Origin of the sequence: Micromonospora sp. CPCC 205739 (genome assembly GCF_036906795.1) — a bacterium.
Taxonomy (GTDB): Bacteria; Actinomycetota; Actinomycetes; order Mycobacteriales; family Micromonosporaceae; genus Micromonospora.
Genome location: NZ_JBAKHS010000022.1, coordinates 55,518 through 97,521, shown reverse-complemented (window position 1 = coordinate 97,521; position 42,004 = coordinate 55,518). Strand labels below are relative to the sequence as shown.

The window sequence follows — 42,004 nt, the reverse complement described above, 5'->3', positions numbered from 1 at the left end:
CCTCAACCGAAGCCTGGCCGGGCCACGGTCGCAGGTCAATGAAACAAGTAGCCGATGAGCGGGCATTCGCTGCTTCAGGATCACGTAGGCGGCCGGCGGCGCACTCGGCCGTGAGGACAGCTGTATAGGGGGCCGTCATGACGGGTATGGACTGCGAGCTTCAACGTTTTGCAGCCATGCCGGACGCATCCCCCAAGAGTCCGACGGCGTGCTGCCCCATTCGCACGCCGGTCCCGCGAAGCGATCGATCTCTAGAGGCGAGCTGCCAGGATCAGCCGCGAACAGTTCCAGATCCTCGGCGTAGCGGACAAGCAGCTGCGTCCAGGACGGAGCCAGCACGTCCCACGAGGCGCATTCGACATCAACCCGAACCACCTGTCCGGGCGTTCCCCCCGGTGCCGGATCAAAGTCGAGCAGCCACTGCACGTCGCCGTTCATGTCGCCCACGACCACTGCGCCCGGCGAACCGATGATCGGTCGCACCGGTCCGTTCAAGAAGAGATGTTCGCCTCGGTCGACCAGGTATGCCCAGACCTGAGGATCGTCCCAGTCCGGCTCCGGATGATAGTTGTCGCGCCACATCCGGGTCATCTCGATGATCTTGTTGGTGTCGCAGAGGTAAGTCAGCGGTACCGGGCTGGGCTCAGGGGGCGGCAGCGTCGGGCCAGGGTCGGTTCCGTTGTGCCTGCGGAGACTAGCGCGGAAATCCTGCGGCAGTTGCACGGCCAAGGCGGCCTCCACCGCATCGATTGCCTGTACCGCAGCCGGCGCATTGAGCTGCCGTAGGGAAGCCGGCAGGACGCGACTCAGGCCAGCCTCGATCCGCGCCCACGCCTCGGCAACGCGCTTGTCGACGTCGGCTCCAGTGTCAGTCACGACGCAGACTCTAGACATCACCACCGCGGGCGCAACTACCCCTCATCTGCCGCGCGGAGGGCGTTGGCATCGACTGTGACTGGTGACGCACCGTGAGGTATGACTACCTCTCCCGCTTCCGGTCCCGGCGTCGTCTCTCCTGATCGTGTTGTTCTCCGTGCGGCGGTTTCTGCCTATCTCGGTCGGTACCGTGGTGACTCGCGGCTGCACACCGAGTCCGACCTGCGCGTCTTCCTGACCTGGTGCACCCACCAGGACCTGGAGCCGCTGTCGGCCGCACGCGTGGACATCGAGCGGTACGTGCGCTGGCTGCAGGACGTACGCCGCTTCCAGCCATCGACCGTCTCCCGCCGCTTGTCGGTGGTGGTCGGCTTCTACCGCGTCTGCGTCATCGACGGCATCCTGCCGCACTCCCCGGCCGACTACGTCCGTCGACCGGTCGTGCCACCCGAATCACCCACCCTCGGGCTGGGGCACCTGCAGTTCGAGGCCCTGATCACCGCAGCGCGGCTGTCGGCCAATCCGAACGACTTCGCGCTGATCGCCATGCTTGGCCTGCTCGGATTGCGGATCTTCGAAACCTGCGGTGCGAACATGGGCGACCTCGGAGAGGAACACGACCACCGCGTCCTACTCGTTCGCGGCAAGGGCGGCAAGGTCGTCCTCGTCCCGCTGCCGCCCGCCGTGGCCAGAGCCGTGGACCGTGCGGTCGACGGCCGCCTTGATGGTCCGATCCTGCGCAACACCCTCGGGGTCCGGATGGATCGGCATGCGGCAACCCGCCGGCTCCGGCATTTGGCGGCCGCCGCCGGGATCCGGATGCCGAGGATGCACCCGCATATGCTGCGCCACACCTTCGTCACCACCATGCTCGACGCTGGCGTGAGCCTGCGCGACGTGCAAATCGCCGCCCGTCACGCCGATCCGCGGACGACCATGCGCTACGACCGCGCCCGCAAGAACCTGGACCGGCACCCCAACTACATCCTCGCCGCCTATATGGCTTCTGGAACGTAGCTACCACAACGAGCGGATCTGCCGAAGATCGGATGTCTGGCCGCTACACGACCACTGGGTGCTTGGAACCTTGCCCGGACTACCCTCATTGGCGTGCCCGTTGATGATCTTCCGTCGCCTCCCGCGTTCGAAGCGGTGATGGCCTGGGCTGGTACTGGGCGGGTGGTGCGTGCCACCGAGCTGGACGTGGCGACGTGGCGGCTTCCCGAGCCGCAGAAGGCCGCGCTGGTCTCTTGTGGCGTACCGCTGATCGATGACCTCGTGAGTGCGGTGTCATTCCACGTGGAGCCGACGATGTACCGGTTGGCGAACTCCGACGATCTGGACTGGGTGTACGGTGCCGCGCCGGGGACCGGTGAGGTGCAGGCATGGTCGTCGGACGGCAGCACCTGGTTCGTCAACTCAACGATCACCCACTGGCTGTGTTCGCTGCACATGGTTGGTAGCTGGCTGACCAGCTCAACCGTCATTGGCCGCTGGGACGAAGAGACGGACAGGCCGAAGAGAAAGCGCTCGCGGAGCTCGCCGACCTGTTGGAGCGGATCAGGGCCCTTGACCCGCGCGCGTTCGGGGACGGCGACCATGCAACCCACTTCTGGCCCGCAGTGCTCGACCGGTGGCTCTACTGATCGATGCAGACATCCTCTTCTGCCGCTGAGCGCGCGTCACGCAACGTCACAGTTGGTCGGTCGAGACAGCGCGCTCGGTCTTGCCGATGAGCGGATGCCCCAAAGGCCCATGGGGTGTGATGATCGGGAGCGATGAACAGCAGTGACGATTCCGCGTCGATGACTGTGGCACTGCGTCGGGTGGTGGTGCCGTCGCGGACTGTCGTGCTGGCCTGCGGCGGGTTTCTCGATCAGTGGGCCGACCTTGGGAAGCCGTTGTCGGCTCGTGCGATGCGGGCGGCGGATGCGGGCGGCGCCCATCTGCAGGACTGGCTCGCCGAGGCGGTCGCAGTGCCCGCCGGACCCGGAGCGTTGACGGTGACGGCGCGGACCCGGCCCGGTACATACGAGGCAATCGACACCATAGCCACGATTGAAATCGACCTGAACCTGCCGTGGTCGGCGGTGTCAGCTGGAGAGGAACCGGTGGTCCTGGGTGATCTGCCCGTGGACCCGTGCGGGATGGTCATCGGCGACGCGGTTGCGCTCGACTCATGGGTCGGCTTCCTGCCGACGGCGCGCAGTGTTGACGGGTTAGCCGACTTGCGAATCTGGGGCAAAGGCGATGAGGAGGCCTGGGCGCACTTCGGCGCGCAACCGATTCCGGCCTTCCACACCAACCGCCTGCACGGCTGGTTGGATCTACCCGTCGAAGTCGCGCACGAGCGAGCGGCGACGATCAACCGGTGGGCGGCCGCGAGGGGGCACTTCGCGCACATGGCGTCCGTCGACCTACACAGCCATCACCATCTCGGATGGCGAGCAGGCTGGCAGGATCCCCTCGGCGCCGGAGTGATCGAGGTAGCCGGCTGCCCGATCCTTTGTGTCGGCTGGGCACCGAGCGAACTTCAGCGATTCAAAGCAGGCAGGCCGTTTGGACAGGTGTACCCGCTGACTCTGGAGCACGTCGCCGGCAAGGCCGTACTGCGGTGGCGCATCCCACCCGCCGCCACCGAGGTCTGACGAGTGCGGCAATCAGCGTTACGAGACGACGCTGTACCTGCACGCCCATGCCGCGATCCGCGCGTCACGGAGCGTAACGCCGAGCTGGCCCGGTTGCCGTCCGGACGTGGCCATGAGCGGACGTGCTACCGATCTGGATCGTCAGGACGCTGGCTGCGGATAATGCGCGAGGTACTCAGCGAGCCGTGCCGGTAGTGGCCCAGCGCTCGGATCATTCAGGTGGCGCCAGATCCGGTTCTCTACCCAGAACCGGTAGGCGAACTCCTCGAACGTGGACGCGCACCGATAGATCACTCGGGACTCCTCGTCGTCGTCCTCGTAGTCGAATTCGAGGCCGTACGCGTGCACGACGAATGCCGGCTCCCCACGGCGCAGGTACAGGTACCAGATGACACAGTCCTGTTGGTCGGACATGAACCGGACCAGGAACGCGCCCGGCTCGACGGGACTGAACGTGGGCAGCCGACCGAGCCTGGTCCAGCACCCAGTCACGGACACCGCGTCCAGCTCGGCTGCCCAGCCATCCCAGGAGTAGAACTGGACGAAATCTTCGGGCAGCGCCACACCGACGGCGTTCAGACTTGTGTTTAGACGAGTCAGCAGGGCGACGTTGTCGGCGTTGGGCTGTCCCCGATCGCCAAGCCATCGGAAGCCGCCGAGAGCCTCAAGCACGGGCGGCACGCTGCTAAGCGGGTACCGCTCGTAGGTGTACCGGCATGGGCGGTAGACCCCGAGATCTGTCGCGCACCAGGAAGACGCTAGCTCGACCGCCACGCAGCCATCCTAAAGACGTCACCGCCACCGGCTACCCAGCCCAAGCCGCCGACGTTAACGTCCGCACATGCCGCCGCGCAGGCGTCACGTTCCGTGACAGCGTCGCCAGGCCGAGCGCTCCGTCGTGCGCGCCTCCTCCGTAGCAAGGGCCCTTGGGTAGATCGGGTCTGCTGCACCGGTAGGTGACAGTTCAGTCACGCGGCCTGACTGGCCGGTGGGGTCATGATGTTCTCGTACTCGATTGGGGTCAACCGGGACAGGGATCGCTGCCGTCGGCGGCGGTGGTAGGTCCGTTCGATCCAGGTCACGATCGCGGTCCTCAGCTGCTGGCGGGTGGTCCAGGTCCGCCGGTCGAGGACGTTGTTCTGCAGCAGGCCGAAGAACGATTCCATGGCGGCGTTGTCGCCGGCGGCACCGACTCTGCCCATCGATCCGAGCATGTGATGCTGGTGCAGGGCGCGGATGAGCTTCCGGCTGCGAAACTGCGACCCGCGGTCGGTGTGTAGCACGCAGCCGGCCACTGGGCCGCGTCGGGCTACGGCGTTGTGCAACGCGTTGACGGCCAGCCGGGACTTCATCCGTGAGTCGATGGAGTAGCCGACGATCCGGTTCGACCACACGTCCTTGATCGCGCACAGGTAGAGCTTGCTCTCGCCGGTGCGGTGTTCGGTGATGTCGGCCAGCCACAGCCGGTTCGGGCCGTACGTCGCCATGCCCGTTCCGCTGATCCGCGAGCAGTAGGCCGCGCCCCGGCACCTCGTGTTGGTTCGCGCGACTACCGCAGCCCCTCACCGAGCGATGCGCCCGACGCTGGTTGCCAGCACCAGCAGAGCCGTCGGCAGCTGTGTGACAACACCATCGCGTGAGCCGTGGTACCGGCCTACGTTGTCTGCGAAGCAGCCACGGTGAAGGGGTCGCCGCATGAAGGTCAGCGCCGCAGTCCTGACGACGATGGGGAGGTCCGCGCCGTACCGCAGCAGCCGCCCGTTGGTCATCGAGGAGTTGGAACTCGATCCGCCCGGGCCGGGGGAGGCTCTTGTCCGGATCGGCGCGGCGGGTTTGTGTCACTCGGACTTGTCGGTGATCAGCGGTGCGCGACCACGACCGACTCCGATGGTACTCGGTCACGAGGCCGCCGGCGTCGTCGAGGACGTAGGCCCAGCAGTCACCACGCTTCGCGCCGGAGACCACGTCGTCTTCTCGTTCGTGCCGGTCTGCGGGACCTGCGTGTCCTGCCAGTCTGGGCGGCCCGCGCTCTGTGAGCGGGGCGCTGCGGCCAATGGGGCGGGGACACTGCTGTCCGGGACGCGGCCTTTCCGTCGCGGCGATGGACAACCAATCCACCACCATCTCGGGGTGTCAGGCTTCGCCGAGCGCACCGTGGCGTCAGCCGCCTCGCTGGTCGCGGTGCCGGACGACATCCCATTCGAGACAGCGGCGCTGTTCGGCTGCGCGCTGCTAACCGGTGTCGGCGCCGTGATCAATACGGCCCGCGCGGAGCCGGGCTCCTCGGCGGTGGTGTTCGGTCTTGGTGGCGTCGGCCTCAGCGCCGTGATGGGCGCGCGGCTCGCCGGTTGCCATCCCGTTATCGCTGTTGACACCGAGCCGGCCAAGTTCGAGGTGGCGAAGCGACTCGGCGCGACGGAGGTGGTCCGGGCCGGCGATCACGCGGTCGAGGCGATCCGGGATATCACCCGAGGCGGTGCTCATTACGCGTTCGAGGCGGTCGGCGACGCCGACGTTCTCGCCGCGGCCTATGCGGCCACCCGTCGGGGCGGCACGACAGTCTCGATCGGGCTGCCGCATCCGGACCAGCGGCTGACCCTTCCGGCTTTGGGCATTGTGGCCGAGGAGCGTCGTCTGATCGGCTCGTACATGGGCTCGGCGGTGCCCCGCCGTGACGTGCCACGCTACCTCGCGCTCTACCAGGCGGGTCTGTTGCCCGTGGACGAGCTGCGCAGCCGCGACGTCCGGCTCGCGGAGCTCAACTCCGCCTTTGACGCGCTGGCGAGCGGGGACGTCGTACGTCAGACCCTCGTCTTCTCGGAATCGCCCACCAGCCGCCCTTAACCCCCGATTCACCCCTAACTCAGAGCCTGTACGGAGGATACGTTAATGCCTGAGACCGCAGCCGTTGAGCGTTCATCCATTCGGAAGGTGGTGGTAGCGAGCCTGGTCGGCACCACGGTCGAGTGGTACGACTTCTTCATTTTTGGATCCGCCGCCGCGCTCGTCTTCAATAGCCTGTTCTTTCCGGAATTCGACCCGGTCATCGGGACGCTCCTGGCGTTCGCTACTTACGCCGTGGGTTTCGTGGCCCGGCCACTCGGTGGCATCGTGTTCGGTCACTTCGGTGACCGGATCGGCCGTAAGCGTATGCTCGTTCTGAGCCTGCTGATCATGGGCGTGGCAACGTTCGCGATCGGGCTGCTGCCGACCTACGCCTCCATCGGGGTGTGGGCACCGATCCTCTTGATCATCTGCCGCCTGCTGCAGGGCTTCGCCGTCGGCGGCGAGTGGGGCGGAGCGGTGCTGATGGTGGCGGAGCACGGCGATCCGCGACGGCGCGGATTCTGGGCCAGTTGGCCGCAGGCTGGCGTGCCTGCGGGTAATCTGCTCGCCGTCGGTGTTCTGGCAATCATGACCGCCACGACCTCCGATGCAGCCTTCGCCTCCTGGGGTTGGCGCGTGCCGTTCCTGCTCAGCGCCGCTCTGATCGCCATCGGTCTCTATATTCGTGTGTCGTTGAGCGAGTCACCGGTCTTTCAACAGGCACAGGAGGAGATGGAGCAGGCAAAGGTACGCCGCAAGGCGCCGATACTGGAGGTTGTACAGCGGTACCGGCGTCCGGTCATCGTGGCGATGGGCGCCCGCGTCGTGGAGAACGTCTCGTACTACATCTTCACCGTGTTCGTCCTGACCTACATCACGACCGCGCTCGGCATGAGCAAGCAGACGGCCCTGAACGCTGTACTGGTAGCTTCGGTCGTTCACTTCGCCGTCATCCCGGTGTGGGGGGCACTCTCCGACCGGTTCGGCCGGCGGCCGATCTACCTGTTCGGCGCGGTCGGGGTCCTCGTCTGGGCGTTCGTGTTCTTCGTGCTCGTGGACACCAAGTCGCCCGTCGCCATCACCGTCGCCATCACCATCGGCCTCATCCTCCACGGCGCGATGTACGGTCCCCAGGCGGCGTTCTTCTCCGAACTGTTCGGTACGGGCGTGCGCTATAGCGGCGCCTCCATCGGCTACCAGCTCGCCTCGGTGTTCGCCGGAAGCCTCGCCCCGATCATCGCGTTGGCCCTGCTGGCCAAGTTCAACTCGGCCGTGCCGATCTCGATCTATGTCGCTGCCATGGCGCTGATCACCATCGCCGCTCTGATCGTTTCGCGGGAGACCTCCCAGCGCGACCTCGCCGCCGACGCCGGTCTCGCACCCGAGCCAGCGGTCCCCGCCACTGTCGTGCGTGAGACCGCATGACCGAGACCATCACGCCGTGCTGGATCGCCGGGCAGCCGCAAATGGGTGACAACGTCTTGCACGTCATCCACCCCTACGACGGCAGGCATGTGGGTACGGTGTCGATCCCCACGGCACAGCAGGTCGAGGAGGCGCTCGCCGCCGCCGACGCCGTCCAGTACACGGCGGCGGCGCTCCCGGCGCACACCCGAGCCGACGCGCTGGCGCACGTATCGGCGCGGCTCGCCGAGCGCGCCGACGAGATTTCTCGCGTGATCACTGCCGAGACCGGCAAACCGCTGAAATGGTCACGCGGCGAGGTGGCCCGCGCGGCGTCCACATTCCGGTTCGCCGCTGAGGAGGCACGCCGGTGGTCAGGGGAGCTGCAACGGCTCGACACCGAAACGGCCAGTGCCGGTCGCGTCGCGGTGACCCGTCGCTATCCCAGAGGGCCGGTGCTGGCAATCACGCCGTTCAACTTTCCGTTGAATCTCGTGGCCCACAAGGTCGCGCCGGCGATCGCCGTTGGTGCGCCGGTCATCGTCAAACCAGCGCCGAGGACCCCGCTGTCCGCCCTGCTCCTCGGTGAACTCCTCGCCGAGACGGATCTGCCACCCGGTGTGTTCTCCGTGCTTCCCGTCGGAGACGACATCACTGTGGGGCTGGTCCACGACGCCAGGCTGCCTGTGGTGTCGTTCACCGGCTCGGCCGCGGTGGGCTGGTCCATCAAGGACGCGGTCCCGCGCAAGCACGTCACTCTCGAACTCGGTGGCAACGCCGCGGCGCTCGTCTGCAGTGACTGGTCGAGCGCAACCGATCTCGACTGGGCGGCCCGACGGATCGCGGCGTTCGCCAGCTACCAGGCGGGTCAGTCCTGCATCTCGGTGCAGCGGGTCATCGCTGACCGAACGGTGTACGACGAGCTACGCGAGCGGATCGTTGCTGCGACGAAGGCACTGCACACCGGGGATCCGTGGGATGAACGCACCGATGTCGGCCCGCTCATCAACGACGAGGCCACACAGCGGGTCGCCTCCTGGGTCGACGAGGCCGTCGCGGCGGGTGCCACGGTCCTTGCCGGCGGCTTCCGGGACGGAACCACCTACGCACCCACCATTCTGGAGGGTGTGCCGCTGAATGCGAAGGTCTGGACCGAAGAGGTGTTCGGTCCCGTGGTCAGCATGGCAGCCGCTACCGGCCTCGACGAAGCACTCCGGATGGTTGACGAGTCGCGGCACGGGCTCCAGGCCGGCGTTTTCACCCACGTTATCCAGACCGCGTTCCAGGCCTATACAAGACTGAACGTCGGCGGCGTGATCGTAGGAGACGTCCCCTCCTACCGCGCCGACCAGATGCCGTACGGCGGGGTGAAGGCATCGGGCGCCGGCCGGGAAGGAATCCGCGCGGCCATGGAGGACTACACCGAGGTACGGGTTCTGGTATTCACCGGAGTGAGCCTATAGCCCGGCGGCCAAGGGGCCGGAGCGGCTTTCTGCGGTTCGTATTCGCACGGGCGAAGACATAACCTCCTGCCATGACACGTTCGTTCGTTGAGCTCCTCGACCAGGAGGCCCCACCCGAAGCGTTCGAGGAACAGCTCCGTCTCGCATGCGAAGAAGGCGCAAGCGAGGCGGAGCTCGAGCGGCTACGGGCGGAGATTGAGGTCTCGCTGCGGGTGCGGACCAAGATGACGCAGCAACGCCGACGTGAGGCGGAGCTGCGTGCCCTGTACGAGACCGCGACTGACCTGGCCGCCATCCGCGACGTCGACGCCGTGCTGCGCGCCATCGTCCGTCGCGCCCGCAACCTCCTCGGCGTCGACCTCGCCTACCTGAGCCTCATCGACGATGGTCGGCGCGACGTCTACATCCGGGTCACCGACGGGTCGGTGTCCGCCCGGTTCCGCACGATCCAGTTGCCACTCGGAGTGGGTCTCGGCGGCCTCGTGGTACACACCGCCACCCCATACGCCACCGGCGACTACCAGTCGGACGACCGTTTCGTGCACATCGCCGCAGTCGACGCCGCCGTCAGGGACGAGGGCATCCACGCCCTGCTCGGTGTGCCGCTGCTGCTCGCTGGCAGAGTCATCGGCGCGCTGCTCGCCGGAAACCGTTCGCCCCGCCCATTCCCACCCGAGGAGGTAGCGTTAGCAACCAGCCTCGCCGCGCATGCCGTCGTCGCGCTCGAGAACGCCCGACTGTTCTCCGAGGCTCAGGCCGCGTTACGCGAGCTGGATCAGGTGACCGCCCTCGTACGGGGGCATGCGCATGAAGTTGAGCTCGCCGCCGACGCGCACGACCGACTTACCGAAGTGCTGCTCCATGGCGGCGGCGCTGTCGATGTCGCCACAGCAATCGCCGAGGTCCTCGGCGGCGGCGTAGCGGTGCTTGATCCCGACGGTATCGCGCTTGCGACCGTCGGGGGAAGGCCGCCCATAGTCGACGAACGGCTGCTCGCCGCCGTACACGACGCCCGCCGGACCGGAGGCACCGTCCAACTGGACCTAACGACCGGCCGCTGCTGGCTGGCGACCGCGGTGGCCGGCACCGACCACCTGGGCACCCTCGTTCTGTCCGGCCCCGACCAGCTGGCCCAGCCGGCTCAGCGGATCTTCGAACGCGCAGCGGTCGTCACAGCGCTGCTGCTGCTGTTTCAGCGGTCGGTCGCCGAGGCCGAGCACCGCGTGCGAGGGGAACTCCTCAACGACGTGCTGCTGCATCCGGACCGGGACTCCGCGACGCTGCGCGAGCGGGCCCGCCGCCACCGAACCAACCTCGACGTCGAACACGCCGTCGTCGTTGCCGCAGTGAACCACGACGACCGGGACCGGGCGGTGGCCGTGGCCGCCCGGCTCGCGGCGGAGCATCGGGGCCTCGCGGGACACCACGACGGGCGCATCGTCGTGATCCTCCCAGGTAAGGTACCGGCCGAGGCGGCGCAGCTCGTCTCGGCTCGGCTACGCGAGGCACTCGAATGCGTCGTCACGGCGGGAGCTGACGGACCCGCCGCCGGTCCCGCGGCGATTCGCAACGCCTATCACGAAGCCCGCCGCGGCCTGTCCGCCCTGCTCGCGCTCGGCCGCCACGGAGAATCTTGCGACGTCGGCGGGCTCGGGTTCGCAGGGATGATCCTCGGCTCCCCCGGGCCTGACGACGTCAACGACTTCGTACGGGCGAGACTGGGACCGCTGCTCGATCACGACGCACGGCGGGGAAGCGACCTTGTCGGCACGCTGGAGGCATACTTCGCCACCGGGGGAAACCTCAAGGCGGCCCGATCGGTACTGCAGGTGCACACCAACACCGTCGCGCTGCGACTCGAGCGCATTGCCACCCTGCTTGGCGTCGGCTGGAAGCAGCCGCAGCAGGCGCTGGAACTGCAAGTCGCGTTGCACCTGCGCCGGCTTCGGCAGACGATGATCGAATCGGACAGGGCGATTGCGTAGTCGGACAGCGGGTGCTCTGAGCTGGGGATATGCGGTGTGAGTGTCTTCTGTGGAGGCAGGAGAAGCGGGTGGGATCTCGTCGATGATCATGGAGTTGCGACGCTTCAAGACACCAGGAGAAACCTCGCCCGCCGATGGCATCGACCCTCATCTCCGCGGTGGCCGTAACGGCACACCGCACCAACGTCCCGCCCAGGCCGGTCACCGAGGGTGAACAGGGCGGGCTGCTGCACGCGTTGACCGAGGTCCCTGATCCCCGTGACCCGCGTGGGGTGCGCTATCCCCTCGCCGGGCTGCTCACCGTGGCCGTGTGCGCCGTCATGGCTGGCGCGTCGTCGTTCGCGGCGATCACGGACTGGCTGCACGACCTGACGAGCGGGCCCAGACCTGGCTCGGGTTCACCCACGCCGTACCCGCGGGCACGACGGTGTGGCGGCTGCTGACCCGCCTGGACGCCGATTTGCTCGCGGTAGTCCTCGCCGGCTGGCTGCGCACCCGGACCCAGTCGCCGGTCACACCCCGGCGACCGCGATACCGAACCGTGATCGCCATCGACGGCAAGACGATCCGCGCCGCACGGCGGTCCGACGGTAGCCAGGTGCATCTGCTGTCCGCGCTGGACACCAGCACCGGGGTCGTCCTCGCGCAGGCCACCGTCGCGGCGAAGTCGAACGAAATCCCCGCCTTCACACCACTGCTGAACGCGGTCGAATAGGTGCTGGGCAGCCTGCACGGCCTGGTGTTCGTCGCGGACGCCCTGCACACCCAAACCAACCACGCCAACGAGATCGCCGAACGTGGCGGCCACCTGCTGATCCCGGTCAAGGTCAACCAGCCCACCCTGTACGCCCAGCTCAAGACACTGCTGCCGTGGCGCCGGCGACCGGTCGTACACCGCGATCGCCGAGTGGATCGATGACGTCCCCGCTGGGACCGCGCTCGCGCTGGGTATCGCCCCGGACCGGCGCCCGTCGGAGGCGATGATCCGCCGGTTGTTGCAGGCCTTGGACCCGGACCTGTTCACCGCCAGCCGGGCCGTAGCCACACCGCCGGCGAAGCGGCGGGCGATCGCCGTGGCCAGCAAGACACTGCGCGGCTCCCGGGCCACCAGTACTGCCGCCCAGCATGTCCTCGCAGCCTACGGCCAGACCACCGGTGTCGTCCTGGCCAGCACCCACGGCCCCGGCGTTGTTCTTCCATGTCCGGTTTGATCATGATTTGCTAGTGTTCTGTCTCAGTTCTGATTAGCCGCTTGTTCGAGGGTGACGCGTCCACGTCGGACCTTGGCCAGGTAAACCGCCCCGGGTTTTGTGGAGACTTCAGCTGTTGGCTCCAACCACCTCGTGGGGCTGGTGTTGAGCGTAGAACGTCGATTCGTATTCGGTGGGTGGGACGTGTCCGATGGCTGAGTGCAGTCGCTGGTTGTTGTACCAGTCGACCCACTCGGCGGTGGCCAGTTCGACCTGGGCCAGGGTGCGCCACCGGCCCCGGGGCTTGATCAGTTCGGTCTTGTGCAGGCCGATGGTGGATTCCATCAGCGCGTTGTCGAGGGCGGCGCCGACGCTGCCGATGGAGGCGTCGATACCGGCGGCGAGCAGGTGGGTGGTGAACCGGAAAGACGTGTACTGACTGGACTCAACCGGTGGATGCAACACCGGCTTGTTGGAGCAAGGTTAGCTGTTCGTTGAACGCTTCGGCGGGCGTCTTCCACCCGAGTGTCTTGCGGGGCCGAGCGTTGAGCGTGGCGGCGACGGCTTCGATGTCCTCGGCGCTCCACCGGGACAGGTCGGTGCCCTTAGTACTGCAACGGCAGTTGTGGATGCCCGTAGGGAATGATGTCTGCCGTGGCGGTGGCGGAGGTCGATGCGTGGGCGGCGGAGTTGGATCGGTTGCACGCGCGGATCGCGGGCCGGTTCCGGCGGGCTGAGCCGCGGGCTCGGGTTCGGCAGTATCTGTGTGGGCTGGCGGCCGGGTTGCAGCGTAAGAACGGCTGGACCCTGGCTGAGCGGGCGGGTGAGGTGTCGCCGGATGGCATGCAGCGGCTGCTGCGCTGGGCCGATTGGGATGTCGAGGCGGTTCGCGATGATGTGCGGGACTACCTGGTGGAGCACCTCGGCGAACCTCAGGGGGTGCTGGTCGTCGATGACACGGGGTTCCTGAAGAAGGGCGTGCGGTCGGCCGGGGTGGCCCGGCAGTACTCCGGCACTGCCGGCCGGGTCGAGAACTGCCAGGTCGGGGTGTTCCTGGCCTACCGCTCGTCTAGAGGGCACGGGTTGATCGACCGGCGGTTGTACCTGCCTGCGGCGTGGACCGACGACCGTGAACGCTGCCGCGGGCATCGGCGATGAGGTGGAGTTCGCGACCAAGCCGCAGATCGCCAAGGCCATGCTGGCTCGGGCACTCGACGCGGGGGTGCCGGTCGGGTGGGTCACCGGCGATGAGGCTTACGGGCAGGTCAAGAGCTTGCGGGTGTGGCTGGAAGAGCGTGATGTGGGCTATGTGCTGGCCGCCCGCCGCAACGACGACATGATCACCACCAGCATGGGCACCGCCCGGGCCGACGAGCTGATCGCCGCCCTACCCGCTCAAGCGTGGTGCCGGCTGTCCGCCGGCGCCGGCGCGCACGGTCCCCGTGAATACCTGTGGGCCCGGGTGCCGGTGCGGATCTGCTGGCGGCCGGGGCGCGGGCACTGGCTGCTCGCCCGACGCAGCATCACCACCGGCGAGATCGCCTACTACGTCTGCTACGGCCCCCGCCGCACCCGCCTGATCGACCTGGTCCGCATCGCCGGCAGCCGGTGGGCCATCGAGGAATGCTTCCAACAGACCAAACAAGAAGCCGGCCTGGACGACTACCAGGTCCGTGACTGGCGGGCCTGGCACGCCCACATCACCCTCGCCATGGCCACCCACGCCTGGCTAGCCGCCGCCAGAACCGTTGCCGCAAAAGGGGAAACAGCGTCAGCGAGGACATGATGATCGGCTACACCGGACCGGAGATCCGCCGACTCATGGTGTCCCTGATCCTCACCACCCCACACTGCCCGACCCGCATCTGGGCCTGGTCACGCTGGCGCCGCCGACGTCAACACCAAGCCCGCACCAGCCACTACCGCCAACGCGGCTACCCGCCATAACTGCCGTTGCAGTACTAGGGGCGTGGCACACGTGGGTTGAAGCCCGATGGTTTGCATCGGTCTCGGCGGTTGACGTCTTCGCTGCCGACGGTTGTGGTTGCGGAGCCGTCTGTGGCTGCGGCGCCGTCGCTGGGATACTTGGCCGGGCTGGCGGCGTCGGTCGGGGCCGGTTCGTCGGTCGGCTTTCGGCTGCCGGTGGCGCAGGTGTCGACTGCGTCGAGGTGTCGGTCGATGACCCCGGATCGGTCCCTGCGGGCTGCGTGGCGGCGGCGGTGGCTGGCGCCGTGTGGGAGGGTGCCGGTAGGTCGGTCGGGATGTGGGCACCGGGGGCCGATGGGTTCTCCGGAGCGGCCGGGGCGGGGGATGGCAGCCGTCGGCGGAGTTGCTCGATGTCGTTTCGCAGCCGCACGGCGGTCTCGTGGTCGTTGATGCGGTCCAGCAGGGCCGCGGCGCGCTCCAGGTGGTAGCGGGCGTCGGCGTGCTGGCCGCCGGCGAGGTCCTGCCGGGCTTGGTCGAGCATTCGGCCGATCTCGCGCTCGGTGATCAGCGCCTGGGCTCGCTCGTCGTGGACCAGTCGGGTGACCGGCCACATCAGCTCGCCCGGTTGGGCGTGGGCGGCGCCGAGCCAGACACCGCTGGTGATGGTGACCAGGGCCAGCGTCGCCGCGGCGTATGCCTTGTGTCTGGGTCGCAGTCCCGGTTTCTGGTTGAGGCGTGCGGCGCGGGGAGTGTGCTGTGACCGGTCGGGCCGGGCGGCGGTCGGGTGACCGGGTGCGGGGGCGACCGTTGCAGGCGGTGCGGGTGTGTCCTGGGCTGCCGGCTCCACGGGCGGGAGCCGGAGGGTGGATTCGAGGTGCTGCGATCGCGCCAGCACGTCGGCGTGCCAGCGGGTCAACAGGGCGGCGAGGAGGTCGTCGGCCGCGTGGTCGCCCGGCCGCTCACCGCGGCTGATCGCGTCGAGCAGTCGGTCGTCCCGCTCGACCGGGTCCGGCGGAGTAGTGGGCCCGTCGGGGGTCACGGGATCACCTGGGCGAGGGTGTCACCGGCGAGCGCGCGGAGCCGGGTGAGCGCACGGTGCTGTCCCAGTCGTACCGCGCCTGGCGTCATTCCCAGGACCGTACCGACCTCGTCGGCGGTCATGCCGACCGCCAGCCGTAGCACCAGGATTTCGCGATGGGTTGCCGGCAACTGGGCCAGCAGCCCGGCCAGTTGGGCACTCAGGTCGGCGGTGAGAGCACGTACCTCCGGACCCGGAGTGGGGTCGGGTGCGTCCGGGACGTCGGCGACGCTGTCGGTCCGGTCCCGCGTTGCGGCACGGCAGGCGTCGGCGACCTTGCGGGCGGCGATGCGGTAGATGAACGCGAGGAAGGGGCGACCTTGGTCGGTGAACCGCGGTAGGGCGTGTAGCACGGCGAGGCAGACCTCCTGCGCGACGTCCTCGGCGGTGGCCCCGCCGACGCCGACATGACCCAGTCGCGCCAGGCTGTAGCGCACCACGATCGGCCTGATCAGCGTCAAAACCCGCGCGACCGCCGCGGGATCTCCCTCGGCGGCCCGACGTACGACGGCGGGATCCGGCACCTCCATACGCTCACGGACCCCTCTCGCTGTGGCTCGCTCGACGGTATCCGCCCGCTTTCGCGCCACCAAGAGGGCGTGGTGAAACGCCAGGGCCCTACGCGCCGATATCCCGGCAAGAAGGGTCCGCGGCCCGACGTGCCCGACGTCGGGTCCGCCGGTATGTCGCCTTTAAATAATATTCATATATTTCTTGTAACGAATGCCGATTCTTCCTGGTCCAGGCCGTTCCTGGTGGGGCAACCTCCGGGTGGGCTATCCGCCCCCTACCGCACGTGGAGAGGAACCCCCATGCGCAGAACCCTCGGCGTCGCGATGCTCACCGGCATCGTCGTCGCCTCCGCCGCAGCGACGGGCGCCACCGCCGCCCCCGCTGACGCGACCAGCGGCTACATCGTCGTCCTCCGCGCGGACGTCGACTCGGCGTCCGTCGCCGCCGCGCACGCCCGCGCGAACGGCGCGACGCTCGGCCACGTCTACCAGCACGCGCTGCGTGGCTACTCGGCCCGAATGAGCGCCACCGCCGCCGAGCGGATCGCCGGTGATTCGCGGGTGCTGTTCGTGCAGGCCGACGGGGTGGCCACCACCACGGCGCAGTCGACGCCGACCGGCATCAACCGGGCCGACGCCGAGCTCAGCCCGACCGCGAAGATCAACGGCGTGGACGAGCGGGTCAACGTGGACGTCGCCGTCATCGACACCGGCGTCGACCTGGACCACCCGGACCTCAACGTCCACACCGCGGGTGCGAAGAACTGCAGCACCGGGCGCACCGCGGACGACGGCAACGGGCACGGCACGCACGTCGCCGGCACCATCGGCGCGCTCGACAACAGCACCGGCGTGGTCGGTGTCGCCCCGGGCGCCCGGATCTGGCCGGTGCGGGTGCTCAGCAGCTCCGGCAGCGGTAGCTGGTCGGACATCATCTGTGGCATCGACTACGTGACCGCGAACGCGGACAAGATCGAGGTCGCCAACATGAGCCTCGGCGGCTCCGGCTCTGACAGCACCTGCGGCAGCAACACCGACGCCATGCACGAGGCGATCTGCAGGTCGGTCGCCGCCGGCGTGACCTACGTGGTCGCGGCCGGCAACAGCTCCGCCAACTCCAGCACCTTCGTGCCCGCCGCGTACGACGAGGTGATCACCGTCAGCGCGCTCGCCGACTTCAACGGCCTGCCGGGCGGTGGCGCCGCGGCGACCTGCCGCAGCGACGTCGACGACACCCTCGCCGACTTCTCCAACTACGGCGCCGACGTCGACCTGATCGCCCCCGGTGTCTGCATCGAGTCCACCTGGAAGGGCGCCGCCTACAACACCATCTCCGGCACCTCGATGGCCAGCCCCCACGTCGCCGGCGGCGCGGCCCTGTACAAGGCCACCCACCCCTCCGCCTCGCCCAGCACGGTCAAGTCCGCCCTGCAGGCGGCCGGTACGACGGACTGGAACAACGTCGACGACCGCGACGGCATCAAGGAGAAGCTGCTCAACGTCGCCACCTTCTAAGAAAGACCGCCACCGGCGACGGTTGCCGGCAGGCTCGACCCTTCCCACCCCGGTTCCTCGCCGCACATCCCGTGCCGCGGGAGCCGCGAACCGGCACCGGCCGCTCGCTACTCCCCAGGAAGCGGCCGGTGCTCGGCTCATCCTGTGCCAGGCGTACCTCCCCAGCGCGGCAGCAGGTTCGGGTGCAGCGCCGAAGAGTCGCCCTTCACCGGCCTGGTCGCCGCCGCGGATGGCGGCGAGTACATCAAGCCAGAATCGCGGCGGCTCGCCTGCCGACGCAGTTCCCCAGGCGGAGGGGCGACCCCGAGCAGGGCCGGCCGGCCCACCAACGCACCCACTCCGACCAGGCGAGTGACGTGCCGACAAGCCAATCCGACATGACCCACCCGTCTGCTGGCCGTTGCACCGCTGCCCCCAGTGACGCGCCCACCGTGCCTGGCTGACTTTCCGATCGGGTCGACCGGGTCTCAAGCGGGCCCGTGAGGAGCCTGACATGCGTGATGCGTTTCCTGATGAGAAGCCGGCTCTGTCCTCGCCCAGACGGGGGCGATGGCCGGGCGATCAGCCGTCTTACCGAGCGGCATCCAGGGCCCCAGACCGGAACGAGCGCCCGCACGACAGGGCTTGGGCGATGGCGCCGCCGACGGCAGGTGGCGCAGGCGGGGCGTCACCTGGCTCGCCGCGGCCTGCCTGCTCGTCGGCTTCGGCCTGGGTTTCGGTACCGGCGCGCAGGTGCGGTCGACCGGCGGCGGACCGAGCGGTGCGGGGCCGTCTCCTGCAGCCGGCAGCGACGGGATGTCGTCGGTCCCGGACGCCGTGAATCCCGCGATGACCGACCAGATCGGACCGTCGTGTGGGTCGACAGCATCCAGGACGCATCATGGCTTTCCGCCATCTTATGGATAAAGCGTGATAGTTGCAGGTATCGCGCCATACAAGATTATCAAGATCTATCTATATAGTTCGCCTGATCCCCCCAGACCAGCCGGGCCGCGGGCAGCGGACAGCGCCGGCCCGCCCTCACCCCCACCCCTTGGAGGAGCAATGCGACCCACAAGGTCAATCTGGCGTCGAGCCGCCGCAGCCGCCGCAAGCGGCGTCCTGATGGTCACCGCGCTGGTCGGCACACCGGCCCACGCCGCCCCCGCCTCCCCAGAGACCGCCGCGACACTCGTCGCCACCCTCGGCGAACGGTCAGCAGGCAGCTACCTCGACGCGAGCGGCAACATGGTCGTGACCGTGACCGACGCGGCGGCAGCACGGCAGGTCGCCGCCGCCGGCGCAACGCCGAGGATGGTCGCGCGTGGCCCGGCGGAGCTGCGCCGGGCGACCGCCGAACTGGAGCGCACCGCGAAGATCCCCGGCACCGCGTGGTGGACCGACCCCACCACCAACCAGGTCGTCGTCAGCGTGGACAGCACCCTCGTCGGAGCCGCACTCGACCGGGTGCGCTCCGCCGTCGACCAGCTCGGCGCCACCGCCCGCCTGCAACGGGACCCCGGCGTGCTCAGCACCACCATCTCCGGCGGTCACGCCATCTACGCCGGCAGCGGAGGACGCTGCTCCCTCGGGTTCAACGTCCGAAACAGCAGCGGCACGCAGTACTTCCTGACCGCCGGCCACTGCACCAACATCTCCGTGAACTGGTACGCCAACTCGTCCCTGAGCACGTACCTGGGCCCGCGTGTCGGCAGCAGCTTCCCCGGCAACGACTACGGCATCGTCCGCCACGACAACAGCAACGTCACCCGTCCGGGCAACGTCTACCTCTATAACGGCTCCTACCGCGACATCACCGGCGCCGGCGACGCCTACGTCGGGCAGTCGGTGTCGCGCTCGGGCAGCACCACCGGCCTGCGCAGCGGCTCGGTCACCGCGCTCAACGCCACCGTCAACTACGCCGAGGGCTCGGTCTACGGCCTCATCAAGACCAACGTCTGCGCCGAAGGTGGCGACAGCGGTGGCTCGCTGTTCGCCGGAAACACCGCCCTGGGCCTCACCTCCGGAGGCAGCGGCAACTGCACCACCGGCGGCACCACCTACTTCCAGCCCGTCAAGGAGGCGCTGGCCGCGTACGGGGTCAGCGTCTACTGATCCGGCACGTGCGCGGGGCCGTCGGAACCCTCGACGGCCCCGCGTCGGTGCGAGTGCGTGCCGGTCGCCCGGGCGATCAATTCGCGGGCGGCGGCCGATCCGCTGGGCCGTCGACCTGCGCGCCGTCAGGTGGCCCTGGATGGGGTCGACCTGGCCCACAAACTCGCCGAAACCAAACTGGTGAGCGAGATAACGACGCTGACCCGTGGTCGCCGGCGCAGCGCGAGGCGATTGCCGAGATGCCGGGTGGTACTGGCATCCGGTCGGTACCTGCGCGACGGGATCGGACAGTGATCGCGCGGCGGTGGCGGGTGCCGACGGGCGCGTGCGCGGGTCGTCCAACGTATACGTCGCCGACGCCTCGCTGATGCCAGTGATCCCACGGGCCAGCACCCGCCTGACCACGGTCGCGCTCGCCGCTCGCCTGGCGGAGTCCATCAGGTGAGGGCCGGGGCGGGATCGACCTGATGGCCGAGGTGGCGGCGGCGGAGCCGGCACCGTGGCGGGTGATCGACGACGACGTCGAGCGCCCACCACGGCCACGGCCCGGGTGCCCGCCAGAGGGGGGATGACCAGGTGCGTACGAGGGCAGTTCCCGTGTTCGTCGTCTTCATGCTCAACGGCGTCATCGCCGGCTCGTGGGCGCCGCGCATGCCGAGCCTTGCCGAACAGATCGGCGCCAGCCCGGGTGTGCTCGGCCTCGTCCTGCTCGGCGCCAGCGTCGGACTGGCCGCGGCCGCCTCGGTGGCGGGCCGGTTGTGCGCCCGCTTCGGTGCCCGGGTCATGATCCTCGTATCGGCCGTCATGGCTGCGGGCCTGCTGCCCGTCCTCGCCCTCGTCACCACGCCGGTGCAACTCGGCCTCGCCCTGGTGCTGCTCGGCGCATCCTTCGGCGTGTTCGACGTGTCGATGAACGTCGCCGCCGTGACCGTCATCCGTCGCGTGGAGCGGCCGCTCATGCCGGTCTTCCACGCCGGGTTCAGCTTCGGCGCGCTGGGAGGCTCGCTGGCCGCCGCGATCGCCGCCGGGCACCGCGTGGACCTGCTTCCGTACTTCGCCCTGGTCACGCTCGCCTCACTGACCATCACCGCCGGCGTGATCCGGTTCGTGCCGACGGAAAAGCCGATCACCGGCACCCCCCGGGAGCGCGGCGGACTCGACCGGAGCATGCTGCGCCGCCCGGTGCTGTGGCTGCTCGGCAGCGTCGCGTTCATCTCCGCCGTCGTCGAGGGCTCCAACGGCGACTGGTCGGCGTTGTTCGCGGTCCGCGAGCGAGGCATGTCCGAGGCGGCCGGCGCGCTCATGTACTCCGTCTTCTGCCTCGCCATGGGAGTGGTCCGACTCTTCGGCGAACGGATCCAACGTCGCTTCGGTGCCATCCGGATCCTGGTCGCCGGCTCGCTGCTCGCCGGGATCGGCCTGCTGACGGCGGCCATCGTGCCGATGGCCTGGCTCACCTACGTCGGCTACGTACTGGCTGGCGGCGGTGTCGCGTTCGCCTTCCCGGTGGCGATTGACCTGGCCGGTGCCGTCGGTCGGCGCAGCGACGGCACCGGCGGCGAGCGGGAAATCGGGTTCGTCACGACCATCGCGTACTCCGGTTTCCTCATCGGTCCACCCCTGATCGGCGGGGTGGCAGAGCTGACGAACCTGTCGGTCGCCGTCGGTTTCATCGGGGTCGTTGCGATGCTCATAGCACCGGCCGCTCTCGCCTCGGCTGCCGCTAGCCGACGTGAGAAACGCGAGCGGCGCACGGAAGCCGGATCGTCCCGCGACTACGCACACACCGAAAGCCGCAGCTAGGAGCACGACCGCACGTCCTATCCGCCAGCATCCGTTCGATCGGCACGGGAGGAACCCGCCATGAGCCACCGCCACCTGTTCCTGGCCAGCAAACGGGCCGCCGTGAGCTTCGCGCCCGACCGGACACCGGGCAGCTGCACCCCTCGTGGCCCCCGACGGAACCGGCAAGGGTGGTGAGTAGGTAGCCAGGAGCAGCACCCGATCGGGCAGGTCGCCACCCCACTTCGGTCCGGCCGCCCGTCGGCGATCGCCGCCCCGCCCCGCCCCTCCCCGCCCCGCGACCAGGCGAACCAGCCCGCGGCACTGAGTCGGCTGCAGGCCGGTAAACGGGAAGGCGCACTCCTGGCGCGCTGCGGAGATCACCTATACGCAGCCAACCTCGATGACTGACCAGGTCGTCGAGGACAGCAACGGTGGCGTCGGCGGTGAAGGAGCGGGCCGCGCGTGTCGCCAGGGCTGCGCGGGTGTACTCGTCGACCATGTTGAGGAACCGCACCTGCCGACCATTCGCGGTAACGTCGACCTAGAAGTCCAGGGCCCACATCTGATCCGGCCGGCAGGCGCGCACCCGCTGATGCCGGCCCGGTCCGGCCCGGCGCTTCTTGCGCACCCTGGTCGGGCGTTTCAGTCCCTCGTCGAGCCATAGCCGGCGGGTGCGTTTCCGGTTGACCACCAGCCCTTCACGAGCGGCGATCGCGTGGGCTTTGCGCCACCCCCACCGCGGATGCTGCGCGGAGATCTGCCGCAGCCTTGCCCGCAGCACCTCATCGGCATCACGACGAGCGAGGGCGGGCCGGCGTTGCGCCGAGCGGTGCTGCCCAGCCACCCGGCACGCCCTCCGTTGGGACACTCCGAAGCGCTGCTGCAGCACCGTCACGGCACGACGGCGGCGCTCTGGACTCACCAGTTTCCCCGGTTCAACTCCTTGAGCATGTCGATGTCGAGCAACTGCTCGGCGACGATCTTCTTCAGCCGGGCGTTCTCCCGCTCCAGGTCCTTGAGCCGCTTAGCGTCATCGGCCTTCATCCCGCCGTACTGCGCCACCCACCGGTGCCAGGTCGCCTCGGAGATCTCCAGCTGCTTACACACCTCGGGCAAGGCCGAGCCCTGCCCGATCAGCTTCTCGCCCTCCCGCAGCTTGCGGATAATCTGCTCCGCCGTGTGCCGCCGTCGGGTACCCATCGTGACGATTCCTCCCGGCCCCATCATGGGGCATCGGGCTCTCACAACAGGTGGACCACTTCACGGGGACCCAGTCAGTTCGGCAACGTCCGCGTCGCCCTGGTCGCCGCGCTCGTGGCGATTGGATCGGTCCGGGCTCGTCGGGCTCCGTTCGCCCCGGTGGCGCCCACGCGTGGTCCCAAGCCAGATCGCCTGAGCGGACACTGCGAAAGGGCCGTGTGGCCGTGGGTCGCTCGTCCGTCCTCTTCTGGTGATTAGCTAGCGCAGCGATCGGAACGTCGCGCGGACGTCTTCCGAGAGCAGCTGCGGCTGCTCCCAGGCCGCGAAGTGCCCGCCTCTGTCGTGCTCGTTGTAGTGGACGAGGTTGGGGTACGCCTGCTCCGCCCAGCTGCGCGGAACCCGGTAGATCTCGTCGGGGAAGATGCTCACGCCGACCGGGATCGTCACGCCCTTGGTAGCGAAGAAGGGGAGCTTGTTCTCCCAGTACAGCCGCGCCGAGGACACCCCGGTGTTGGTTAGCCAGAAGAGTGTGATGTTGTCGAGGATGTCGTCGCGCGTGAGGTCGCTCGGCTTCTGCAGACGTCCCTCGAGGACCTGCTGAACGATGCCGGGCTGACCGCTGCCGTCGCCGTGGTCGATCATGAACGCGGCGAGGTCGATGGGTGAGTCCGCCAGGCCGTAGAGCGTCTGCGGGCGCGTCGCCATGATCAGCCCGTACGCCACGTGCGTCCCAAAGAATCCGAGCATCTGCTCGTACGTGCTCCGTTCCTCGTCGGAGAGACCGTCCGGCGCCGGGCTGCCGGCAAAGGCCGCGGTGAAGAGGTCCGGCGGAACGGCGCCGGGCATGTTGGTGTGGATGCCGATCAGCTCCGGTGGCGCCTGCTCGGCGTTCGCCGGGTCGGCGCGGCCGCCGGCCATCGCGTCGACGACGATCGCGCCCCAGTCGCCGCCCTGCGCGACGAACCGTGTGTACCCGAGTCGCTTCATGAGCTCGACGTAGGCCTTCCCGATGTGCCCGGGATCCCAGCCGGTCGTGGTCGGCTTGCCGGAGAACCCGTATCCGGGCATCGACGGGATCACGACGTGGAAGGCATCCGACGCGCTCGCGCCGTGCGCCGTCGGATCCGTGAGCGGGCCGATGATCTTCAGCTGCTCGACGATCGACCCGGGCCAGCCGTGGCAGACGACGATCGGGAGCGCGTTCTCGTGCTTCGAGCGAACGTGGATGAAGTGGATTTCCAGGCCGTCGATCTCGGTGACGAAGTTGGGGAGGGCTTTCAGCCGCGCCTCGCACTTGCGCCAGTCGTAGTCGGTCGCCCAGTAGCGAGCGAGGTCCTGCATGAGCGCGAGCGGTACGCCCTGCGATTCATCCTTGACGGTCTCCTTGTTCGGCCAGCGCGTGGCTCTGATGCGGGCGCGCAGATCCTCAAGGTCCGCCTCGGGGACCTCGATCTTGAATGGCCGGACTTCTGCGGCGCCCGTTCGCGCTTCCGTCTTGACGGCCACGCAGGCCTCCCTTCTGCTTTGAACGCCTCTGAGGTGAGGCGCCGCCCGAACTTGTGCCACGCGGCCTCATGTGCCCAGAGCGTAGGACGCATTTCCCCGTGTCCGGAGCCATACGAGCAATCCCGCATGGCCTTCCGGGACGGGCCGGGCGCCTGACTGATCTGTTGCGGCGGATCTCTGAGGAGGGCCGGGGTTCGGGGCAGAGCCCCGAGGTCTTCAAGCTCTTGTCGTCCGCCAGCGTGGCCGGCCGGCCCGGCCGATGCCGGCCGGAGGTCGCCAGCAGGCCGGGGCCGGGCCGGCGCGGCCCGCTTTGCGGGCCGCCTTGACCTGATAGAGCGGAATTCGGCAATGCGCGTGGCCGGCGCAGTGTGATCCGACAACTGATGTGCGACACGCGTCCGCCAACTGATCTGCGACACACTCGGCGCGCGGAACGCGGCATGAGAGTGACATCGTGAGCGCGGGAACATGCGCGTCGTCTATCAGGTGCGGGAGGTGCGGCGTCGGCACCTGGCATTTTGCGCCGACCTCGGCAACGCCTCGTCCGATTGCCGCCAGACGCAACAGCTTCGGCGAGGCAACCTGGGCGACATGTCGAGCACGAATCCAGTTATTACCAGCGGTCCCGTAAGGTTTGAACACTGGTACGACTTCACCGAGGGCGGTCCGGTGCATCGCGCGCTGCTGCCGTTCCCGTCGACGACGCCCGCCCCGTTCGAGGTCGCTCGCTGGTCAGTTGCCCCGAAGACGTCCAACGACCTTGATGTGCATCGGTCGCGCGAGGTGTGGGTCATCGTGTCGGGAACCGGTACCTTGACGTGGGCGGACCAGACGACGGTTCTGAGCGTCGGAGACATCGCGGCGTTCGAGAGCAAGGTGCCGCACCAGATTCGCAACGACGGACCAGATCCGCTCCTCGCCATCTCCGTCTACTGGCTGCAAGTAGACGACTGATGCACACTTGATCACACAACACAACATCATGGCCACGTCCACGGGCGTGGTGTAGAAGACGATCACCGTGGAGATTCGGGGTTGACCTGACACGCCTCCCTGCTGTAACGGGAACTGTTACAACAGGTTCACCGCCCCGACGACTCGACCGACGTCGAGGAGACGCTCTCGGTGCTCAGCGATTTTGTGCGCGAGGGGAAGATCCGCGCTTTCGGCTGCTCTACGTTGCCGGCCGAGGAGATCGTCGAGGCGCATCACGTCTCCGAGCGTTGCGGCCTCGGACGCTTCCGCACCGAGCAGCCGCCGTATTCGATCCTGGCCCGCGGGATCGAGGCCTCGGTCCTGCCCGTCTGCCAGCGCTACGGAATGGGTGTGCTGGTCTGGAGCCCACTGGCCTTCGGGTTCCTCACCGGCAAGTACCGCAAGAACCAGCCCATCGACCTGTCAACCGGCCGTCCCACAATCCGGCCGGAACGATTCGATCCCACGGTCGCGGAAAACGCCGCCAAGCTCGACGTCGCCGAGCAGCTCGTCGAGCTCGCGGAAGACATCGGCTGCACCCTCCCGCAACTCGCCATTGCGGTCACCGTGACCCACCCCGCCGTCACCTCGGCGATCATCGGACCGCGGACCATGCCGCAACTGGAGGACCTCCTCAAGGGCGCCACGCTAACCCTGGACGATGCGACTCTCGACCGGATCGACGAGATCGTGCCGCCCGGAACCAACCTGTACAACCCCAACGCTCCCCTGCCCCCGCGTTCACTGACCGACACGGCACTGCGTCGCCGCCCACTCACGGTCCGCGCCGCGGCCTGAGTGAGCTGATTGTGGTGGGCCAGTTGCTGAATCGAGGGAGACGGGCGTCCCCCCGTCTCCCTCGCGCCTTCTGGGTCTTCTGTTCGGTGAAGCCGTCAGCCTGTTCGGCACCGCGACCACGGCGACGCTGCTGTCGCTGCTCGCGGCCACGCAGCTGGATGCCGGTCCGGGCTGGATGGGAGTCCTGGCGGCAGCGACCTGGTCGCCCTGGCTGATCCTCGGCCTGCCTACCCGCTCAGAGATCACCGCGCGGCGGGCGGGGTTGTGGTGGCGAGCGTTGCCAGGTAGCCGTCCAGGAGGCGGATCTGGCGCTCGGGGGGGAACTCCTCCGGGCCGAACAGCGCCTGGACGATGAGGCCGAGCGCGAACGATTGGACAGCCGCCGCGACATCGTCCGGATCATGCGGTGGCAGCTCCCCGAGGCGTTGCGCCGCCTGCACATGATGGCGGATCCGCTCGCGCGAGCGCGCGTAGCGGGCCGCGTGCCCGACCGCGAGGTCCCGGTCAGCCAGCGCGGCGTCCCACGAACTGACCCAGATCCGATTGTCCGTGGCGGCCTGCGTCGTCAACGGAAGGATGTCCATCAGTATCGCCCGTAATGCGGCGAGCCCCTCGGGCTCGGGTGCGATGCGCCTCGGCCGCGCCGCACGGTGCTCGTCCAGCAACGTCAACGCATGCGCGACCAGGTCCTTCTTGTTCGGAAAATAGTGCGTGAGCAGGCCGGTCGTCGCGCCCATCTCGGTGGCGACCGCCCGCAGCGTCAGGCCGCCGAACCCGTGCGCGGCCAACACCCGCCACACGGCCCCGGACACGTCGCGGCGGCGGGCGTCGTGGTCTCCCTTGTGACGTGGCATGCCGACAGGCTACATTCACGCAACATTCGTTATGTAAATGGAGGTTCCGTGTTTGCCACCGCGCTGCGCGACAACGCCGAGCTGCGGGGGCTCGAGCCGCACCACGCCGAGGAGTTCCTGGCCCACCTGGACCGCGCCCGCACACACATCGCACCCTGGGTGGGCGCGAGCTTCGTCGCCTCCGACCTCGACGCCGCGCGAGCGGTGCTCCAGCGCTACGCGGACGGCCAGGCCGCCGACCGGCAGCGCCTCTACGGCATCTGGCTCGACGACATCCTGGTCGGCGGCACCATGTTCGTCAGCTTCGACACCGCCCTCGGGGTGTGCGAGATCGGCTGCTGGCTCGAACCGGCCGCGGAGGGACAGGGGCTCATCACCCAGGTGGTCCGCATGATGATCGACTGGGCCTTCCACACACGCGGCCTGGCCCGCGCTCAGTGGTGCACCCTGCCGGACAACACCCGCAGCATCAACGTGGCCAAGAGGCTTGGTATGAGCCTTGACGGCACGCTGCGGCAATACAACCCGGGCGCCGACGGGCTTCGGCGCGACAAGCAGGTCTGGTCCGTGCTCGCCACCGAATGGCCTGAATCCACCCACCCAGGAGGGGGTGCCGACGTCAAGGCCGAGCTCGACCATCTGATGCGCACCTTCCTCGGCGCGTTCACCAACACCGGCGGCAACGGGCCGAACGTCGACGTTGTCCGCGAGGTGTTCATTCCGCAAGGAACGGTCATCATGAACGTCGGCACCGAACCCGTGATCTACGACCTCGACGCGTTCATCGCGCCTCGGAAGAAGATCCTCACCGACGGGACGTTGACCGAGTTCTCCGAATGGGAAGTCGCCGAGCGCACCGAGATCTTCGGGTCGGTCGCGCACCGGTTCAGCCACTACCGCAAGTCCGGTGTCCGCGACGGCGCATGGTTCGAGGGCGCCGGCCACAAGACCACCCAGTTCGTCCGGACGCCCGACGGCTGGAGGATGAACTCGATGGCCTGGGACGACTTCCGGTAAGGACCCCACCTGTCCGTCACCGCGATGCGGGGTCCCCGCAAGGCGTCGCGGCACAACGCCAGGCCGGGAGAGCTCTTATACGGGCCGGGCCCGCCCTACTACGCCGTCATCAGATCGCCGCCGCCAACCGCCAGCACGCCCGACCAGTCGCCCTACTCAGCATCACCGACGACTCTGCCGGGGCCCTGGCGGGCGGCGTAGATGAGAGGCCGCCGCTGGAGTAGCCATGTCGCGACCCATTATCAGGGACGCCTATGTCTCACGCCTTCCCGGCGTCCATGAGGGCGTCGATCAGCGCGCGCAGTGCGGGCTGATCGAGTGAGATCTCCCGGACTGCGGCGTAGATCGTCCTTACCGGATCGGGGCGGCGGACCGGGCGGATGGTGACGCCGGGGTGGCGGGTGCTCAGTCCGAGTCGGGGGATGAGGCTGATACCGAGGCCGGCTGCGACGAATCCCTGAGCCGTGGCGTAGTCCTCCGATTTCGCCACGAAGTCCGGAGTGAAGCCCGCCGCGGCGCAGGCGTCGATTATGGGCTCCAGGCAGGGGCCGGGCGGTTCGCTGCCGACCCAGGGTTCGCCGGCGAGGTCGGCCAGGTCGATCACCCGTTGCACGGAGAGCGGGTGTCCGGTGGGCAGCACGGCCTGGTACGCGTCGTCGAGCAGGTGCACCACGCGGATGCCCTGGCGCCTTTCGTCGCTCGCTCGGCGGACCACGATGGCCAGGTCGGCGTTTCCTTGCTCCACGTCCGGCATTGGATCATCCGGATCGGTCAGCTTGGGGTCGATCGTCACGTCGGGGTGCTCGCGCCGGAGTCGGGCGAGGGCGGGTGCCAGCAGGGTCGGGCCGACCGAAGCGAAGTAGCGGATCGTCAGCCGGCCTGTATGCCCCGCGCGCAGATCGGCCAGCGCGGTCTCGGCCTCGGCGACGTGCTGGCTGATGATGGCCGCGTGCTTGGTGAGCAGTCGGCCCGCCGCCGTGGGCTGCACACCCCGGCCGACCCGTTCGAGCAGCGCGATCCCGGCTTCCTTTTCCAACGCCGCCACCTGCTGGCTGACGGCGGAGGGGGTGTAGCCGAGGTGCGCCGCCGCCGCGGTCACCGACCCGCTGGTGACCACCGCCCGCAGCACCTGCATCCGCCTCACGTCAATCATGCAGCAAAGCTTAACGTACCTTCGTAACCTTTTGCTTGTTCTTCCGAATCGGGTGCGGCACCGTTCATGGCGACGGACCAAGGAGATCAAGGGTGAACAGTGTCGTGGGCAGGACATGGGCGTGGGCGCGGGTGGGCGTGCTCGCCCTGCTGTGGGGATCGACCTTCTTCTGGATCGAGCTGGCCCTCGACGCCCTGACTCCAGTCCAGGTCACCCTCAGCCGGTGTGTACTCGGATCGGCCGCTCTGCTGGTCGCATGCCTCGGCTCGGGTCGACGGCTGCCTCGGGGTAAGGCGATCTGGGGTCACATCGTCGTGGCCGCCTTCTTCTGCAACGCCCTGCCGTTCGCCATGTTCAGCATCGGCCAGCAGACCATCGACTCCGGGGTGGCTGGCGTACTGAACGCGACGACCCCGCTGTGGTCCCTGCTGATTGGCGTCGTGATCGGCTCGGAGCGCGGACTCCGGCCGGTCCGGCTGGGCGGACTCCTGCTCGGGTTCGTCGGGGTCGTGCTGATCTTCGCTCCGTGGCAGACGACCGGGCCGGTCGGGTGGGGCGCTCTTGCCATCGTCGCCGCGGCGGCGAGCTATGCCGTCGGTTTCGCGTACATGGGCCGCAACCTGGTCGGCAAAGGCATCCCCACCATCTCGCTGTCCGCGGCGCAGCTCATCGCGGCAACCGGCCTGACCGCGCTGACCCTGCCCGCCGGCGGTTTGACATCGATCGAGATCGGCCCGAAGACCCTGATCTCCGTCGTGATCCTGGGCATCGTCGCCACCGGGATCACCTTCCACCTCACCTACCGGATCATCGCCGCCGAGGGCGCCACCAACGCCGCGACGGTCGGCTACCTGCTGCCGGTGGTCTCAGTAGCGCTGGGGGCTGTCGTACTCGACGAGGGTTTCAGCCTCCGGATCGCCACCGGGATGGTGGTCGTGCTCGCCGGGGTCGGCCTGACCCGTCGACGCAAGCGGCCGCTGTCGGCACCGGGGTCGGCGGAAACCCCGGCAGCGCAGACCGGGCCGAGAGCCTGACCCGCATTCGCGAAAGAAAGAACAGGACGTATGACAGTGACTGACGGTAAGCACGACCCCCGCTGCATCGCTGCCCGCGCACTGCATCGTGATCGGTGTCGCCAAGGGTTCCAAGGGGCCGGTGCTGGCGCCCGGGGCGGAGGCGGTGGCCGAGGCGTTCGACGGCACGCTGGCCGCGCTACTCGGCGTGACCGGTGCCGAGGGCGAAGCGGTCAAGCTTCCCGCACCCGCCGGCACCGAGGCCGGGCTGGTCCTCGCAGTCGGCCTCGGCGACGTCGCCAACGACAACAACGGGTACGACGCGGAGGTGCTGCGCCGGGCCGCCGGGGTGGCCGCCCGGACTCTGGCCGGCGCCGGGACGGTCGCCGTGGCGCTGCCAGCCGGGACCGCCGAGGCCGTGGAGGCGGTGGCACTGGGTGACCTACTCGGCGCGTACAGCTTCACCGCCTACCGCACCACCCACCACGCCACGGCCCCGGTCCGCGAGCTGGCCATCTTCGCGAACCGCGACGGCCGGACGGACGCCGAGGCCGCCGTGCGACGCGCCGACATGCTCGGCCAGGAGCTGAACCGGGCCCGCGACCTGGTCAATACGCCGGCCAACGACCTGTACCCGGAGAGCTTTGCCGCCGCCGTGATTACGGCCGGCCGGGAGTACGGGCTGGCGGTCGAGGTGCTCGACGAGGGGGCGCTCGTGGCGGGTGCCTTCGGTGGCATCCTTGGTGTCGGGCAGGGCTCGGCCCGACCGCCGCGGCTGGTGCGGATCGCCCGCAACCACCCTGAGGCGAAGGCGAGTCTCGCCTTCGTCGGCAAGGGCATCACCTACGACTCGGGCGGCATCTCGCTGAAGCCGGTCGGCGCCAACGAGATTATGAAGCGCGACATGTCCGGCGCGGCGGCCGTGTTCACCGCAGTGCTGGCCGCCGCCCGGCTCGGCCTCCGGGTCAACGTCACCGGCTGGCTTGCGCTGGCCGAGAACATGCCGTCCGGCTCCGCCGTCCGTCCCGGCGACGTGCTGCAGATGTACGGCGGCCGGACAGTCGAGGTGCTCAACACCGACGCCGAGGGACGCCTGGTGCTCGCCGACGCGCTGGTGCGCGCGGGCGAGGAGCGACCCGACGCGATCGTGGACGTGGCCACCCTGACCGCGGCCATGCGGTTCGGCCTGGGTAACCATCTCCTCGGGGTGATGTCGAACGACGACGCCTTCTGTGACCGAGTCCTGGCCGCCGCCGGCCGGGCCGGCGAGCGGGCCTGGCCGATGCCGCTGCCGGCCGAGCTGCGCAGCAGCCTGGACTCCCGGGTGGCCGACATCGCCAACTACGGGCGCAGAGTGCACGTCGTTCGAGTTCGGCCGGACCCTGCGCTCCTGCGGTGTCCTGGCCTCGATGAGCTCGGTCGCCGACTGCTACGACAACGCCATGGCCGAGACATTCTTCGCCACTCTCAAAACCGAACTGGTCTACACCCGCGCCTGGCCGTCACGACACGAACTGGAGATGGAGGTCTTCTCCTACATCGAAGGCTTTTACAACTCTCGCCGCCGGCGCAACCGTCTGGGTAACGTCAGCCCCGACACCTACGAAAAGATCCACCGAGAGCCCCTGACACACATCGAGGTGTCCGGCCGATAGGGGTCACCTCAATCCGGGTTGGGTCCTCTCTCGGCAGCGGCTCATTGCTGCCGGTCGTCTGCAGGAGAGCCGACCACCTCGAGGCGTTCGAAGATGTAGTAAACGGGGACAGCGCCGATGATGGCCAGTGCCACCGGCGGGCTGACGAACGCGACGGCGACCGCGGCCAGATACAGGACCGACGCTGCCCCGAATCGCAGCCGCGCCTTCCAACGGGCCCGCTGCGGCAACGGCTGCTTTAGCCGCCCGGAACGCAAGGTCCATTCGAAGATCCCGGCGAAGCTGAGCCCCATCCCCATGAAGGCAGCCGCATACAAAAGCACCGCCACCCGAGCGTCCTGCCCGCCCAGCGCGAGGTACTTGGCCACCGTCGCCGTATCTACCGGGATGAGGACGACGAACAGCAGCAGGACGAGGTTGAGGAGGGCCAGGGTTCGGTCGACGACGGCGACGTTCTGGACGAGGGCGTGATGGTTGATCCAGATGAGACCGATCGTGGCGAAGCTGATTAGGTAGGCGACAAATGAAGGCCAGTGGTCCGCGACTTGATGCAGGAGCGGGCCATGACCCGGGCCGGCCACCGCCAGGTTCAACGCGAGTAGCGTGATCGCGACCGCGAAGACGGCATCGCTGAATACCTCCAGCCGGGTTCGGCTCACTCCACAGTTCTACCGCAACACCGCGACGTGCCGCCGGGATTCAGCCGGGCCAGCTACTGCCGGGCCCGGCCGTCGCAACCCATCCCGGCCTGAGCCGGGACTGTACACATAACGGCTGATCGACCGATCAAGGCAGAGACGCCAGATGACGACCGAGATGACCTCGGGGCAGGAGCCGGCCGGCGGGTCGGTGGGTGCGGTCACGGATGAGCAGTTGATCGCGATGCTGGTCGATCGGGCTCGTGGTGACGGGCTGAAGCTGACCGGCGAGGGTGGACTGCTGCAGCAGTTGACCAAGCGGGTCCTGGAGTCGGCTCTGGATGGTGAAATCACCGACCACGTCGGCTATGACAAGCACGACCCTGCCGGTCGGGGCAGTGGTAACTAATGGCAGCCGGACCAAGACGGTGCTGACCGATGTCGGTCCGGTCGAGGTGCGGGTGCCGCGGGACGCGGCGGGGACGTTCGAGCCGCAGATCGTGCGGAAACGGCAGCGCCGGTTGTCCGGGGTCGACGACATGGTTCTGTCGTTGTCGGCGAAAGGGCTGACGCACGGAGAGATCGCTGCTCACCTGGCCGAGGTGTACGGCGCTGAGGTGTCGAAGCAGATCATCTCCATCATTACTGACAAGGTGATGGACGGGATGGCCGAGTGGCAGAACCGGCCCCTCGACTCGGGGCGGTCTATCCGGTCGTGTTCATCGATGCCATCAACGTCAAGATCAGGGACGGGCAGGTCGCGAACCGGCCGATCTACCTGGCGATGGCGGTCACCGTCGACGGACACCGTGACATCCTCGGCATCTGGGCCGGCGACGGCGGCGAAGGCGCCAAGCATTGGCTGCACGTGCTCACCGAGCTGAAGAACCGCGGCGTGGCCGACGTGCTCATGCTTGTATGCGACGGCTTGAAGGGCCTGCCCGAGGCGGTCGAGACGGTCTGGCCGCGAACGATTGTGCAGACGTGTGTGGTGCATCTGCTGCGCAACTCGTTCCGCTACGCCGCGAGGCAGGACTGGGACAAGATCGCCAAGGCCATCAAGCCGGTCTACACCGCGCCCCCGGAGGACGCTGCCACGGAGCGGTTCATGGAGTTCGCCGACGCCTGGGGCAAGAAGTATCCGGCGATCGTGAAGCTGTAGTCCGACGCGTGGGCGGATTTCGTGCCGTTCCTCGCCTTCGACGTCGAGATCCGCATGGTCATCTGCTCCACCAACGCGATCGAGTCGGTCAACGCCCGTATCCGCAAGGCTGTCCGGGCTCGTGGGCACTTCCCCAACGAGCAGGCCGCGCTCAAGTGCGTCTACATGGCCTTGATGAGCCTCGACCCAACCGGCGCAGGCCGCCGGCGCTGGACCATGCGCTGGAAGGCACCGCTGAACGCCTTCCAGATCGCCTTCGAAGGCCGGCTCACCCCGGCCAACCACTGACCACCTCAACAACCAAGATCAGCCGTTAACTTGACACTCCCTCGCCCAGCCGTGATCACGATCCCCGGCTGGAGTACTAACTGCTGTGCTCGCTTCCTGGAGATCAGCAGGTGGACCGTCAGGCCTGCTCAGACCATGTCCGAGCTGTTCGGTTGCACCTTCGTCCCCTCCGGTTCGGTCGCGCCGCACGTCATGTCACGGGTATGCGAGTGCTTCGACCAGGGCCTTGATGGGCGCATTGTTGGACGTACTGTTTGGCTCCGACGGCGGTGCTCAGACGGTTGGGCCGCCGTGGTGGTCAAGTTTGGCGCGGAGCGTGGCGGCGAAGCCCTCCGCCATGGCGAGCTGGTCGCGGAGGGCGGTGACGCGGGTGACGGCGGCGGTGTGGAACATGGCCAGCCGGTCGAGCAGCGCGTCCCGGTCGCTGCCCGTCGCGGTCTCGAGGCTGTCGAGGACGGTGAGGAGGTCCCGCATCTCGTCGAGGGTGAAGCCGAGGGGCTTCATGCGTTTGACGACGGCGAGGCGGTCGAGGTCGGGCTCGGTGTAGAGGCGGAAGCCGCCCTCGCTGCGCGCGGAGGGCACGATCAGGCCGGCTTCCTCGTAGTGGCGGATGGTGCGGATGCTCAGCCCGACCCGCTCGGCGGCTTCGCCGATCTGCATGAGGCGGCCGGTGGCCGGGCCGGAGGCGTGCTCCGGCCCGGTGCCGCGGCTGGTGGTGGCCATCAGTGGCCGACGCCGAGCTGCCCGGCGAGCGTGTCGTGGATGCGGGCGCTGGGCTTGTTCAGCTCGATGATCTCGACGGTCTTGCCGCGGGTGGCGTACTTCTGCGTGATGGCGTCGAGGGCGGCGACGGAGGAGGCGTCCCAGACGTGGGCGTGGGTCATGTCGATGATCACGTTGTCGGGGTCGTTCGCGTAGTCGAACTGGCTGACGAGGTCGTTGCTGGAGGCGAAGAACAGCTCGCCGTGCACGGAGTAGATCCGGGTAGTGCCGTCCGGATCCAGGACACTGGTGACCTCGACCAGGTGGGCGACCCGGCGGGCGAAGATCACCATGGCGGTGAGAACGCCGACGACGACGCCGACGGCGAGGTTGTGGGTCGCCAGGGTGGTGGCGACGGTGGCGAGCATGACGGTGGTCTCGCCGTACGGCATCCGCTTGAGCGTGGCCGGTGCGACGGAGTGCCAGTCGAAGGTCGACACCGCCACGATGATCATCACGGCGACCAGGGCGGCCATCGGGATGACCGCGACCACGTCGCCGAGCGCGACGACCAGGATCAGCAGGAATACGCCGGCCAGGAACGTCGACAGCCGGGTGCGGGCGCCGGAGGCCTTCACGTTGATCATCGTCTGGCCGATCATGGCGCAGCCGCCCATTCCGCCGAAGAACCCGGTGACGATGTTGGCCACGCCCTGGCCCCAGGACTCGCGGGTCTTGCTGGAGGGGGTGTCGGTGATGTCGTCGACCAGCTTCGCGGTCATCAGCGACTCCATGAGCCCGACCAGCGCGATGCCCAGGGCGTAGGGGGCGACCAGGGCGAGGGTGTCCATGGTCCAGGGGATCTGCGGCAGGCCGAGGGTGGGCAGGCTGTCCGGCAGCGCGCCTTCGTCGCCGACGGTCGGCACCGCCACGCCGGCGATCACGGTGACGATGGTCAGCACGACGATCGCGACCAGCGGCGCCGGGACGGCGCGGGTGAGCCGGGGGAGTCCGACCATGATCGCCAGGGCGACGGCGACGAGCGGGTAGACCAGCCACGGCACGCCGAGCAGGTGCGGAACCTGGGCGGCGAAGATCAGGATCGCCAGGGCGTTGACGAAGCCGACCATGACGCTGCGCGGGATGAACCGCATCAGCTTCGCCACCCCGAGCACCGCGAGCAGGACCTGGATCGCGCCGCCGAGGATCACCGCCGCGATCAGGTAGTCCAGGCCATGCTCCTTGGCCAGCGGCGCGACGACGAGGGCGATGGCGCCGGTCGCGGCGGAGATCATCGCCGGCCGGCCCCCGCAGATCGCGATGGTCACGGCCATCGTGAACGACGCGAACAGCCCCACCCGGGGATCGACCCCGGCCAGGATCGAGAAGGAGATCGCCTCCGGAATCAGCGCCAGGGCGACGACGAGACCGGCGAGGACCTCGGTGCGGAACACCTTCGGCGACAGCCAGGAGGGGCGGGACACGCGCGGCCGGGAGACCGCGGACAGCACAGAAGACATACAGCCAGTTCCACTCGGGCGCCCCTCGGACGCGCACACTTCCAGCCCTCGAATCGGGGCAGCCCAGCTACTCACAGATCGGCGACAGCCGGCCCCGAGGGCGGCATCGCCCGGATGCGTCACGTCCGCCGCAGGAGGCCCTCGGCCTCACCTCGACGACCGGCACCGAACCTACCCTTCCGTTAGGGGAGAGTCCGCCGAACGTGGTGATCATCACCGTGCCGCTCTGGCTTCCGGCAACTTCCCTGAAGCGTCGGCGGAAAGTCCTCACGGCGATGCCGGGCGTCGATCCGCTTCCTCCGGCAGAACCTCGGTGACCAAAACGGATGTGTCGCCGGGGTGCGCAGACGCGCGGCGACCTCCGCCGCGTCCAGCAGCGAGGGATCCCCGTCAAGCCCGGACCCGCCCGCCACGCCACCATTCTTCTGCGCCTGCGATGTCAACCGCAGCGGTAAGGGGAAGATCCCCCACTTCCTGACGATCTCGAGCCGAAGGATCTTGTAGTCGCCCGCCCTGCCGACCTTGTTGCCTCGCGAACCCGTCACCGCGACAATGGCCCTGATGGCTGCCGCTGCGGCTGGCACCCATTGACTCCAACGCTCTTCTGACCCAAGACGCGTCGCGCGTGAGCCGGGAGTCGGCGTTCCGCTGCCGGTGGAGCGGTCATTGGCCACTAACAGGCCGTCGCTCATCAGACGCGGAACTCGTTCGTCCAAGTCACCCAACAGGTCCCAGGGCCGTGGGTCCGCCCTCTGGTCGGATCTCGCCGATCGCAGCAGTAGGTGCCGGTGTGCCGGGAAGACTGTTCCTCATTGACCCTGCCCGGAGGTGCCGCATGCCGACCCCGCCGGCCAAGACGCCGATCGAACTGGTCGGACGAGGGACCTGGCCCGAGGTACGCCGCATCGGAGCGATCCTACGTACCGACACGGTCGGCGGTGCCCTCCTGCTGGTTGCGGCGATCCTCGCCATCATCTGGGCCACCACCCCCTGGCACGACACCTACCACCAACTGCGTGAGTTTCAGGTCGGCCCGGCCAGCCTGCACCTGGACCTGACTCTCGGGCAGTGGGCGGCCGAAGGCCTGCTCGCGATCTTCTTCTTCGTCGCCAGCCTGAAACTCAAGCGGGAGTCCATCGCCGGCGACCATGCGCGATGTCCGGCTGGCGGTGCTGCCGATCGCCGCCGCGCTCGGCGGGATGTCGCTCCCCGCGCTGATCTACCTGGCGATCAACGCCAGGTTCGATGACGGAGCGCTTCGGACGCCACCGTGCGGTTGCCGACCGAGGCGGAGGTGTAGCCCGAACCTGCGCGCCTGCGCCGACCGCCGTCGGGCCCGAGTAAGACCCGCCGAGGCGCTGCCTCAGGCTGTGCCCGCCCTCGCCTTCAGGACGCGTCCCGGTCGTCAGTCGATCGGTGCGGCCGATCAGGTCAGATAGGGCTCCCCACCGGCTGCCCGTAGTTGTTGTCGCACCGTCGATGGTGCGTGGCTCAGAACGATGTCCGTGCCCTCCCGAGATGCGGTCCGTATCACTGCGAGCACTGCCTCGGCGGTACCCGGCTCCAGGTCCAGCAGCCCGGACAGGTCCACTTCCATGCGCCTCGGGCGGTGTGCGCGTAGCAGGTGGCCGACGGCACCGGCGAAACTGCTGATGTCGGTCCGACCAAGCGAGCCACGCAATATCAGCACCACGGCGCCGGCGGCCCTGATGGTGGGCGTGATCGACAGTGACGACATCAGCATCCTTCGCCGTGACGGCTGTCCCAGGCCCGGACGAGCGGGCAAGCAGGGACGACGGGCGTGGCACCGGAGGTCGCCACCTGGCCAGCCGGGGTGATCCTCCGTAAAGGGCGAGGAGTCACCGGCGGCCAGGACCCCGAACGAACAGCGTCAGCGCGTTGCACACGTCGACGACGCCGGGAATGTCCCAGGCCAGCTCCGCGGCGGCCCGCCGGGTGGCGTGGTCGGCGACCAGGCCGGTCAGGATGACCACTCGGTTCTGTACGGTCACCGCGATCTGCTGCCGGCGGGTGGACCAGTCGATGCTCAGCCGCTGGGCAACCAACGCCGCGAGGCGCAGGTCCTCGTCCAGCGGGTGGTCGGCGCTGGGGAAGGGATTGTGCTCGGGATAGGGCCAGGGCATCACCGTGCCGCCTCCGTCGTCGGGGCCAGCGGGGCCGGCCGGGTCTGTGCCCCGACTGCTCGGGTGCAGTGTCGGAAGGCGGCCGTACGGGTGGCAAAGACGGGGAAGACGTGCTCCAGTCGCATGGTGTGCAGCACGGTCAGGACGAACCGGGAGGGCGCTACTAGACACAGCGCTCTCCCCTCTTGCCGTGCGTCCTGGTGAGCCCGAACGAGCAGGCCCAGGCCCACGGAGTCGATCGTGGCCACCTCGCCCAGATCGACGAGCACCTGCGGGCCGAGGGTGAGCGCCTCGGACAACGCTTGCCGCACCGACTCCGCCACGTCCACCTCCGCAATCGGCCGATCTTCATGCTCGTCCAGGTCATCGATGCCCAGTGGGTTCCTCAGCTGCGACTGACTGCCGCTGAGCTGAGGGCTCAGGGAGCATCGGGGGCAGTGGTGCGGTCCCGAGGCGAAGGCTGAGCCGGTCCAGCCGTTGTCGAAGACCAACGTCCAGACCACCTCGGCGTCGGGCAGGACATTGGCCGTGCCGGTGACCGTGTCACCGCAGCCGTCGCAGATCATGCTCATCTGGTTCTCCGCTGGTACAACCGTCATGCCTGTCCTTTCACCGGCCGACCTCCCCGCATCCGGCCGCCCTTGAGGTCTTCGGGTCGGTCGACCGGATGACCCGTCGTGTCCTGCGTCCGCCGGCGTCCGGCGGTAACGACCCCGAGGACGACCGCGGGAACGGCGAAGCCCACCTGGGCCACCAACCGGTGCGGTGCCCACTGTTCGACGTCGACGCCGATCAGACGGGCGGTGACGGAACCCAGCAGCGCCGCGGCCACGCCGAGCGCAACGGTCAGCCACACCGGAGCGGCCTTCGGACCGGGCAGGACGAGCCGCCCCACCAGGCCGATGCCGACACCGACGCCCAGAGCGCTGAGGAGGGCGCTGACACTCACGAATCTCTCCTCTCCGTCACGGTCAGGACGCTGCCGGGGTGACCCGCGCCCGCCCCCGCACCGAGCCCAGCGGGCCGGCGGAGGTCCGGCCTCGCTGCGGCGGTGGCGGCGAAGGCGACGCGACGGTCCCCAGCGCCTCATTCAGGTGGGCGATGTCGAGGATCCGCCGTATCCGCGGATGCGGGGCACGCAGGGTGAGCACACCACCGCCACGGCTCAACCGGCGTTGGATGTCCAGGAGCAGGCCGATGGCCGCTGCGTCGATGTGCCGGCACTCGGACAAGTCGATCACCACCTCCGCTGGCTGCAGGGACAGCACCCGGTCCAGAACCGCGCCGACCTCGGACAGGTTGGGCAGGTCGAGATCCTCGACGATGTCGAGCTCAACTCGGGGCACCCGGTACTCCGGTGGGAGTGGGTGATGGGCAGTCACTGACGGCTCCTCTGGTTCGGTCCGTTGCGTCCGAATCACCCACCACTCTGAGTGCCGATCGTGGAGGTCATTCCGCAGATTCATGACAGTTGCGTGACAAAAACGCCGGTGCCGGCGCTGGGTTGGGCATCCAAGTGCGGACCAGGGATGATGCCGCTATGACGGCCGTACTGGTGATCGAGGACGACGACCGGATCCGGCTGGCGCTACTGCTCGCGCTGGAGGAAGAGGGTTACGCCGCGTACGGCGCGGCGAGCGCCGAGGAGGGACTACGGCGGCACCAGCAGGAACCTGCCGACAACATCCTGGTCGATCTGATGCTGCCCGGACTCGACGGATTCGAGTGCATCCGGCAGCTGCGCCGAGACGACGACGTACCCATCGTGGTGGTCAGCGCCCGGGACGACACGCACGACATCGTGGCGGCGCTGGAAGCCGGCGCGGACGACTACGTGATCAAGCCGGTGGCGATCAAGGAGCTATCAGCCCGCCTGCGGGCCTTGCGCCGACGGGCACGGGCTGCGTCCCCGGTGTCCGTCCAGGTCTTCGGTGATCTGGAGATCAGCGCCGAGGCCGGCGAGGTGCGGGTCAGTGGTCGTCCGGTCGCCTTGACCAGGACGGAGTTCCGCCTGCTCTGCGAGCTGGCGCTGCACGCCGGCAAGGTGCTGTCCCGCCAGCAGCTGCTGCAACGCGTCTGGGGCTACGACACGGGCGACGAGCGGCTGGTCGACGTGCACGTCGGCCGCCTGCGGCAGAAGATCGAGCAGGATCCGGCCAACCCCCGGCACCTGGTGACCCTCCGCGGTCTCGGCTACAAGCTGCAGCGATGAACCGGCTCGGACTGCGAACCCGAGTCACCGCCGCGTTCGCCGTCGGCGCGTCGCTGCTCGCCGCCACCATGGCCCTCTTCTCGTACGACCTGACCCGCCGCTCGTTGCTGGAGGAGCGCGAACGTACCGCCGTGCGGGCGGCCTTCTTCGACGCGGCGGTCGTCCGGTCCGGCCTGGACACCGACGCGCCCGACATCGCCGCGGTGCTCGGCTCCCTGGACACCGGCAGCACCCGGCGACCCCTGTTGCAGCGCGACGGGCGGTGGTATGCGCGGAGCGCCGAGATCGGCGGGAGTTCCATTCCCGATGACCTGCGGCGCACGGTCGCCTCTGGTAGGCCCGCCGTTCAACGGGTCCGCTCCGACGGCCAGCCCGTCCTGCTCGTCGGTGTGCCGCTCTCGTCGGCGGTCAGCTACTACGAGATCACCTCACTTCGCGAGGTCGAGCAGACCTTTCAGCTGGTCGCGCTGACCCTCACCGCCGTCGCCATCATGGTCGCCGGCTCGGGCGCCGCCCTTGGTTGGTATGCCACCCGGCACAGCCTGCGCCCACTGACGGCAGTCGCGGACGCCGCCGAGCGGATCGCGGCCGGTGACCTGGACACCCGGCTGAACACCAGCAGCGACCCGGACCTCGCGCGCTTCTCCACCTCCTTCAACCACATGGTTGAGCAGTTGGCCCGGCACCTGGAACGGAACCGGCGCTTCGCCGCCGACGTCAGTCATGAACTGCGCTCGCCACTCCAGACCCTCGCGGCGGCGGCGAGCGTGCTGCAGCGTCGTCGGGAGCACCACGACGAGCGGACGGCGATGGCGGCCGGTCTGGTCGCCGATGAGATCAGCCGCTTCCAACGACTGGTCGACGACCTCATCCAACTGGCCCGCACCGAGCAGCCCGCGAACCGGGAACGCGTGGACGTCGCGGACCTCTCCAGGGAGGTCTGCCGCAATCAGGGACTGCCGGAACGCTTGGTGCAGGCGTCGTCCGCCGGCACGGTCTGGCGGGTCGACCGCCGCCGGGTGGTGCAGATCCTCCACAATCTCGTGGAGAACGCCGTCCGGTACGGCGGGGGACCGGTCGCAGTTCGCCTGAGCTGCGGCGCCGACGGCACCGGGGTCATCGAGGTCGACGACGGCGGGCCGGGGGTGCCCGTGCAGGACCGGGAGGTGGTGTTCGACCGGTTCGTCCGCGGCCGGGCGGCGCACGCCCGCGCCGGCACCGACGGAACAGGTCTCGGGCTCGCGCTGGTTGCCGAGCACGCGGCAGCGCACGGCGGTCGAGCGGTCGTGACCGACCGTCCCGGCGGCGGCGCCCGGTTCCAGGTGCTTCTGCCGGGATGTGTCGGATGACGTACCGATGGATGATCATGGTCTGTGGGGTCATGCTCGCCGCAGGGTGCGGCGTACCGGTCGACGATGCTCCGCGCCGCGTGTCGGCACCGCCCGGCCCGTTCGCCGCGCCGCCCGCCGGCACCGCCCCGACCAGCGCCGGCCGGATCGCCGAACCCTTCTGCTTCGTGCGCGACGATCGCCTGGTTCGTGTCGTTCGGCCCGTGGACTACCTGCCCGACATCGCGACTCACCTGGGTCACCTGCTGGCCGGGCCTGCGCAGGCCGACCGGGACGCCGGGCTGAGCAGTGCGCTGACCGGTACGGCCCTGCAGGTGGGTGCCCGGCTGACCGGCGGCATCGCCGAGGTCGAGGTCGCCGGAGCAGCCGAGGACAGCGGGCGCAGCGATGAGATCCTGGCCTTCGGCCAGATCGTCTGCACGCTCACCAGCCGCGCCGACGTACACGCCGTCTCCTTCCGTCGCGACGGTCAACCGCTGGAGGTGCCGCGCGCCGACGGATCACTGACCACGGATC

40 protein-coding genes and 9 pseudogenes (1 of these 49 running past the window's edge) are annotated in these 42,004 nt (G+C 68.7%); 30 read left to right on the top strand and 19 right to left on the bottom strand.

Annotated elements, in window-relative coordinates:
* Window positions 1-135 precede the first annotated feature (135 nt).
* Window positions 136-876: an SMI1/KNR4 family protein gene (locus V6U88_RS25405; protein ID WP_334456726.1), complete on the bottom strand. Its 741-nt coding sequence runs from the start codon at window positions 874-876 to the stop codon at window positions 136-138.
* A 99-nt stretch (window positions 877-975) separates the two neighbouring features.
* On the opposite strand from V6U88_RS25405, the gene V6U88_RS25400 reads away from it, so the two are divergent.
* The 3 genes from V6U88_RS25400 to V6U88_RS25390 all read left to right on the top strand — a co-directional run bounded on the left by V6U88_RS25400 (window position 976) and on the right by V6U88_RS25390 (window position 3,524).
* Entirely contained in the window at window positions 976-1,893 is a 918-nt protein-coding gene (locus V6U88_RS25400; RefSeq protein WP_334456725.1) for a tyrosine-type recombinase/integrase, read from the top strand.
* A gap of 93 nt (window positions 1,894-1,986) precedes the next feature.
* Window positions 1,987-2,658, top strand: a complete 672-nt coding sequence (locus V6U88_RS25395) for an SUKH-4 family immunity protein (RefSeq protein ID WP_334456723.1) — start codon at window positions 1,987-1,989, stop codon at window positions 2,656-2,658.
* A complete protein-coding gene (locus tag V6U88_RS25390; RefSeq protein ID WP_334456721.1) occupies window positions 2,655-3,524 on the top strand; it encodes a hypothetical protein in 870 nt (289 codons plus the stop codon). The genes V6U88_RS25395 and V6U88_RS25390 overlap by 4 nt, the downstream gene beginning before the upstream one ends.
* A gap of 141 nt (window positions 3,525-3,665) precedes the next feature.
* Here the strand turns inward: V6U88_RS25390 and V6U88_RS25385 are convergent, their stop codons facing one another.
* On the bottom strand, window positions 3,666-4,298 hold the full coding sequence (locus V6U88_RS25385) for a hypothetical protein (RefSeq protein ID WP_334456719.1): 633 nt from the start codon (window positions 4,296-4,298) through the stop codon (window positions 3,666-3,668).
* Between the two features lie 194 nt (window positions 4,299-4,492).
* A pseudogene (locus V6U88_RS25380) lies at window positions 4,493-4,996 on the bottom strand (IS3 family transposase); the annotation flags it as partial.
* Between the two features lie 223 nt (window positions 4,997-5,219).
* Between V6U88_RS25380 and V6U88_RS25375 the strand changes: the two are divergent.
* The 8 genes and pseudogenes from V6U88_RS25375 (at window position 5,220) to V6U88_RS25340 (ending at window position 12,413) form a co-directional block, all read left to right on the top strand.
* Window positions 5,220-6,368: a zinc-dependent alcohol dehydrogenase family protein gene (locus tag V6U88_RS25375; protein WP_334456717.1), complete on the top strand. Its 1,149-nt coding sequence runs from the start codon at window positions 5,220-5,222 to the stop codon at window positions 6,366-6,368.
* A 45-nt stretch (window positions 6,369-6,413) separates the two neighbouring features.
* Window positions 6,414-7,775, top strand: coding sequence for an MFS transporter (locus V6U88_RS25370; protein WP_334456716.1), 1,362 nt, complete (start codon window positions 6,414-6,416; stop codon window positions 7,773-7,775).
* Window positions 7,772-9,217 carry an aldehyde dehydrogenase family protein gene (locus V6U88_RS25365; RefSeq protein ID WP_334456715.1) on the top strand — a complete coding sequence of 482 codons (1,446 nt, stop codon included), beginning with the start codon at window positions 7,772-7,774 and terminating at the stop codon, window positions 9,215-9,217. The genes V6U88_RS25370 and V6U88_RS25365 overlap by 4 nt, the downstream gene beginning before the upstream one ends.
* 71 nt (window positions 9,218-9,288) lie before the next feature.
* Window positions 9,289-11,202, top strand: a complete 1,914-nt coding sequence (locus tag V6U88_RS25360) for a helix-turn-helix domain-containing protein (protein WP_334456713.1) — start codon at window positions 9,289-9,291, stop codon at window positions 11,200-11,202.
* A gap of 134 nt (window positions 11,203-11,336) precedes the next feature.
* A pseudogene (locus tag V6U88_RS25355) lies at window positions 11,337-11,510 on the top strand (hypothetical protein); the annotation flags it as partial.
* Window positions 11,511-11,512: 2 nt separating this feature from the next.
* Window positions 11,513-11,917 carry a transposase gene (locus tag V6U88_RS25350; RefSeq protein ID WP_334456712.1) on the top strand — a complete coding sequence of 135 codons (405 nt, stop codon included), beginning with the start codon at window positions 11,513-11,515 and terminating at the stop codon, window positions 11,915-11,917.
* Window positions 11,918-12,121, top strand: coding sequence for a hypothetical protein (locus V6U88_RS25345; protein WP_334456711.1), 204 nt, complete (start codon window positions 11,918-11,920; stop codon window positions 12,119-12,121).
* Between the two features lie 61 nt (window positions 12,122-12,182).
* The gene (locus V6U88_RS25340; RefSeq protein ID WP_334456710.1) at window positions 12,183-12,413 is read left to right on the top strand and encodes a hypothetical protein; all 231 of its coding nucleotides are present in this window, start codon (window positions 12,183-12,185) and stop codon (window positions 12,411-12,413) included.
* A gap of 108 nt (window positions 12,414-12,521) precedes the next feature.
* Here the strand turns inward: V6U88_RS25340 and V6U88_RS25335 are convergent, their stop codons facing one another.
* Both V6U88_RS25335 and V6U88_RS25330 read right to left on the bottom strand, forming a co-directional pair.
* Entirely contained in the window at window positions 12,522-12,857 is a 336-nt protein-coding gene (locus V6U88_RS25335) for an integrase core domain-containing protein (RefSeq protein ID WP_334456709.1), read from the bottom strand.
* Window positions 12,838-12,999, bottom strand: a pseudogene (locus V6U88_RS25330) (IS30 family transposase); the annotation flags it as partial. The gene V6U88_RS25335 and the pseudogene V6U88_RS25330, both read right to left, overlap by 20 nt.
* A gap of 38 nt (window positions 13,000-13,037) precedes the next feature.
* Between V6U88_RS25330 and V6U88_RS25325 the strand changes: the two are divergent.
* Together V6U88_RS25325 and V6U88_RS25320 are read left to right on the top strand one after the other, a co-directional pair.
* Window positions 13,038-14,178, top strand: a pseudogene (locus V6U88_RS25325) (IS701 family transposase).
* Between the two features lie 543 nt (window positions 14,179-14,721).
* The gene (locus tag V6U88_RS25320; RefSeq protein WP_334456708.1) at window positions 14,722-15,078 is read left to right on the top strand and encodes a hypothetical protein; all 357 of its coding nucleotides are present in this window, start codon (window positions 14,722-14,724) and stop codon (window positions 15,076-15,078) included.
* A gap of 138 nt (window positions 15,079-15,216) precedes the next feature.
* Here V6U88_RS25320 and V6U88_RS30390 read toward each other — a convergent pair.
* Window positions 15,217-15,357: pseudogene (locus V6U88_RS30390) on the bottom strand (anti-sigma-D factor RsdA); the annotation flags it as partial.
* Window positions 15,354-15,986, bottom strand: coding sequence for an RNA polymerase sigma factor ShbA (shbA, locus tag V6U88_RS25315; RefSeq protein ID WP_334456707.1), 633 nt, complete (start codon window positions 15,984-15,986; stop codon window positions 15,354-15,356). The pseudogene V6U88_RS30390 and the gene shbA, both read right to left, overlap by 4 nt.
* A gap of 222 nt (window positions 15,987-16,208) precedes the next feature.
* Between shbA and V6U88_RS25310 the strand changes: the two genes are divergently transcribed.
* The 5 genes from V6U88_RS25310 to V6U88_RS25295 all read left to right on the top strand — a co-directional run bounded on the left by V6U88_RS25310 (window position 16,209) and on the right by V6U88_RS25295 (window position 21,320).
* Window positions 16,209-17,423 carry a S8 family serine peptidase gene (locus V6U88_RS25310; protein WP_334456706.1) on the top strand — a complete coding sequence of 405 codons (1,215 nt, stop codon included), beginning with the start codon at window positions 16,209-16,211 and terminating at the stop codon, window positions 17,421-17,423.
* Window positions 17,424-18,467: 1,044 nt separating this feature from the next.
* Entirely contained in the window at window positions 18,468-19,517 is a 1,050-nt protein-coding gene (locus tag V6U88_RS25305; protein WP_334456705.1) for a S1 family peptidase, read from the top strand.
* A gap of 57 nt (window positions 19,518-19,574) precedes the next feature.
* Window positions 19,575-19,811, top strand: a complete 237-nt coding sequence (locus V6U88_RS25300) for a hypothetical protein (RefSeq protein WP_334456704.1) — start codon at window positions 19,575-19,577, stop codon at window positions 19,809-19,811.
* Window positions 19,723-19,962, top strand: a complete 240-nt coding sequence (locus V6U88_RS30385) for a GMC oxidoreductase (protein WP_442934692.1) — start codon at window positions 19,723-19,725, stop codon at window positions 19,960-19,962. Before V6U88_RS25300 ends, V6U88_RS30385 begins: the two co-directional genes overlap by 89 nt.
* Window positions 19,963-20,093: 131 nt before the next feature.
* Window positions 20,094-21,320, top strand: coding sequence for an MFS transporter (locus tag V6U88_RS25295; RefSeq protein ID WP_334456703.1), 1,227 nt, complete (start codon window positions 20,094-20,096; stop codon window positions 21,318-21,320).
* A 376-nt stretch (window positions 21,321-21,696) separates the two neighbouring features.
* Here V6U88_RS25295 and V6U88_RS25290 read toward each other — a convergent pair.
* Window positions 21,697-22,502: pseudogene (locus tag V6U88_RS25290) on the bottom strand (transposase); the annotation flags it as partial.
* Window positions 22,503-22,760: 258 nt separating this feature from the next.
* Window positions 22,761-24,008 carry an epoxide hydrolase family protein gene (locus tag V6U88_RS25285; protein WP_334456702.1) on the bottom strand — a complete coding sequence of 416 codons (1,248 nt, stop codon included), beginning with the start codon at window positions 24,006-24,008 and terminating at the stop codon, window positions 22,761-22,763.
* Between the two features lie 468 nt (window positions 24,009-24,476).
* On the opposite strand from V6U88_RS25285, the gene V6U88_RS25280 reads away from it, so the two are divergent.
* Window positions 24,477-24,962: a cupin domain-containing protein gene (locus V6U88_RS25280; protein ID WP_334456700.1), complete on the top strand. Its 486-nt coding sequence runs from the start codon at window positions 24,477-24,479 to the stop codon at window positions 24,960-24,962.
* Between the two features lie 114 nt (window positions 24,963-25,076).
* Window positions 25,077-25,781, top strand: coding sequence for an aldo/keto reductase (locus tag V6U88_RS25275; RefSeq protein ID WP_334456732.1), 705 nt, complete (start codon window positions 25,077-25,079; stop codon window positions 25,779-25,781).
* A gap of 242 nt (window positions 25,782-26,023) precedes the next feature.
* Here V6U88_RS25275 and V6U88_RS25270 read toward each other — a convergent pair whose 3' ends face one another.
* A complete protein-coding gene (locus V6U88_RS25270; RefSeq protein ID WP_334456699.1) occupies window positions 26,024-26,635 on the bottom strand; it encodes a TetR/AcrR family transcriptional regulator in 612 nt (203 codons plus the stop codon).
* Window positions 26,636-26,683: 48 nt separating this feature from the next.
* Here V6U88_RS25270 and V6U88_RS25265 point away from each other — a divergent pair.
* A pseudogene (locus tag V6U88_RS25265) lies at window positions 26,684-27,220 on the top strand (GNAT family N-acetyltransferase); the annotation flags it as partial.
* 691 nt (window positions 27,221-27,911) lie between these two features.
* Here V6U88_RS25265 and V6U88_RS25260 read toward each other — a convergent pair.
* Entirely contained in the window at window positions 27,912-28,787 is an 876-nt protein-coding gene (locus tag V6U88_RS25260; RefSeq protein WP_334456730.1) for a LysR family transcriptional regulator, read from the bottom strand.
* Between the two features lie 110 nt (window positions 28,788-28,897).
* Here V6U88_RS25260 and V6U88_RS25255 point away from each other — a divergent pair, with 110 nt between their 5' ends.
* The 3 genes and pseudogenes from V6U88_RS25255 (at window position 28,898) to V6U88_RS30380 (ending at window position 31,473) form a co-directional block, all read left to right on the top strand.
* A complete protein-coding gene (locus V6U88_RS25255; RefSeq protein ID WP_334456697.1) occupies window positions 28,898-29,839 on the top strand; it encodes a DMT family transporter in 942 nt (313 codons plus the stop codon).
* Window positions 29,840-29,879: 40 nt separating this feature from the next.
* Window positions 29,880-31,163 (top strand): annotated as a pseudogene (locus V6U88_RS25250) (leucyl aminopeptidase); the annotation flags it as partial.
* A gap of 64 nt (window positions 31,164-31,227) precedes the next feature.
* Window positions 31,228-31,473, top strand: coding sequence for an IS3 family transposase (locus tag V6U88_RS30380; RefSeq protein ID WP_442934691.1), 246 nt, complete (start codon window positions 31,228-31,230; stop codon window positions 31,471-31,473).
* A gap of 41 nt (window positions 31,474-31,514) precedes the next feature.
* Here the strand turns inward: V6U88_RS30380 and V6U88_RS25245 are convergent, their stop codons facing one another.
* Window positions 31,515-32,132 carry a TMEM175 family protein gene (locus tag V6U88_RS25245; RefSeq protein WP_334456695.1) on the bottom strand — a complete coding sequence of 206 codons (618 nt, stop codon included), beginning with the start codon at window positions 32,130-32,132 and terminating at the stop codon, window positions 31,515-31,517.
* A gap of 223 nt (window positions 32,133-32,355) precedes the next feature.
* Here V6U88_RS25245 and V6U88_RS25240 point away from each other — a divergent pair.
* A pseudogene (locus tag V6U88_RS25240) lies at window positions 32,356-33,561 on the top strand (IS256 family transposase).
* Window positions 33,562-33,834: 273 nt separating this feature from the next.
* On the opposite strand, the gene V6U88_RS25235 reads toward V6U88_RS25240, so the two are convergent.
* A complete protein-coding gene (locus tag V6U88_RS25235; protein WP_334456693.1) occupies window positions 33,835-34,284 on the bottom strand; it encodes a MerR family transcriptional regulator in 450 nt (149 codons plus the stop codon).
* Window positions 34,284-35,783: a SulP family inorganic anion transporter gene (locus tag V6U88_RS25230; RefSeq protein WP_334456692.1), complete on the bottom strand. Its 1,500-nt coding sequence runs from the start codon at window positions 35,781-35,783 to the stop codon at window positions 34,284-34,286. Before V6U88_RS25230 ends, V6U88_RS25235 begins: the two co-directional genes overlap by 1 nt.
* An 835-nt stretch (window positions 35,784-36,618) precedes the next feature.
* On the opposite strand from V6U88_RS25230, the gene V6U88_RS25225 reads away from it, so the two are divergent.
* Window positions 36,619-37,032, top strand: a complete 414-nt coding sequence (locus V6U88_RS25225; protein WP_334456690.1) for a Na+/H+ antiporter NhaA — start codon at window positions 36,619-36,621, stop codon at window positions 37,030-37,032.
* The gene (locus V6U88_RS30375; protein WP_334553366.1) at window positions 36,932-37,222 is read left to right on the top strand and encodes a Na+/H+ antiporter NhaA; all 291 of its coding nucleotides are present in this window, start codon (window positions 36,932-36,934) and stop codon (window positions 37,220-37,222) included. The genes V6U88_RS25225 and V6U88_RS30375 overlap by 101 nt, the downstream gene beginning before the upstream one ends.
* Here the strand turns inward: V6U88_RS30375 and V6U88_RS25220 are convergent.
* From V6U88_RS25220 to V6U88_RS25200, 5 genes are all read right to left on the bottom strand, one after another.
* Entirely contained in the window at window positions 37,210-37,521 is a 312-nt protein-coding gene (locus V6U88_RS25220; RefSeq protein WP_334456689.1) for an STAS domain-containing protein, read from the bottom strand. The two genes, V6U88_RS30375 and V6U88_RS25220, sit on opposite strands and share 13 nt — an antisense overlap.
* A gap of 121 nt (window positions 37,522-37,642) precedes the next feature.
* Window positions 37,643-37,927 carry a BON domain-containing protein gene (locus V6U88_RS25215; RefSeq protein ID WP_334456687.1) on the bottom strand — a complete coding sequence of 95 codons (285 nt, stop codon included), beginning with the start codon at window positions 37,925-37,927 and terminating at the stop codon, window positions 37,643-37,645.
* Window positions 37,927-38,526 (bottom strand): STAS domain-containing protein, encoded by a 600-nt coding sequence (locus tag V6U88_RS25210; RefSeq protein WP_334456686.1) that lies wholly within the window; start codon window positions 38,524-38,526, stop codon window positions 37,927-37,929. Before V6U88_RS25210 ends, V6U88_RS25215 begins: the two co-directional genes overlap by 1 nt.
* Window positions 38,523-38,876, bottom strand: a complete 354-nt coding sequence (locus tag V6U88_RS25205) for a hypothetical protein (RefSeq protein ID WP_334456685.1) — start codon at window positions 38,874-38,876, stop codon at window positions 38,523-38,525. The genes V6U88_RS25210 and V6U88_RS25205 overlap by 4 nt, the downstream gene beginning before the upstream one ends.
* A 22-nt stretch (window positions 38,877-38,898) precedes the next feature.
* Window positions 38,899-39,309 (bottom strand): STAS domain-containing protein, encoded by a 411-nt coding sequence (locus V6U88_RS25200; RefSeq protein ID WP_442934690.1) that lies wholly within the window; start codon window positions 39,307-39,309, stop codon window positions 38,899-38,901.
* A 158-nt stretch (window positions 39,310-39,467) separates the two neighbouring features.
* On the opposite strand from V6U88_RS25200, the gene V6U88_RS25195 reads away from it, so the two are divergent.
* The 3 genes in view from V6U88_RS25195 to V6U88_RS25185 are tightly spaced (each overlapping or abutting the next) and all read left to right on the top strand, a layout consistent with a single transcriptional unit that may run on beyond the window.
* A complete protein-coding gene (locus V6U88_RS25195) occupies window positions 39,468-40,139 on the top strand; it encodes a response regulator transcription factor (RefSeq protein WP_334456683.1) in 672 nt (223 codons plus the stop codon).
* Entirely contained in the window at window positions 40,136-41,488 is a 1,353-nt protein-coding gene (locus V6U88_RS25190) for a sensor histidine kinase (RefSeq protein WP_334456682.1), read from the top strand. Before V6U88_RS25195 ends, V6U88_RS25190 begins: the two co-directional genes overlap by 4 nt.
* A protein-coding gene (locus V6U88_RS25185) for a GerMN domain-containing protein (RefSeq protein WP_334456681.1) crosses the window boundary here: on the top strand, window positions 41,485-42,004 show its 5' portion. The gene runs 44 nt beyond the window's last position; the window shows 520 of its 564 coding nt (coding positions 1-520); it begins with the start codon at window positions 41,485-41,487; its stop codon lies off the right edge, out of view. Before V6U88_RS25190 ends, V6U88_RS25185 begins: the two co-directional genes overlap by 4 nt.

Bases quoted from the DNA above. Each gene is read 5' to 3' on its own strand.
- V6U88_RS25390 (WP_334456721.1), top strand. From the start codon at position 2,655: ATGAACAGCAGTGACGATTCCGCGTCGATGACTGTGGCACTGCGTCGG.
- V6U88_RS25215 (WP_334456687.1), bottom strand. From the start codon at position 37,927: ATGCCCTGGCCCTATCCCGAGCACAATCCCTTCCCCAGCGCCGACCAC.
- V6U88_RS30375 (WP_334553366.1), top strand. From the start codon at position 36,932: ATGCGCGATGTCCGGCTGGCGGTGCTGCCGATCGCCGCCGCGCTCGGC.
- V6U88_RS25270 (WP_334456699.1), bottom strand. From the start codon at position 26,635: ATGCCACGTCACAAGGGAGACCACGACGCCCGCCGCCGCGACGTGTCC.
- V6U88_RS25195 (WP_334456683.1), top strand. From the start codon at position 39,468: ATGACGGCCGTACTGGTGATCGAGGACGACGACCGGATCCGGCTGGCG.
- V6U88_RS25190 (WP_334456682.1), top strand. From the start codon at position 40,136: ATGAACCGGCTCGGACTGCGAACCCGAGTCACCGCCGCGTTCGCCGTC.
- V6U88_RS25235 (WP_334456693.1), bottom strand. From the start codon at position 34,284: ATGGCCACCACCAGCCGCGGCACCGGGCCGGAGCACGCCTCCGGCCCG.
- V6U88_RS25360 (WP_334456713.1), top strand. From the start codon at position 9,289: ATGACACGTTCGTTCGTTGAGCTCCTCGACCAGGAGGCCCCACCCGAA.
- V6U88_RS30380 (WP_442934691.1), top strand. From the start codon at position 31,228: ATGAGCTCGGTCGCCGACTGCTACGACAACGCCATGGCCGAGACATTC.
- V6U88_RS25365 (WP_334456715.1), top strand. From the start codon at position 7,772: ATGACCGAGACCATCACGCCGTGCTGGATCGCCGGGCAGCCGCAAATG.
- V6U88_RS25310 (WP_334456706.1), top strand. From the start codon at position 16,209: ATGCGCAGAACCCTCGGCGTCGCGATGCTCACCGGCATCGTCGTCGCC.
- V6U88_RS25305 (WP_334456705.1), top strand. From the start codon at position 18,468: ATGCGACCCACAAGGTCAATCTGGCGTCGAGCCGCCGCAGCCGCCGCA.
- V6U88_RS25260 (WP_334456730.1), bottom strand. From the start codon at position 28,787: ATGCAGGTGCTGCGGGCGGTGGTCACCAGCGGGTCGGTGACCGCGGCG.
- V6U88_RS25370 (WP_334456716.1), top strand. From the start codon at position 6,414: ATGCCTGAGACCGCAGCCGTTGAGCGTTCATCCATTCGGAAGGTGGTG.
- V6U88_RS25210 (WP_334456686.1), bottom strand. From the start codon at position 38,526: ATGACGGTTGTACCAGCGGAGAACCAGATGAGCATGATCTGCGACGGC.
- V6U88_RS25340 (WP_334456710.1), top strand. From the start codon at position 12,183: ATGATCCGCCGGTTGTTGCAGGCCTTGGACCCGGACCTGTTCACCGCC.
- V6U88_RS25400 (WP_334456725.1), top strand. From the start codon at position 976: ATGACTACCTCTCCCGCTTCCGGTCCCGGCGTCGTCTCTCCTGATCGT.
- V6U88_RS25230 (WP_334456692.1), bottom strand. From the start codon at position 35,783: ATGTCTTCTGTGCTGTCCGCGGTCTCCCGGCCGCGCGTGTCCCGCCCC.
- V6U88_RS25280 (WP_334456700.1), top strand. From the start codon at position 24,477: ATGCGCGTCGTCTATCAGGTGCGGGAGGTGCGGCGTCGGCACCTGGCA.
- V6U88_RS25220 (WP_334456689.1), bottom strand. From the start codon at position 37,521: ATGTCGTCACTGTCGATCACGCCCACCATCAGGGCCGCCGGCGCCGTG.
- V6U88_RS25225 (WP_334456690.1), top strand. From the start codon at position 36,619: ATGCCGACCCCGCCGGCCAAGACGCCGATCGAACTGGTCGGACGAGGG.
- V6U88_RS25375 (WP_334456717.1), top strand. From the start codon at position 5,220: ATGAAGGTCAGCGCCGCAGTCCTGACGACGATGGGGAGGTCCGCGCCG.